The organism is Vibrio zhanjiangensis (assembly GCF_030161235.1).
GTDB lineage: Bacteria > Pseudomonadota > Gammaproteobacteria > Enterobacterales > Vibrionaceae > Vibrio > Vibrio zhanjiangensis.
On the sequence record NZ_BSPW01000004.1, the window covers coordinates 1 to 56,956 of the forward strand.

General features: G+C 44.3%; 60 protein-coding genes. 33 read left to right on the top strand and 27 right to left on the bottom strand.

Features of this window, described 5'->3' with window-relative positions:
- Positions 1 to 77: 77 nt before the first annotated feature.
- The 5 genes from QQK21_RS00715 to QQK21_RS00735 all read left to right on the top strand — a co-directional run bounded on the left by QQK21_RS00715 (position 78) and on the right by QQK21_RS00735 (position 5,754).
- Positions 78 to 500 (top strand): SDR family NAD(P)-dependent oxidoreductase, encoded by a 423-nt coding sequence (locus tag QQK21_RS00715; RefSeq protein WP_284190285.1) that lies wholly within the window; start codon positions 78 to 80, stop codon positions 498 to 500.
- Between the two features lie 174 nt (positions 501 to 674).
- Positions 675 to 1,301: a LysE family translocator gene (locus QQK21_RS00720; protein WP_284190286.1), complete on the top strand. Its 627-nt coding sequence runs from the start codon at positions 675 to 677 to the stop codon at positions 1,299 to 1,301.
- 95 nt (positions 1,302 to 1,396) lie between these two features.
- Positions 1,397 to 2,878 carry a DUF3859 domain-containing protein gene (locus QQK21_RS00725; RefSeq protein ID WP_284190287.1) on the top strand — a complete coding sequence of 494 codons (1,482 nt, stop codon included), beginning with the start codon at positions 1,397 to 1,399 and terminating at the stop codon, positions 2,876 to 2,878.
- A 141-nt stretch (positions 2,879 to 3,019) separates the two neighbouring features.
- Complete coding sequence (locus QQK21_RS00730; RefSeq protein WP_431313090.1) at positions 3,020 to 4,435, top strand: SPFH domain-containing protein; 1,416 nt, start codon at positions 3,020 to 3,022, stop codon at positions 4,433 to 4,435.
- 266 nt (positions 4,436 to 4,701) lie between these two features.
- A complete protein-coding gene (locus QQK21_RS00735; protein ID WP_284190288.1) occupies positions 4,702 to 5,754 on the top strand; it encodes an SEL1-like repeat protein in 1,053 nt (350 codons plus the stop codon).
- 61 nt (positions 5,755 to 5,815) lie between these two features.
- Here QQK21_RS00735 and QQK21_RS00740 read toward each other — a convergent pair whose 3' ends face one another.
- The 9 genes from QQK21_RS00740 to QQK21_RS00780 form a co-directional block, all read right to left on the bottom strand.
- The gene (locus QQK21_RS00740) at positions 5,816 to 6,922 is read right to left on the bottom strand and encodes a sterol desaturase family protein (RefSeq protein ID WP_284190289.1); all 1,107 of its coding nucleotides are present in this window, start codon (positions 6,920 to 6,922) and stop codon (positions 5,816 to 5,818) included.
- 89 nt (positions 6,923 to 7,011) lie between these two features.
- Entirely contained in the window at positions 7,012 to 7,272 is a 261-nt protein-coding gene (locus QQK21_RS00745; protein WP_284190290.1) for a hypothetical protein, read from the bottom strand.
- Between the two features lie 50 nt (positions 7,273 to 7,322).
- Positions 7,323 to 7,490, bottom strand: a complete 168-nt coding sequence (locus tag QQK21_RS00750; protein ID WP_284190291.1) for a hypothetical protein — start codon at positions 7,488 to 7,490, stop codon at positions 7,323 to 7,325.
- A 132-nt stretch (positions 7,491 to 7,622) separates the two neighbouring features.
- Entirely contained in the window at positions 7,623 to 9,080 is a 1,458-nt protein-coding gene (locus QQK21_RS00755; protein WP_284190292.1) for a hypothetical protein, read from the bottom strand.
- A 478-nt stretch (positions 9,081 to 9,558) separates the two neighbouring features.
- Positions 9,559 to 10,503, bottom strand: a complete 945-nt coding sequence (locus tag QQK21_RS00760) for a hypothetical protein (RefSeq protein ID WP_284190293.1) — start codon at positions 10,501 to 10,503, stop codon at positions 9,559 to 9,561.
- 14 nt (positions 10,504 to 10,517) lie between these two features.
- A complete protein-coding gene (locus tag QQK21_RS00765; protein WP_284190294.1) occupies positions 10,518 to 11,462 on the bottom strand; it encodes a hypothetical protein in 945 nt (314 codons plus the stop codon).
- Positions 11,463 to 11,480: 18 nt separating this feature from the next.
- Positions 11,481 to 12,407, bottom strand: a complete 927-nt coding sequence (locus QQK21_RS00770) for a hypothetical protein (RefSeq protein ID WP_284190295.1) — start codon at positions 12,405 to 12,407, stop codon at positions 11,481 to 11,483.
- Positions 12,408 to 12,429: 22 nt separating this feature from the next.
- Positions 12,430 to 16,767 carry a PAAR-like domain-containing protein gene (locus QQK21_RS00775; protein ID WP_284190296.1) on the bottom strand — a complete coding sequence of 1,446 codons (4,338 nt, stop codon included), beginning with the start codon at positions 16,765 to 16,767 and terminating at the stop codon, positions 12,430 to 12,432.
- Between the two features lie 56 nt (positions 16,768 to 16,823).
- Positions 16,824 to 17,252: a hypothetical protein gene (locus QQK21_RS00780; protein WP_284190297.1), complete on the bottom strand. Its 429-nt coding sequence runs from the start codon at positions 17,250 to 17,252 to the stop codon at positions 16,824 to 16,826.
- Between the two features lie 692 nt (positions 17,253 to 17,944).
- Here QQK21_RS00780 and fliD point away from each other — a divergent pair.
- The 10 genes from fliD to QQK21_RS00830 all read left to right on the top strand — a co-directional run bounded on the left by fliD (position 17,945) and on the right by QQK21_RS00830 (position 25,539).
- The gene (gene fliD, locus QQK21_RS00785) at positions 17,945 to 19,288 is read left to right on the top strand and encodes a flagellar filament capping protein FliD (protein ID WP_284190298.1); all 1,344 of its coding nucleotides are present in this window, start codon (positions 17,945 to 17,947) and stop codon (positions 19,286 to 19,288) included.
- Positions 19,289 to 19,308: 20 nt separating this feature from the next.
- Positions 19,309 to 19,695 (top strand): flagellar export chaperone FliS, encoded by a 387-nt coding sequence (gene fliS / locus QQK21_RS00790; protein WP_284190299.1) that lies wholly within the window; start codon positions 19,309 to 19,311, stop codon positions 19,693 to 19,695.
- On the top strand, positions 19,679 to 19,993 hold the full coding sequence (locus QQK21_RS00795; protein ID WP_284190300.1) for a LafD: 315 nt from the start codon (positions 19,679 to 19,681) through the stop codon (positions 19,991 to 19,993). The genes fliS and QQK21_RS00795 overlap by 17 nt, the downstream gene beginning before the upstream one ends.
- A 2-nt stretch (positions 19,994 to 19,995) precedes the next feature.
- On the top strand, positions 19,996 to 20,979 hold the full coding sequence (locus QQK21_RS00800; protein WP_284190301.1) for a flagellar hook-length control protein FliK: 984 nt from the start codon (positions 19,996 to 19,998) through the stop codon (positions 20,977 to 20,979).
- A 14-nt stretch (positions 20,980 to 20,993) separates the two neighbouring features.
- Complete coding sequence (locus tag QQK21_RS00805; RefSeq protein WP_284190302.1) at positions 20,994 to 21,491, top strand: flagellar basal body-associated FliL family protein; 498 nt, start codon at positions 20,994 to 20,996, stop codon at positions 21,489 to 21,491.
- A gap of 11 nt (positions 21,492 to 21,502) precedes the next feature.
- Entirely contained in the window at positions 21,503 to 22,231 is a 729-nt protein-coding gene (locus tag QQK21_RS00810; RefSeq protein ID WP_431313091.1) for a FliA/WhiG family RNA polymerase sigma factor, read from the top strand.
- A gap of 9 nt (positions 22,232 to 22,240) precedes the next feature.
- On the top strand, positions 22,241 to 23,095 hold the full coding sequence (motA, locus tag QQK21_RS00815; protein WP_284190303.1) for a flagellar motor stator protein MotA: 855 nt from the start codon (positions 22,241 to 22,243) through the stop codon (positions 23,093 to 23,095).
- Positions 23,096 to 23,097: 2 nt separating this feature from the next.
- A complete protein-coding gene (locus QQK21_RS00820; protein ID WP_284190304.1) occupies positions 23,098 to 24,090 on the top strand; it encodes a flagellar motor protein MotB in 993 nt (330 codons plus the stop codon).
- Positions 24,091 to 24,140: 50 nt separating this feature from the next.
- Positions 24,141 to 24,428, top strand: coding sequence for a hypothetical protein (locus QQK21_RS00825; RefSeq protein WP_284190305.1), 288 nt, complete (start codon positions 24,141 to 24,143; stop codon positions 24,426 to 24,428).
- A gap of 157 nt (positions 24,429 to 24,585) precedes the next feature.
- The gene (locus tag QQK21_RS00830; protein WP_284190306.1) at positions 24,586 to 25,539 is read left to right on the top strand and encodes a catalase; all 954 of its coding nucleotides are present in this window, start codon (positions 24,586 to 24,588) and stop codon (positions 25,537 to 25,539) included.
- A 66-nt stretch (positions 25,540 to 25,605) separates the two neighbouring features.
- Here the strand turns inward: QQK21_RS00830 and QQK21_RS00835 are convergent, their stop codons facing one another.
- The gene (locus QQK21_RS00835; protein WP_284190307.1) at positions 25,606 to 26,376 is read right to left on the bottom strand and encodes a substrate-binding periplasmic protein; all 771 of its coding nucleotides are present in this window, start codon (positions 26,374 to 26,376) and stop codon (positions 25,606 to 25,608) included.
- A gap of 89 nt (positions 26,377 to 26,465) precedes the next feature.
- Between QQK21_RS00835 and QQK21_RS00840 the strand changes: the two genes are divergently transcribed.
- Positions 26,466 to 27,467 (top strand): metal-dependent hydrolase, encoded by a 1,002-nt coding sequence (locus QQK21_RS00840; protein WP_284190308.1) that lies wholly within the window; start codon positions 26,466 to 26,468, stop codon positions 27,465 to 27,467.
- Here the strand turns inward: QQK21_RS00840 and QQK21_RS00845 are convergent.
- Genes QQK21_RS00845 through flgB form a run of 12 tightly spaced genes read right to left on the bottom strand, consistent with a single transcriptional unit; the run spans position 27,464 to position 37,470 of the window.
- Complete coding sequence (locus QQK21_RS00845) at positions 27,464 to 28,507, bottom strand: flagellin (RefSeq protein WP_284190309.1); 1,044 nt, start codon at positions 28,505 to 28,507, stop codon at positions 27,464 to 27,466. The genes QQK21_RS00840 and QQK21_RS00845 overlap by 4 nt on opposite strands.
- A 13-nt stretch (positions 28,508 to 28,520) precedes the next feature.
- Positions 28,521 to 29,417, bottom strand: a complete 897-nt coding sequence (gene flgL / locus QQK21_RS00850) for a flagellar hook-associated protein FlgL (RefSeq protein ID WP_284190310.1) — start codon at positions 29,415 to 29,417, stop codon at positions 28,521 to 28,523.
- A gap of 15 nt (positions 29,418 to 29,432) precedes the next feature.
- Positions 29,433 to 30,806 carry a flagellar hook-associated protein FlgK gene (flgK, locus tag QQK21_RS00855; RefSeq protein ID WP_284190311.1) on the bottom strand — a complete coding sequence of 458 codons (1,374 nt, stop codon included), beginning with the start codon at positions 30,804 to 30,806 and terminating at the stop codon, positions 29,433 to 29,435.
- Positions 30,807 to 31,352 carry a rod-binding protein gene (locus QQK21_RS00860; RefSeq protein WP_284190312.1) on the bottom strand — a complete coding sequence of 182 codons (546 nt, stop codon included), beginning with the start codon at positions 31,350 to 31,352 and terminating at the stop codon, positions 30,807 to 30,809. It abuts the gene before it with no gap.
- 9 nt (positions 31,353 to 31,361) lie between these two features.
- A complete protein-coding gene (locus QQK21_RS00865; protein WP_284190313.1) occupies positions 31,362 to 32,522 on the bottom strand; it encodes a flagellar basal body P-ring protein FlgI in 1,161 nt (386 codons plus the stop codon).
- A complete protein-coding gene (flgH, locus tag QQK21_RS00870) occupies positions 32,522 to 33,190 on the bottom strand; it encodes a flagellar basal body L-ring protein FlgH (RefSeq protein WP_284190314.1) in 669 nt (222 codons plus the stop codon). The genes QQK21_RS00865 and flgH overlap by 1 nt, the downstream gene beginning before the upstream one ends.
- A gap of 28 nt (positions 33,191 to 33,218) precedes the next feature.
- A complete protein-coding gene (gene flgG, locus QQK21_RS00875; protein ID WP_284190315.1) occupies positions 33,219 to 34,004 on the bottom strand; it encodes a flagellar basal-body rod protein FlgG in 786 nt (261 codons plus the stop codon).
- Positions 34,005 to 34,025: 21 nt separating this feature from the next.
- Positions 34,026 to 34,757: a flagellar basal-body rod protein FlgF gene (gene flgF / locus QQK21_RS00880; RefSeq protein WP_284190316.1), complete on the bottom strand. Its 732-nt coding sequence runs from the start codon at positions 34,755 to 34,757 to the stop codon at positions 34,026 to 34,028.
- A gap of 11 nt (positions 34,758 to 34,768) precedes the next feature.
- The gene (gene flgE / locus QQK21_RS00885) at positions 34,769 to 35,965 is read right to left on the bottom strand and encodes a flagellar hook protein FlgE (RefSeq protein WP_284190317.1); all 1,197 of its coding nucleotides are present in this window, start codon (positions 35,963 to 35,965) and stop codon (positions 34,769 to 34,771) included.
- A 25-nt stretch (positions 35,966 to 35,990) separates the two neighbouring features.
- Positions 35,991 to 36,671: a flagellar hook assembly protein FlgD gene (gene flgD / locus QQK21_RS00890; protein WP_284190318.1), complete on the bottom strand. Its 681-nt coding sequence runs from the start codon at positions 36,669 to 36,671 to the stop codon at positions 35,991 to 35,993.
- Entirely contained in the window at positions 36,671 to 37,105 is a 435-nt protein-coding gene (flgC, locus tag QQK21_RS00895) for a flagellar basal body rod protein FlgC (protein WP_284190319.1), read from the bottom strand. Before flgC ends, flgD begins: the two co-directional genes overlap by 1 nt.
- A 2-nt stretch (positions 37,106 to 37,107) precedes the next feature.
- Positions 37,108 to 37,470, bottom strand: coding sequence for a flagellar basal body rod protein FlgB (flgB, locus tag QQK21_RS00900; RefSeq protein ID WP_284190320.1), 363 nt, complete (start codon positions 37,468 to 37,470; stop codon positions 37,108 to 37,110).
- A gap of 145 nt (positions 37,471 to 37,615) precedes the next feature.
- On the opposite strand from flgB, the gene flgA reads away from it, so the two are divergent.
- The 11 genes from flgA (at position 37,616) to nth (ending at position 46,581) form a co-directional block, all read left to right on the top strand.
- On the top strand, positions 37,616 to 38,344 hold the full coding sequence (gene flgA / locus QQK21_RS00905) for a flagellar basal body P-ring formation chaperone FlgA (RefSeq protein WP_284190321.1): 729 nt from the start codon (positions 37,616 to 37,618) through the stop codon (positions 38,342 to 38,344).
- A gap of 147 nt (positions 38,345 to 38,491) precedes the next feature.
- A complete protein-coding gene (gene flgM / locus QQK21_RS00910) occupies positions 38,492 to 38,773 on the top strand; it encodes a flagellar biosynthesis anti-sigma factor FlgM (RefSeq protein ID WP_284190322.1) in 282 nt (93 codons plus the stop codon).
- A gap of 20 nt (positions 38,774 to 38,793) precedes the next feature.
- A complete protein-coding gene (gene flgN, locus QQK21_RS00915) occupies positions 38,794 to 39,234 on the top strand; it encodes a flagellar protein FlgN (RefSeq protein ID WP_284190323.1) in 441 nt (146 codons plus the stop codon).
- Positions 39,235 to 39,244: 10 nt separating this feature from the next.
- On the top strand, positions 39,245 to 39,925 hold the full coding sequence (locus QQK21_RS00920) for a lytic transglycosylase domain-containing protein (protein ID WP_284190324.1): 681 nt from the start codon (positions 39,245 to 39,247) through the stop codon (positions 39,923 to 39,925).
- Positions 39,926 to 40,179: 254 nt separating this feature from the next.
- Entirely contained in the window at positions 40,180 to 40,761 is a 582-nt protein-coding gene (rsxA, locus tag QQK21_RS00925; protein WP_284190344.1) for an electron transport complex subunit RsxA, read from the top strand.
- A complete protein-coding gene (gene rsxB, locus QQK21_RS00930; protein ID WP_284190325.1) occupies positions 40,761 to 41,345 on the top strand; it encodes an electron transport complex subunit RsxB in 585 nt (194 codons plus the stop codon). The genes rsxA and rsxB overlap by 1 nt, the downstream gene beginning before the upstream one ends.
- 8 nt (positions 41,346 to 41,353) lie before the next feature.
- The gene (rsxC, locus tag QQK21_RS00935; protein WP_284190326.1) at positions 41,354 to 43,537 is read left to right on the top strand and encodes an electron transport complex subunit RsxC; all 2,184 of its coding nucleotides are present in this window, start codon (positions 41,354 to 41,356) and stop codon (positions 43,535 to 43,537) included.
- The gene (gene rsxD, locus QQK21_RS00940) at positions 43,537 to 44,583 is read left to right on the top strand and encodes an electron transport complex subunit RsxD (RefSeq protein ID WP_284190327.1); all 1,047 of its coding nucleotides are present in this window, start codon (positions 43,537 to 43,539) and stop codon (positions 44,581 to 44,583) included. Before rsxC ends, rsxD begins: the two co-directional genes overlap by 1 nt.
- An 8-nt stretch (positions 44,584 to 44,591) precedes the next feature.
- On the top strand, positions 44,592 to 45,218 hold the full coding sequence (rsxG, locus tag QQK21_RS00945; protein WP_284190328.1) for an electron transport complex subunit RsxG: 627 nt from the start codon (positions 44,592 to 44,594) through the stop codon (positions 45,216 to 45,218).
- A gap of 1 nt (position 45,219) precedes the next feature.
- Complete coding sequence (locus tag QQK21_RS00950; protein WP_284190329.1) at positions 45,220 to 45,912, top strand: electron transport complex subunit E; 693 nt, start codon at positions 45,220 to 45,222, stop codon at positions 45,910 to 45,912.
- 33 nt (positions 45,913 to 45,945) lie between these two features.
- On the top strand, positions 45,946 to 46,581 hold the full coding sequence (gene nth / locus QQK21_RS00955; protein ID WP_284190330.1) for an endonuclease III: 636 nt from the start codon (positions 45,946 to 45,948) through the stop codon (positions 46,579 to 46,581).
- Between the two features lie 94 nt (positions 46,582 to 46,675).
- Here the strand turns inward: nth and QQK21_RS00960 are convergent, their stop codons facing one another.
- On the bottom strand, positions 46,676 to 46,837 hold the full coding sequence (locus QQK21_RS00960; RefSeq protein WP_284190331.1) for a hypothetical protein: 162 nt from the start codon (positions 46,835 to 46,837) through the stop codon (positions 46,676 to 46,678).
- 187 nt (positions 46,838 to 47,024) lie between these two features.
- On the opposite strand from QQK21_RS00960, the gene QQK21_RS00965 reads away from it, so the two are divergent.
- Together QQK21_RS00965 and gloA are read left to right on the top strand one after the other, a co-directional pair.
- Positions 47,025 to 48,506: an aerolysin family beta-barrel pore-forming toxin gene (locus QQK21_RS00965; protein WP_284190332.1), complete on the top strand. Its 1,482-nt coding sequence runs from the start codon at positions 47,025 to 47,027 to the stop codon at positions 48,504 to 48,506.
- 392 nt (positions 48,507 to 48,898) lie between these two features.
- Positions 48,899 to 49,315 (top strand): lactoylglutathione lyase, encoded by a 417-nt coding sequence (gene gloA, locus QQK21_RS00970; RefSeq protein ID WP_284190333.1) that lies wholly within the window; start codon positions 48,899 to 48,901, stop codon positions 49,313 to 49,315.
- 57 nt (positions 49,316 to 49,372) lie between these two features.
- On the opposite strand, the gene motY is transcribed toward gloA, so the two are convergent.
- Positions 49,373 to 50,218 (bottom strand): flagellar protein MotY, encoded by an 846-nt coding sequence (gene motY / locus QQK21_RS00975; protein WP_431313092.1) that lies wholly within the window; start codon positions 50,216 to 50,218, stop codon positions 49,373 to 49,375.
- Positions 50,219 to 50,452: 234 nt separating this feature from the next.
- On the opposite strand from motY, the gene rnt reads away from it, so the two are divergent.
- A complete protein-coding gene (gene rnt, locus QQK21_RS00980) occupies positions 50,453 to 51,112 on the top strand; it encodes a ribonuclease T (RefSeq protein WP_284190335.1) in 660 nt (219 codons plus the stop codon).
- 26 nt (positions 51,113 to 51,138) lie between these two features.
- Positions 51,139 to 52,464, top strand: coding sequence for a Na+/H+ antiporter family protein (locus tag QQK21_RS00985; RefSeq protein ID WP_284190336.1), 1,326 nt, complete (start codon positions 51,139 to 51,141; stop codon positions 52,462 to 52,464).
- A 60-nt stretch (positions 52,465 to 52,524) separates the two neighbouring features.
- Here the strand turns inward: QQK21_RS00985 and bamC are convergent, their stop codons facing one another.
- Positions 52,525 to 53,550 (bottom strand): outer membrane protein assembly factor BamC, encoded by a 1,026-nt coding sequence (gene bamC, locus QQK21_RS00990; protein WP_284190337.1) that lies wholly within the window; start codon positions 53,548 to 53,550, stop codon positions 52,525 to 52,527.
- Positions 53,551 to 53,602: 52 nt separating this feature from the next.
- On the bottom strand, positions 53,603 to 54,481 hold the full coding sequence (gene dapA / locus QQK21_RS00995) for a 4-hydroxy-tetrahydrodipicolinate synthase (protein ID WP_284190338.1): 879 nt from the start codon (positions 54,479 to 54,481) through the stop codon (positions 53,603 to 53,605).
- 234 nt (positions 54,482 to 54,715) lie between these two features.
- Between dapA and QQK21_RS01000 the strand changes: the two genes are divergently transcribed.
- Together QQK21_RS01000 and bcp are read left to right on the top strand one after the other, a co-directional pair.
- On the top strand, positions 54,716 to 55,258 hold the full coding sequence (locus QQK21_RS01000; protein ID WP_284190339.1) for a glycine cleavage system transcriptional repressor: 543 nt from the start codon (positions 54,716 to 54,718) through the stop codon (positions 55,256 to 55,258).
- A gap of 11 nt (positions 55,259 to 55,269) precedes the next feature.
- Positions 55,270 to 55,737 (top strand): thioredoxin-dependent thiol peroxidase, encoded by a 468-nt coding sequence (gene bcp, locus QQK21_RS01005; protein WP_284190340.1) that lies wholly within the window; start codon positions 55,270 to 55,272, stop codon positions 55,735 to 55,737.
- Positions 55,738 to 55,813: 76 nt separating this feature from the next.
- On the opposite strand, the gene QQK21_RS01010 is transcribed toward bcp, so the two are convergent.
- The gene (locus tag QQK21_RS01010) at positions 55,814 to 56,821 is read right to left on the bottom strand and encodes a TIGR03842 family LLM class F420-dependent oxidoreductase (RefSeq protein WP_284190341.1); all 1,008 of its coding nucleotides are present in this window, start codon (positions 56,819 to 56,821) and stop codon (positions 55,814 to 55,816) included.
- Between the last annotated feature and the right edge of the window lie 135 nt (positions 56,822 to 56,956).

Genomic DNA, 56,956 nt, shown 5'->3' on the forward strand with positions numbered 1-56,956 from the left:
CATAAGCTGGATCAACCACTTAAGGAATTAGTTTATGTGTCCAACCATTGGGGTCCACTTCTAACTACAGTAAGATCATGGATATAAATATAAGAGGCCCACTTTTACAGCTGGCATCACTAAGTGAATACTTGAAGGACAATGCATCTGTCATTGTCACTAGCTCTAGCTCTGTTTACGAGGGTGCAAAGCTGACCTCGTTATATACCGCGTCTAAGGGTGCTCTTTCTGCTGTCATTAGAGTGTGGAGTAATGAACTCGCCCATAGAGGAATAAGGGTCAATAGTTTAGCCCTAGGTCCTGTTATCACTAATTTAAGGCGCTTCTTGTCTATCGAGGAACAAGTTGAATTTGAAAAAAGCATTGTCGAACAACTGCCACTGGGCAGAGCAGCTTCCGCTAACGAAATTGCGAACGTGGCGATGTTTCTTTTTTCTTCCGCATCATCGTATATAACAGGCAGCGAGATCCCTGTCGATGGCGGCCTAATTAAGAGATAGCTAGGAATGCCAACAAATACCGCAATTCCTAAGTTCGAGACTGCTTATATCTTTGCTTTATCATATAGTTTTATATGGTAAGTTATGGACTTACCATGATATTTATTGATGACTAGCTGGTAGTCATATAAATCTATCGACTCAAAAAATATAATCATACTCAAGGAGGGGGCCATGTTCCCGATAGAAGTTTGGATAACGTATACGTTGGCATGTTTAGTTTTAGTTATATCACCGGGCCCAGATAATATTTTGGCCATTGGTAGAGGCTTGAGCCAAGGTAAACTTGCTGCAAGCTTGTCTGGATTAGCATCTGGGGCCGGTATTTTATTCCATGTTTTAACCGCGACATTTGGATTAACACTATTAATACAAACTTCAGAGCTAGCATTTTTCATTGTAAAAACCGTAGGCGCTGGATATCTTATTTGGCTGGGTATTAAAGTACTAAGGTCTCGAAGCCTTATTAACTTATCCCCCAGTGAAAAAAAGCCACTCTCCAGTATTGTCACGACTGGTTTCTTATCCGCATCGCTAAATCCTAAGCCAGGAATGTTCGTACTCGCTTTCATACCGCAATTTGTAAACCCGCAACTTGGTTCAGTAACAACCCAGATGGTCGTCTACGGCGCGTGGTTTGCTTTGCTAACAGCGATAGGTTTTTCGCTGATGGGAATATTTGCATCTAAATTGGCGGGTTGGCTTAATAAAAAGCCGCGGGTGGTGAATGGACTCAATATAGGAGCAGGTTTAACTTTCATCACTTCGGGCTTTGCTGTCGCCGCATTAAAGCAAGAATAGTGACATCACGAAAAGAATCATTTAGTGTGCTGGTAGTTTTCTTTCCTTATGAAAACTCTCAATATTCTCTTGTTAATTCATTGATTAGGATCGCTATGAAGCCTCTCATTTCGCTACTTATCCTGTTATTCAGCATATCAGCACATAGCTTAAGCCCTAATCCGGTACTGATTAATGAAATCAAGTTTAACGATGATGCTTTTGAGCGCTGTATCAAAAAACTCGATGTTGAAGAAATAAGTCAGGTCACCCATATTATCTGCAATTACAGTAATATTCGAGACGTCAGTGAACTTGTTTTTTTTACTCAAGCTCAAGACGTTCAGTTTGTTGAAAATGACATTGAGAGTATTGATCTCTCCTCCCTAAGCCAACTTAAACGCTTGACTGTGTCAAGGAACCGCTTGACAACCATCGATGTTAGTTCAAACCCTCAACTTGAGTTTATTAATATCTCTGGAAACGCGATTACCAAGCTAGACCTCTACAACAACCATAAACTAGCAAGCTTATATGCCAATCGTACTCAGCTTGAAGAGCTGGATGTCGGACATCTTACTGACCTTAAGCGTCTTGTTATTAGCCAAAGTATGCTAACCGAGCTTAATATACGTCAAAACCACAAGCTTCAAGAGCTAGTGGTGTCTGGGGCTAAGTTAAATGAGTTGAACTTATCTCACTTGACTCGCCTAAAACATTTGGAATTACCGAACAACCAGCTCAAGCGAATAGTGTTAGAGGAGCATCCACAGTTGGTCATGCTCAATGTACGTAATAACCAGTTGCACGATATTAACCTTTCAGGTGTTGGCAGGGTAAATAGGCTGATTGCCAGCTTCAACCAATTCTCGGCTATCAATTTAGCAGATCTTCCTCTACTTCATGATGTTGAATTGAACAACAATAAGATTAGACAATTAAATGTGCGGCACAACAAACAGCTGACGCGCTTACTGGCCTTCCATAACCCTTTGATAAAACTTCAACTAGATGCTCAACAAGAGATTAAATATCTGTCGATTGAAGGCACCCCTGTGGCTAAAACTCGATTTAGTAGTGATGTGTTAGGAACAGTAGTTCCGACGGTCACTGTACTTAAAGGCGGTAAGAAGCCAGCAATTAAGGATAACTTTAGACTACCAGATAGCGAAATCATAACCCCTGAACTTAATGATTTTATCGGATTTCAATACAAAGTAACCACTAATAGCAAGAGTGGTAGATTAGAGACCTTTCCTATCACAGTCCGAGTCACTCATCCGCCAATTACGTCAACAGACTATCGGAAAACGTTCACGGTGAGTAGTTGGCCTGATACCATGCTTGAGCACGATCGTAATCAGGCGTTGTGGCACTTTTCCAGTTCAGAAGAATTGGTAGCAGGCAATTGGACCTTTGAGATCATTTATCAAAATAGGGTGTTAGCACAACATAACTTTGTTATACAAACCAATGAGGAACCGATGTTCGTCAACTCAGATCAGCCTGATGAACACGCTACCAATTTCGATAGGGTCATCGAACGAACCAATATCTCATCTCATGATCAACCTTTACTATCAACGTCTAGATATTGAATCGATGAAGGTCTGTTAAAAAGATAAAGGACGAATCACAAACCGGATTGTGTTGTAAAAATAAGAAACCAGTCTATTCCTGCAAAATACCTATAAAATCAGTCGTTTTGCTTAATGTGAGAATAACAACTGATAGATATAATGGCTTTTTATATTTGCAACAAATATTTGGGACGAGAAGTGAGAGTCGAAGAAAGACGTCAGTTATTACATAAAGGATTGAAAGCCGCTGTATTTGGTATCCCGCTGCTTGCAATAGGTTTAACCATTAATAGTTCAGTTCTGATGACCGATGCTGGTTATAGCTATGTGCATCAGAACAATCTCACTGGGGAGCTGGACGTATTCACTGAACCTGGTATCCATTTTCGCATGCCATTTCTGTCCAAAATCACCAAGTATGACCAGCTGATCACTGTGTCATTCGGAAATAACAAAGGTGAAGATTTTTATCAGCGTCTCGATGCGGTGCAGGTTCGTTTTGCCGATACCTACATTGGTCAAATACCCGTCACCTTCCGTTTCAAGCTCAGCAATGATCCTGCAGCAATCAAGAAGATGCACCGTGAGTTTCGCAATAATACCAATTTGATTGATGCATTACTGGTAAAAAACGCGCGTAACGTAACCGTGATTACTGCAACTCAATATACGGGTGAAGAGTTTTTCCAAGGTGGTTTAAACCAGTTCAAATCCAAATTGGGTGATCAGCTACGTGAAGGGATATACCTAACCGAACGTCGTCAGGTCGAAGTGGAAGAATTAGATCTTGCTCCTGTGGGCGTGAATCAATCAAACGCAAATCAACTGCAACGTACTAATCAACTGGTATGGAAGACGGTGCCGGTAGAAGATGATACGGGGCGACCAATCCGTCAGGACAATCCATTACAACAATACGGTATTCAAGTGACGCAGGTAACCATAGGTGACCCGCAGCCTGAGAATCAGCTTGATCAGCTACTGGCAGACAAAAAACGTTTGGTTGCGGATCGCATCCGTGCCATTCAGGAGCAAGAGACCTCAAAGGCACAAGCAGAGACAGAGCAGCTGCGCAAAGAGATCCAGCGTACTCGTGAAGTACAAGATGCCCAGCGCAGAAAAGAGCTGGCGATCATCGCACAACAAAAAGAGGTCGAAGTTGCGCGCCAAATAGCAGAACGTGAAATCGTCGAAGTAGAGAAAACCAAACGACTAGCTGAGGTGGAAAAAGAAAAGGAATTGGCGATAGCAGAAGCTAACCTAGCGATTCAAAAAGCCAATGCATTATCTGCAGAATTTGAAGCGAAAGCGATTCGGGAAAAAGGCCGCGCAGAAGCCGAGGTCTTAAAAGCAAAATACGCAGCACTGGGGGCAAACCGAGAAGTATACTTGGCAGAGTTGAACCGAGATGTGGCGAATTCACTGTACAACAACTTGCAAAACTTCCAAGTTCAGATGCCACAAAACTACATCGGTGGTGGTGAAGCCGCTGGCCTGAAAACCAACCTTGATGTCATTACTGGATTTGGCGCATTGGGCTTGATGGACCAAACCAAAAAAGTCGTACAGAAATAAGACCATACGCACCAAAAGCTTGGGCTTCGGTTCCTACGCAATGGCAAGGCTGATACTCGTTATCAGCCTCAGTTTTTTGCTATCGTGACATAGATAAGTAAAAGCCAGATAAACCGGCTAAGATTGAGTTTTCAATCCAAGATAACACGATGCCAAAGCCCCCTCTTCTCGCTCGGCTATATTCGATGATTGTTTTCTACCGAAGACCATTACAGCGATTCTGCCGCTTCGAGCTATCGGTTTTTTGAAAACCACAACATTAATTAATGACTCCTGATACAACCGAGGTAGAAATGCGAGTATTCATTTTATTATTAGCCTCTTTGGGCTTATTTGGATGCGAAGGTCAACATGACTCGGGGAAAGAACCCCAAATAAATGTCTATTTGGACCAAGCCAGACAAGGCGACCCGACAGGCCAATTGAAGCTAGGCATTTTGTATGAACAAGGAAATGGCATCGTTCAAGATTATAAGCAAGCGATGTATTGGTATCACAAGGCTGCTGAACAGGGAAATGCAGATGCTCAGTTTCACTTGGGGGCGATGATCGATGAAGGGAAAGGCGTTTTTAAAAATAGAATAGAAGCGATGAAGTGGTACAGAAAAGCGGCCGAACAGGGACATGCGAAAAGTCAAAACAACTTAGGTGCCATTTACGAAGAGGGCAAAGGGGTACCTCAAGACTACACACAATCAGTTTACTGGTACAGAAAAGCGGCCGAGCAGGGGTATGCAAAAAGCCAAGATAACCTCGCATTAATGTATCTTGGAGGTAAAGGTGTTCCTCAGTTTGATACACAAGCCTTTTATTGGTTCAGAAAAGCCGCTGACCAAGGATATGCAATAAGCCAAAACAACTTAGGGTTTATGTATGCCAAGGGTAAGGGGGTCTCTAAAAACGATACAGAAGCAGCGTATTGGTATAGAAAATCTGCTGAGCGAGGGAATGATGTAGGTCAAAGTAATATAGGTTATATGTACTATTCGGGACTAGGAGTTCCTCAAAACGACACAAAAGCGGCATATTGGTATAGAAAATCTGCTGAGCAAGGGAATGCAATAGCTCAGAGCAACCTAGGCGTTATGTACTACCAAGGTAGAGGTGTTCCTCAGAATTACGCACAAGCCTTTTATTGGTATCGTATGGCTGCTGAGCAGGGGTATGCATCAGCTCAAAAGAATCTTGGCGTTTTGTTCGAAGAAGGGAAAGGTGTCCCCCAAGATAACAGGCAAGCAGCGTACTGGTATCGCAAAGCTGCTGATCAGGGGGATGAGGCTGCTCAACGTAAGCTTGATAAGATGGGAGCAGCTCCCTAGTTGTACTAGTTTAAACCTCAACTGACAACGTCAAGGGTAAAATAACGTCTTCCAACCAACTCTATTTCTTAAATGGAAACATCTGCTGCTTTAGCATACCTAGTGGGATATAATCGCCAACTACACCATATTTTTCAGGCCATTCCTTTTGACCTTTTACTGCGGTACCTAATAGGTAATCGAGAAATGAAAAATGCGCAGCGTAGTTTCTATCAATAGCTGCTTTATCTGAGGAATGATGCCAATGATGAAACTGTGGTGTCACTATGATGTATTTCAGCCAACCAAAATTAACCTGAACGTTAGCGTGATTAAAGACAGCCTGAACGCCAACAATGATCACGTATAGTTCAATTATTTCTTCTGGAAACCCCAAAATAAAAATTGGAGTAAGCACCACACAGCGCGTAACAATCAATTCCAAGATATGTTGTCTCGATCCTGCCAACCAATCCATATGCTTAGCGCTGTGATGAACTGCATGAAACCGCCATAGAAACGGGATTTCGTGATAGCATCTGTGCGCGGTATACTGCATAAGATCTGCAACTAGAATAATCAAGAATAGTTGTAATGCAAATGGGAGACCTTTGATAGCACTTTGGATTTCTCCCGACACAGCCCAACCAAAAGCCCCATGCACAAACTTATTCGTTAGCAAAAGTACAAAACCAACAATAAGGTGATTGAGTAGAAAGTGATTCAGATCCCCCTGCCATTCTGGCCTTAAAACTGGCTGATTTTTACGGTGGGGAATGAGCTTCTCGATCAACACAAAAATCAGTGTTGAACCCAGTAGGTCCAGAATAAACCAATCAAGGCCAAGGTAGTACGAGCCTTGTTGCCAATCAACCACTTCGACTCTATTACCTCCAAGAGCAATTGATATAGCAATAAACACCCAAGCAATTATACCCAAACGCTTACGGCGATTTCTAATAAAGTTAAGTAGCCCAAGACTTCCTGAAATAACTAAGCTGATGAACATGATATGTCGTAATAGGTCTACGTCATAAGCCTGACGCAGATCTGGAGTTGTCAGATATTCAGGAAAATGAAAAGCTAAAACGCCCAGAAAACTGAGTATGGCTAAGAAACAAGCGATATAACCACTAATATTACCCTCACCTAAATTCAAACTCCCTTCTGGCAGAATAGTTTTACTCATCGATGTCCTCACCTATGTGAATCAAAGTCTTTAGTTATTGATCATTCCCGTTATGTATATTCTGCTGAATATAAAACGATTCATAACCACTATGTAAATCTCAAGAAATTAATAAACATAAGTGAAAAACACGCAACTAAAATCATTACTTTCTGAGAAGGTTGCATCTCATAAACATTTCCTTGACGTTTTAGATAAATATCACCAGTAAAAATTAATATTACTGTTAGCGGCATAAACAATAGCATCGTCACAGCAAGAAACCAACGACGACGATACCAAGGTATTTGATCATAAGTAATATCTAATGGTTGTTCAGATGAAGTTTTTTTGCTTGTGCTGTTTGTCATATTTCTTCCTTATATTTAATGTTTTTGACTTCATTCTGAATTGAATAACCCTAAAACAAATACTTAGCGTAGAACTCTGTTAGCTCAACATCTGTTTTTAGACTTTCTTCTACTCGATGGTCAAATTTGTCTGGTTTTTTGTTAGTAAATAAGTACGACTTAGGGAAAACACGCTCTAATCGCTTCCCTGTAATAACCGCCCTTTTTCGCTTATCCATAAAAGAAAAAACTTGTACGATAAACTCGGTGTTTTCACTCTTTGTGTTTAAATGCGGCCTGCCAGTTGGTTGAATAGTAAAATTCGCTGGTCAGTATGTGCCCATCAATTTTCCTACTATGTTTCATACAAGCTAGTCTTTTTTTAGGTTTACACCTATTTTTTCGCCGCATGTCAAAATAAAATTTGCAATGAACAATGTCAGTGAAAATGATAAAACCACAACTAAAAATATTAAAACGAGTTCATACACATTAGCCCCGATAAATAGATCAGCTAAGCTTAGTTTCTCCCAAATCATCAGATAACCAAAAAAGGCGATAAATTGAATCATCATCCAATTAAATAATGAGGTCCAACGAACTCCTGATTCAAGTAAGGCATCATATCGATAGCCAATTAACACACCTGCACTTAATGTAGGGATTATATTAGTTAAAATGGCTTCTCCAGGTATCTGAACCGACCAAAAGTAATCCAAAATCGATATAATTATCAACCACACAATAGATGCAGAACATAGTGCTGTGGTCACAAAGCGTTCAGATTGATTATGAGTAACTATTTCTGGTGCCCGTGATTGACTACTGGTTTCTCTATCCATTTCTACTGATTCACTACAATCTTTTACCATGTCAGAAAACTTTTGCTTAAAATCTTCTGGCCTTTTATCAACGCGCAAGTAAGGCACAAGCATAGGACGAAAGAAGCTGTTATCTTGGATAACGGCACTGATTCCCTTACTCATAAACGCACAGATTTGCGTCAACAGAAAGGTGTTATCATTTTCAGTGTTCATAAATACTCTGCCTGTTCCCTGCACATAAAAGTAACGAGTTGTCGTATTGCCTCTGTCACTCCAATCTTTATGATGTAAGAAAAGTTTTAACCCATATGTATCTTCCCGAAACGTTAGGTTATTAAAGCTCGAGTAGAATAACTTTCCTAAGTACCACGTATAAACTATATTATATTCCCGATCAAAAAAAATATCCGCACGTCGATAGAATCGCAAAAAAGCCGTCGTAATTATTAGTGATAATATAAATAGCAGACTAATGATCGCTACTTTTTCATATATTGATTTTCGATAATTTTCATCACCATATTTATGGACAGCAATAAATAAGTCGATACGTGATCCCTTACCGCTATCTCCGACTAGAGCTCGGTAATAGTTATCATCATTCTTATCATAATTGTATCCCAATGATTTCAGCTCTAAGTTACGTTGAATGTTATCGTGAGCGTATGAAATCATTCCTCTATTGGGGCCAAATTCATACGCTTGATATAAAAAGACACACCATAAAGCAGCTACCCATGGTAATAAAATATACATTCTATAATTATGACTTGCATTTCTTACAGATAGAGTTGACTCATCAATAGCCATTATTGGCTCTTGAGGGTCTTTTAATGGCTCTATACTATAACATTCAGCGAAGTGATTTGTGTAATCTGCCAGTCTTCGTGTATTAGTAAGTGAATTTCGTTTGTGGTTATCTTTTCTAACAGTGCCCACTAGAGTAAAGTTGATCCACCTTCTATATATTCTTTCCAATAAAGATATTTTATTTTCTTTATTCATATGCCTTTCACAATATTTTTGATTGTTTTTTTGAATATTTATTTAGTAGAAACATTCCTATAGTTATCATCACAGACACAGATAAAAATGAACATGCCAAAACAAACCTAGCAAAAGCTCTTTCCATATCGCCAGTATCTAGATACTGGAAACACTCAATCATATTCGAACAAAAAAAATAGATAATCCCCAAGCTGAGAGAAAAATTCAACAATGATCCTATAGACTCGGCTCTATCTCTTACTTTAAATGCGTCTTTCTTAGGTATACTATGACTTTTTTCCGTTTCCACAAATATTGAACTCAGATATCTAATATGCAGTAGAATATCATTATACAACTTTTAACCTGTTTATTTCTGCACATATCACTAAGCAAAAACACTTTTTTCATAGTCATTAAGTCTATTTAAGTAATATATGATTAAACAGGAAGCATTTAGATATAAGTTGACTTGTTTCAAACAGGCTACCAGCGACTATATCGCGTGCCCTTTTACCCAGCGAGTTTGGTATTGATGAACAAAATCCCCTTCGGCTTCTAGGGCGGCGTTAACGCGTTGCTCAAAGTTGTCTGGTTTAGGATCGATACGCCAGAAAAACTTGGCGGGTTTGCGCTTAAAAGAAGAGCCAGTGATCACTGCGCTTTTGCCATGGTCCATAAAGGCGAGGATTTGCGCGAGTGGATACGTGGTATCGGCTTCGGTGTGAAAGGTCAGCTTGCCGGTATCAATGCCAACAATCGCCATCGGGCGATAGCCCTTTTGTTTTTTGTTTTCAAACTGCAACACAAGGTTAATGCCAAGGTGGTTTTCAATTAAACCCATTTTATCAAAGTAGGCCGCACCCACCCTGCCATGGCGCCAGCTATAAACAATTTTGCGCTGGCGATCAAAATAGACTTCGGCATCTCTAGGTTTAAGAAGGAAAAGCAGCCACATAACAATACCCACTAACAAAAAAGAACTTATCATTAGTACGCCTGTGAGGAAATGTTCAAGCGTGCCTTCCACTTCCTTAGCCCTTATATAAGTAGCCCAAGTTACCTCACCATCTTCATTTAGCAATGCTCTGGCATATTTTTCAACTTCGTCAGCACCATACGTAGTGTGTCTTAAAGCCTTTTGTTGCTCAAAATACTCCAGCATATCATGCGCGTATTCCTGCCGACTTTCAAAGTTAGGCATCCAATCATAAAACATATAAAGTGGCATAAAGGTAAACACCATCATCAGCGGAACGATAACGGCATTGCGCCGATTGTGATAACCAGTTCTTACGGTAAGCACCCTATCATCTACTGATACTATGGGGTCAAGAGGGTCTTCCATGGGAATCACGGCCACCTCTGCGCGAAACTCCTGCCACCATTTGGAAAAAGGCTGAGCTTTGGTGGTGAATATGCCCCAAAATCTGCGTTTCATTTATTTCCTTGCTTTTATATCGCGTGCCCTTTTACCCAGCGAGTTTGGTATTGATGAACAAAATCCCCTTCGGCTTCCAGGGCGGCGTTAACGCGTTGCTCAAAGTTATCGGGTTTAGGATCCACGCGCCAGAAAAACTTGGCGGGTTTACGCTTAAAAGAAGGGCCAGTGATCACTGCACTTTTGCCGTGGTCCATAAAGGCGAGGATTTGCGCGAGTGGATACGTGGTATCGGCTTCGGTGTGAAAGGTCAGCTTGCCCGTATCAATACCAACAATCGCCATCGGGTGGTAGCCCTTTTGTTTTTTGTTTTCAAACTGCAACACAAGGTTGATACCGACTTGGTTTTCAATTAAACCCATTTTATCAAAGTAGGCCGCACCCACCCTGCCATGGCGCCAGCTATAAACAATTTTGCGCTGGCGATCAAAATACACTTCGGCATCTCTTGGTTTTAGAAAGAAAATGACCCACATAGAAATGTTCGGTAATAAAAAAAAGCATAAAAAAAGAAAATCATCCATAAGACTCTCAAGTTGACCTTCTAACTCTTTAGCCCTTAAATAAGTAGACCATGTCACCTCACCATTTTCATCGAGCAGCGCTTTGTAACGCCTTTCAATATCGTCAGTTCTGTAAGATGGGTTTGCCAATGCCCTTTGTTGCTCAACATACTCTAGCATTTCATGAGCAAATTCTTGCTTACTTTCAAAATCAGGCAGCAAATCATTAAGCGCTAAAATTGAAAAAAAGCTATACACCATCATCAGCGGCACGAGAATGGCATTGCGCCGATTGTGATAACCAGTTCTTACGGTAAGCACCCTATCATCGACAAAGACGATAGGGTCAAGAGGGTCTTCCATGGGAATCACGGCCACCTCTGCGCGAAACTCCTGCCACCATTTGGAAAAAGGCTGAGCTTTGGTGGTCAATATGCCCCAAAATCTGCGTTTCATTTGTTTATCGCTGCTAAATTAAATAAACCTTTTTTGGTATAGTTGGGGTAATTCATGCTCGCGCTTTAAGATTTCTTCAAGCCTAGCATCAAAGTCTTCTGGCTGTTTGTCTTTAGCTTGCCATGTTCTCGGCATTTCTCTTTCAAATTGAGCACCTTTGATCACGGCTTGTTTCCCTGTTCCCATAAAAGCAAACAACTGGGCCAGAAGAAGGTTGTTGTCTTGCTTACTGTTAAAAAACATGGACTCTGAAGGCTGAATAAGAAACTCCACTTCTTTATACGTATAGCCATCCTCCGTCTTTTTCTTTTCACCATATAGGAACAGCCGTAAACCAAGCGTTTCTTCGCGAAAGCCTATATTCTCAAAACGACAGGCAGCCACACGCCCTTTACGCCATGTGTAAACAATCTGGTTTTTTCTATCGAAAAAGAGATACGCCATAATACGAAAGCGCAAGTACCAATAAGTTAGCGCTACTGATATGGTAAATAGTACCAAAATAATAAAAAAGTGTTCGTTTTGATAACGTTTTTGTGTTTCTCCACCATATAAATGAACAGCCTTAACATAGTCAAGTATGCCACTATTTTGATCGTCTCCTAGCATTGTTTTGTAGTAGTTGTAATCACTGTCACTCAGTGAATATCTATCTGTTTTATATTCTATCAAATTACTGCGCGCAAACTTAACTTCGGCTGAATTTGGGCCAAGATCAGAAACTACAAAAAATAGAAAACACCAGAACCCAATAGCCATGGGGAGAATGTAGTGTGAACGATAATTATGCACACCATTTCGAATCGCCAGAATACGATCATTAACCGACATAATTGGCTCTCGCGGATCATCTAGCGCAACTAATTCAATTTCATCTAAGCACTCGTCTTTGATATCAACGAGTTTGTTGATACCACTTTTATTTCTACGAAATGAATTTTCCATTTTTTATCCAAATTTCTCGTCACTAGTCAATGTAATCGTTATTTCTCATACCAAGGTAAGTTCTTGATATTTCGCCATCTAAAACCAAACTTCTCATGGGTACTGCCAGATCTGGTGATGGCAGATAGTACCATTGAAGTACACAATCTTCTTCCATTTCAACTTCAAATGTCACTGTCAACGTACCATTATTAAATGTGTGGTTTGCAGGCTCATTCATTGCCAAAGCAATAGCCTTGGAAAAGGCTTGGGTTGCTTTCTCATTGTATTCATAGTTATATGCCAATGGCTTTTGCTGATATGGATTAATAACTTTTTTATGGATAGAAGCCACAATATCAGACACATTTAGCACAAAGTTAGGCAGGGTAAATGTGTATTGATATTTGGAAATACTGTTAAAGAGAGCATTATCTTCATGCACTTCAACTGACGGCTTGATTAATAAATTCATAAACTCTTGAACTTCAATAGCGTATGCTGTTTTAACAGTATCTTTTTTATATAAAGTTTGAAGTTTATTCAATCTTTCCGTGATATTTAGCTTTGCGCCTTTTTCGAAATGCCAGAATCTATAAACGTCATTTCGACCCCAAAAACAATTGTGCAAGAGCTTTTCAAATTGGCTTTTACTGTATAACCAAACTAACACCCCGCCTATGACAATTATTGCAAACGCAAAGAAGCCAAAGGCCATAGCCCACCCCAAAGAACTGAATGTGTAGAATGCACCACCAGCAAGCAATGCCGAACCAGTCGCCATGGTAAGATGGCCTAGCATTTCACCTGTATTTCCATCTTGATAACTTTCATACGCATCGCTTAACGATACAAAAACCATAGCAACATTAGCTCCTGCAGTAAGCCTTGCAAATACCTTACGCTCGGCCCATAAACCAAGTGTTTCCAATATTGACGTTGTTTTGGGTAACACCCTTTGTGCAAGGTTTGTTGTACCAGCTTGAAGCAAATATTGATTGCTATAAATGAGTCCAGTTCGCGCAACTGCAGCAGTATCGACAAGCATGGCCGATATAGCCCCCATGGCTTTCATATCCTCATACATATAAAATGTATTGCTCAGAGGATCAGCTGAATCGAATTCACCTTGCGCGTATACATCATATAGAGTCTGCAAATTAAAATACCAAGAAGCTCCTGCCATTGCACCATCACCCAGCATACCGACAAAGTCCATAGGAGTATTCGCTTTAGTCGTCGAGATGCGACCTTTAAATTCTACACGCTCAAAAACAACTTTGATCTCAGCTTGTTGGATATACTGATTCAAGCGGGTGTTTCTTTGATTCTCCGACCAGTTAAACATAGACTCAGCTCTGGATAACTGACGAGTTGCGCTGCGGATTTTGCTGCTGTTTTTTCCGCCAGAGTCGATAAGTTGGGCCAATGCTTCAGCCAAATGCTGCTTTGATACTCTTACCTTGTTCTCTGTTTCGATTATTCCAAATACTTTTTCAAAAAAAGTAGGGATAAATGAATTAACCAATTTAGAAAGAGCTTTAGCAGAGAGGTGATTTTGACCTTTACCTAGTATCTTTGCGCCGTATATAGACGCAGATTTTGCTTCTGCCCAAAGTTTGCCGAATACTATAGGAAGATTCTTTACAATAATGTGCCAATCGACTTGATCTTGGCATTGTAAAAAGAATTTCTTCAAAGATTCGAGCACAATGTAAGTCATGTTATTAGAGTTGGCGATACCCTGATCATTTTCATAAGCTGAATTGATCATCTCCACAAGAACTTTTTGCCCTTCTTCGTTTGAACTTAAACTTTCAAACAAGCCTTGAGTAATTACTGCAAGCTTTTCGACCTCACTGACCGCACCTGCGGGCTTTGCATTTTCAGCGTCAAAAAACATTTTAAGATAATTATCAAGAGAGCCTACCGTTCCATCAGCCAAGTCTTGATAGGCAAACTGAGCATATAGGTCTAACAGAGGTTCGCGAGCCTGTGTATACTTGGCTTTTTTCTTGTCGATTTCCTTGGTGAAGCTATCCAACGCACCTGTATCAACATTTTCTTCAACAATCTCAATAACTTCCTGCGATCCTTTCTCCCTCATTTTATTGATAATAGTACCGATAGAGGTTGGGTAATGCGTTTTTTCTTCCGAAGATTTCTGCTGTACGGTGATCATACTCATTGCAAACGATAAGTCTGTCTGCCTACCTACAGGATCAAACAAAGCGACTAAGGCACCGTCTTTATGTTCACTATGACTTTTTTTGATCGTTTCGACTAATCCTTCTGCAGAGAGGAAATAGTTATTATGAATTCTCAGCACATCGGGCGTATAACTATTATCTTTATCTAAGCCTTCAGCTAGCAACCATTTGTCATCTTTCGAACGATACTCTTCCACCAAACGACTTAAGGTATCTTGAGTGGCAGTGTCACTAAAGTCATCGCTAGCGCTCATGTCAACTTGCTGCATGGCTTTTGTGCGCCATTCTTGGTCGCTGTTCATCTTGTCTATGATGTCTGCGGCCCATTCGTGCTCTGAGTAAGCAATCGAGATTTTTTGTGTGCCATTGGTGACAAAGGCAAACGGGTAGAAAGTCGCACCGGATGAGATATCGAGCGTTAAGCCACCTTGAGCGTTTTCTTCGTTGGTGAAATAGTATTTCTCAAACTTTTCAATTACGCCGGTGGCGGTTTCGGTCTGCGCGTAGCGGAAGATATGGATCTGCTGATTATCGGCTTTGCCCTCTTCCTCTTTGATGTAAATCCAGCCTTCACGCAGCAGGCGCAAAATATAGCCGCCGGTTTCATTAAGGCCAGAGGCGCTGGCCATTTCTGGCAGAGTGGGCGGCGCTTGGGCGGGCATAATGGTGTCAAAGAAGTTGGCATAGCCATAACGCACTGGGTAAATCGGCAGCACATCGGCAATTTTACCCGCCACTTCGTTCATAAAGGGTTCAACCAAATCGAGTGTTTGGGTGGTGTTAACCACGGTTTCAATCACCCCAGCTTCAGCCGAGTAGACGTTGTCCGGCGCTTTAATCACCTTAACGTTGGCAGTATTGCTCATCAGCGTGGACACCTTAAGCTGTATTTTGGCAAACACGCCCGCGATAAGCTCAGTTAGCCCCTTGGCGTAGGCTTTAATGGTGTTGATGTGCTTGTTAAATAGCTCATCGGATAAATAGGCGTATTTGAGTTTGCTGGCTTGGTCGCGCAAAAACTCCAGCCGTGATTGAAGCTTTTTCAGCAAACTGTCGAAGCTTTCATTCACGGCTTTTTTCGCCGCTGCCCAGTCATAATGATTGAGGTAGGTTTGCGGATTGCCCTCGCCCAGCGAGCGAATGTAAGCCAGCATACGGTCCGTGGTTTCATACGGCGCAAGACGAAGCAATACCGACAGCATTTCACCTTCTTCCAGTATCAGCGGCATGCAATAGGCAAGCAGGGCTTCTGTGGTATGTGGCAGGGGCATATTGATATTGCCAACTAAGGTATCGCACGCCTTTTCAAGCGTGTAGTCCGTCGCTGGATGCAAGTGGGTAAAATGCAGGCGCGTTTCCAGCCCAACAATATCTTGAAAATAGCGGTCGTTGGTAAGCTCATGGCCAATCGCGCCCCATGGTGCTAGGCCCGTTTCTACCCTTGTGGGTTGCCAAAAGCCTGGTTTGCCTTTACACGCCTTATCAAAAAAGTCATCGTCACTGATTTCTTCGATACAATGCGGGTTGGTGCGCCGAACGGGAGAGAGACAAAAAGCATCTTGGCTTTCTTGCATCACCAATTTGACTTTACTTGGCATTAAACCCGAAACAAAAGACTCACCTGAGCCATCTAACACCCCTGCGCCAAGTGGCGTAATCCCTTCATCGGTTAATACATAGGGTGCATTTCTCAGACGCTTACCATTAGGGTAGCGAGCACATATCTCGCACGTTGAGGGAATATCAAGCTCAGGGGCTACCGTCACACTTGGGTTTTGCACACCGTCACAAATGGTGTTGCCCTTATTCATGGTCATTTGATCGCTTAGGCGCGCCACACCTTTACCTTCCAGAAGCACATTGGCTGAAGCAGAAATAAATTCCGCTTCATCTTCAATCGTTCCCGACGAAATGCCTTTTTGGTCACCATCGGCATCACCTGTACTGACCGCAAATTTACTGCCTTTGATAGCAATGCTCTTCCCACCATCGGCGCTCACCGTTGTTGTCCCATCAACAAGATCGGCCGATTTGGCGTTGTTACCATAAGGAATCGGCACAACTGCGGGACCAATTGTCGTTAAACATACATCAGGAGAGGTCGCATTGGCTTCGCCGCCTGACCCTTTGTGAACGATACTTAATCTATTGGCATTGATAGTGACTGGCATACTCTATTCTCGTCGTGGGAGCGATTGATTGGTTCGTGTTTTAATGACGCAAAGGGTTAGTTAAGATCGATTTTTCTGGCTTTGATTTTTTGCGTCTTTTCCGCTTGTGAGGTTATGTACTCAGCTTTGGTCGTGATTCGGCCGCTGCGACCATCATAATGAGTCGAGGTATTATTGCTTTTTACCGTGACAGACTGAGTGCCTTCCAACACTAACTTTTCTGCTTTAATGATCAGCGACTTGTGTTCAAGTAAAGAGAAATAAATGTCGGTTAAGATCGGCAAAGATGGATCTGTGTTCATAAACTCAATTTTGCAAGCAAGTTCATTATCAATAGCCAGGTTAATTTGCGCGCGGCTAAATGCGCGACCAATCGATGCCCAAACGGGTTCACCAGCGGGGTTGCCCTCAAAATCAACACTTATTTGTCCATTGTCTGGATGTATCTGTTTAATTTGTCCCAAACGTGCATAACGAAATTCCACGTTAGGACCTAGTCTTGAAGCACTCACTTGCAATTACACTCATATGATAATTAAAGGTGACCGCGAATCTACCACCGCTCGTAGCGAATGAAAAGTGCCCAAATGACTGTTTAATTAGTTGTTCTCACTAGTGATACAAACGATTTGTAAGCACTATTAACATGACATACGCCAGATAGATCTCACATCAGCCAGCCAAAACGCATTTTTCAGGTCTTAAATTAATTCAAAATTCAGTAATTAGTGGGTCAATTTGTGACTTTTATTCAAAAATTAACCCATTGGTTCATACTCTTACCACATTCCAAGATCGCATTTCAGCTGTAAAAAACATCCTTCTCTAGCCTGTCAGCCCCCACTTTTCATTTAATCAACACCGGCCTTAGGTCGCCTCTACGACATAGAACAGATGGCACACAAGGCGCGCAGCAAGCACCTAGCGTAATCCAATTAGGAAATAAGCCTTTGCGAGCAGGAAACAGCGGAATATCGAGATGGGAATCAGCACTTCCGCAACCCAAGACGAATTACCTTAAATTACTGAAAAACAAATAAATAACAGATGGCACCCGTCTTGCAGAAAACTTTGTTTCATTAATTTCGACTGACTTTAATTTCACTTTGTGTCGCCCAATTGATGAGATCTTATCTCTACTTTTAATGCGGCGCACAAACCACAAGGGAGTACTCATATGAGTTCAATCGATCCAGCCACCATGGCGCAGCAACTGGCGACCTTTGATGTGCAGTCGTTTAGGCAGCGTTACACCAATCAGGCCGCCCAGTATCAATCAAAGCTGGATGCGCTGGGTAAGGTCGAATCTGCGCTGCGTGAGTTTCGCACTGCCGTCAATGAGATGAACAACAGCAGCTCAGGGATCATAAAAAATAGCGCCAAGGTATCAAGCGAAGGCATATTCACCGCCAGTGCAGAGTCCAACGCTCTCACGGGCAGCTATCAGGTTTTTGTCGAGCAAGTTGCAACGTCCCATCAAGTGTCGGTTGGCATGCCTGATAGCTTAGAGCCGACGACAGAAGTGCCTGTGACAGGCTCTCTCACATTAGCGGTGGGTGGTAAAGAGCTGGAGCTGGATTTATCAACCCTAGACAGTGATGGTGATGGTGATGGCAAAGCAAGCATTGCCGACCTTGTCTCAGCCATCAACCACCATGCCGATAACCCCGGCGTAAACGCCACCTTAGTCCGTTCTGGTGGCAAAACCCACTTTATGCTTTCTAGCGAAGAAACGGGCCAAACGAATGCCGTGAATGTCTCGGCATCTGGGACGGGTCAAGCATGGTTTGATGACGCTTTTGCCAATCTAAATACACTCAGCCCAGCCAAAGATGCGGTGATCTGGATCGGAGAAAAAGACTCTGGACTCAAGCTAGAAAACAGCAGCAATACCTTTAGCAATGCTATCGATGGTGTAGAGCTCACTGTAACCAAAGCGCAACAAAACGGCGAGCTGCCGCTAACGCTAAGTGTGCAAGGGGACAAAGAAGGCACTAAGGAGCAAATCACTCAGTTCATTGATGCCTACAATGCTTTGATGTCAACGCTCGATAAATACAGCAAAGTCGATGCTGAGACCAATACTCGCGCAGCGCTGGCCAGCGACCCAACTCTGCGCTCAATAGAAAGCCAAGTGAAATCTACCGTGCGCGGTGAATTTGCGGGTATGAGGCTAAGCCAAATCGGCATAGAAATTGGTCGTGATGGCAAGATGAAGCTCGACTCCGAAGCCTTTGAAAAAGCCCAAACCAATAACAGCACGACATTGGAAACCATGTTTAATGGTGACAATAACCTACTCGACTCACTCGATACCCTCGTTGAGCCTTACTTGCAGTTTTCCTCTGGCCTGTTTAAGTCGCGCAAAGACGCACTGAAACAAAACATCGAGCGGATTGACGATAAAAAGGTCGCGCTAGAGCGTAAATACCAGATGTCTTACGACCGCTACCTCAAACAATTTACCCAAATGAACACCATCATGCGCCAAATGAACCAAACCCAATCTCTGTTTGGTTAACCACTTTTAGGAGACGTTTTATGTTAATGGATTCAGGCTATAGCTCTTATCAACAGGTTGACCTTGATGCACAGGCCGCCGCCGCGAACCCTCACCAATTGGTGGTGATGCTGATCGATGGATTGCTCAATGAAATTGAGCGCGTGCGTGGACACATCACCTCAGGTCGACTGGCTGAAAAAGGCGCTGGCATCAACAAATGCATGAATATTTTGGTCGGTCTTGATAGTGCCCTCGACAGTGATAACGGTGGCGAAATCGCACAAAGCCTCCACCAGCTTTATGACTTTTGCCAAATCGAGCTTTACCACGCCAGCGTCAACAACAATGTCGATAAGCTTTCTAGCGTTGAGCATGTGATGAACAATATACGTGAAGGATGGATGAGTTTTGGTCAGCAAGCATAAAGTCTCCCCTGAACGATTTCGCTATCTTGCTCAGTTGATTCATATTGCAACCAAAACCCAAGATTGGCATTCGTTAAAACGTTATGACTTGCAGCTAAGGGAGCTGCTAAAAGTGCATAAGCCCTATCTCAAAGAGCCACACTTTGTCGCTGTAATTGCCGATGTGAAAGCAGAGCACAAATCGGCTCTTGAGGCGCTAAATAAGGCGATTGGCGATATGGAAACGGACATGAATGTAGTCAATGCCCAGCACGAAAGGGCCAAAGCCTACCAGTTAGCCATGAATCTGGAGTACTAGCCATGCAAACACCTTCACTTTCCGCGCCTCAGGCGTCAGCAACATCCGGTGGGCAGACTCGGGAGCAAAAAGTCAACCCCAACCACGAAAGCGCTGCGGCCAATGGTTCTTTTTCGCTCAAAACAACCAAAATTGGCTCAGAGCAAGTGGCAGAAAAAGTTGCCTCAACCGAAGCAGCAAACACAGTGGCGGCTTTGCCAAGCACGCCTGAACCAGATCAAGCCTTATTGCAGACTGGGCAAGGCTTTGGCACTGACCACAAGCCAATGAACCCCAAAAACGCCTTTTATGGCGATCCAGACCTTGGAAAAGAGCCAAAACTTTTGCCTTTTGTGTCACCAAACCAGCCCACAAATACTGCCCAGATTCCATCAAACAGCGCATCACACGTACTCAGTGAACTCACCGCTTCGAGCAAAATGTCGCTAACTCATGCTGTGCCAATCGAGAGCGCTGCATCGGTCACCACGCTACTGCAAAGTGGCGCAGTGACGAATTCGCAGATTCAAGCTCAAACACTGCCCAATACTGGCGTTGAAAACACGGCACCGACCGCCCAGTGGGCAGCCATCAAGGTTGACACCAACGCGGCAAAATGGGGCGAGCAAATGATGCAAGTGCTGCATGACAGAGTCTCGGTTCAAGCGCAACAGAACCTGCAACAAGCACAAATACGCCTCGATCCACCTGAGCTTGGCAAAATGGATTTACTGGTGCGGGTCGAAGGTGACAGGCTGAGCGTGCAAATTCATGCCAACGCCACAGCAACACGCGAAGCGTTAATGCAAGTGTCCGACAGGCTCAGAGCTGAGCTGCAAAATCACAATTTTTTGCATGTCGATGTCAATGTTGGTTCTGGTGACACCCCGCGAGGCCAATCGAATCGCTCCGACGAGCCACCTGCAATGATTGTCGACAACGATCAACATCGAGATCACACCGTTAACCTTGACCCATCAGAGCATTGGCTCAGTACTCTCGCATAATTAGGAATAGTGCAATGACAAAACAACAATTGATCGCGGTATTTGCCGCCATGATCCTCACCAGTGCTCTGGTTTCTGCCGCTACCGTATGGGGTAGTCTCTGGCTTGTGAACAAATCTCATCAACAAACCAGTGCAGACTCTTGGGTCGAAAGCTCACCGCTCGCCTTTCTAGCACAAGACCCCAGCCAAGCCAACCAGCCCAGTTTTCATCCACTCGAAAAAGTTGTGCTCAGTGTTCAGGGCAAACGTCAAACCCATTTCGTGATGCTCGAAGTAGCAGTCGAAACTCGTCGTCCACAACGCATTGCCAACATCAATGACTATATGCCTGTGGTGCGCAATGCCTTGCTCAAACTGTTTAGCGATAAAACCTATGACGACTTGCGTCAAGATGGTGCGATTGAACTGCTGCAAAATGAAATTAAACAGACAGTGTTACTCGCTTTTCAAAAAACCGACATTGTACGTGATATCGACGATGTGCTGCTCACCAAGTACGTCGTTCAATAAGGAGCAAGGCCATGTTGGATATGAACATTGAACACGACTACGGTGTCCAAGGCCACCACTTTACAGAGCCTAGCCCGATAGATGAAACCGCACTGTTAAAAAAACACACTGTACTGGTTAACCGGATTGTGAATCAGTTACGAGTGCACGCTAGCCCACATTGCAGCGTTGAGGACATGCAGCAATTAGGCCTTATTGGTCTGCTTGAAGCTGGGCGGCGCTATGGCAATGTCGACGATGAGAATTTTCCGGCTTTTGCTGTTTGCCGCATTCGTGGTGCCATCTTAGATGAACTGCGTCGCCTTGACTGGCGCTCTCGTCAAACTCGCCAGCAAGCCCATGAGCTAAATGATATTACGCGGGATTTGATGCGCAGCCTCGGACGTCAGCCGACGGATGCAGAAATCATCAAAGCCTTAGGCACAGACAAGAAAGATTTATTAGCAAGGCAAAACGCTTCTTTAGCGGGCGAAATGCAAAGCTTGGATCAACTGATCGAAAATGGCGTCGACACCCAATCCAATGCTGTCTATGACGGCATGGCGCACGAGCACACCCGCCGTAGCCTTGAGACGGCACTGGCTAAGTTGTCGCAGCGAGATCAGCTGCTGCTGACTTTGTTTTATCAACACGAACTTAATCTCAATGAAATCGCTCTAGTGCTTGACCTGACACCACCAAGAATTTGTCAGCTGCATAAAAAAGCACTCAACCAACTCAATCACTACTTATCCTCCTAGGAGTCACACATGCAAAAGTTTTTTGGAGCCATTACCGTCTTACTCTGTGTCTTTGGCGGATATATGTGGGCTGGCGGCCAACTTGGTGCCATATGGCAGCCAGCGGAATTCTTAATCATTGTCGGCGCGGCTGCGGGCTCTCTTATCATAGGAAACCCGCCCCAAGTGCTTAAAGAAATGCGCCGCCAAGTAAGGGCCACCCTATCCGCACCAAAAGAAGAATATCAGTACTATATGGAGCTGATGGCGCTGCTTAACCATCTACTTGAAATAGGCCGCAGTCGAGGGTTTAAATTCCTAGATTCCCATATTGAAGCCCCCCATCACAGCTCCATTTTTCTCGCCTACCCCAAAGTAGGAGAAGATTATCGGCTGATTTCTTTTATCACCGACAATTTGCGTTTAATGGCCATGGGACAAATGTCGCCTCATGAATTAGAAGGCCTTCTAGAGCAAGAAATCGAAGCCATCCAAACTGAAATGCTATTGCCCTCACGCTCTATGCACAGAACCGCAGAGGCGTTACCGGGCTTTGGCATTCTTGCCGCTGTGGGCGGGATCATCATCACTATGCAAGCCATCGATGGTTCTATCGCCTTGGTGGGCTACCATGTTGCTGCTGCGTTGGTCGGTACCTTTATTGGTATCTTTGGCTGCTACTGCTGCCTTGATCCATTAAGCAATGCCATGGCCCAGCGCGTAAGACGTAACATGACCGCGTTTGAATGTGTTAGAGCAACACTGGTCGCCTATGCAGCGAAAAAGCCAACTTTGCTCGCCATTGATGCAGGACGCAAACATATTCAGCTAGACATCAAGCCGACCTTTAACCAAATGGAGAAATGGCTCGCTGAGCAGGAGTAAACATGCAAAGACAACAACAGGTTGTGTTCAAGCGAAGCAAAGTTATAGAGCACGATGATTATCGGGGCGGCGCATGGAAAGTGGCGTTTGCTGACTTTATGATCGCCCTAATGGCCTTATTTTTGGTCTTATGGGTGATGCAAATTGTCGATAAAGAAGATCGCAGAGCCATTATGGCTCATCTTCAAAGTGCCAGCGTGTTTGACAAAAGTAACGGCAACCCCTTTGATACTGACAAAAGTATCTCACCTATCGATTTGGCCACCGACTCTTCGGTACCTAGTCGTCATGACTCAACTCATGTGGTCAGTTCATTCTTTCAAGGTGATGGTGACGGGCCTGAGACGGATTCATTGATCCCCGGCAAATTTGACACTCAAGAACGTTTAGCTGCACTGGCAAAAGTGATTGAGGACTTAGTCAAACAGATTAACGCCCAGGGCAATGTTCATATTTCTGTGACTCCACAAGGCCTGCGCATTGTTTTGCAAGATGATGAACGTCAATACATGTTTAGTCGAGGCGCATCAAAACTGACGCCCTTTTTTGAAGACCTGTTGTTGGCACTCGCTCCGATTTTTGAACGCGTTGAAAACCCCATCATTATTAGTGGCCATACCGATTCAACCCCTTATATTAGTCACTTAAACCGACGCTCAAATTGGGATTTATCAACGTCACGGGCCAATGTTGCCAGACATACACTGGTTGCTGGTGGTATGCCTGATGAGCGGGTACTGCAAGTGACTGGTATGTCTGACCGAGCTTTACTCAACGATTCCGATCCTAAATCGAGCGAAAATCGCCGTATTGAACTCTTTGTTCTAACAACACCAGCAGCTCAAGTCTTGGAAGCACTTTTTGCCGATCGACCCAATAACTTTATTGAGCAGGCAAAACAACAAGCCAAGCATAACCAGCCTGTGGTTCGTCAGAAGTTGATTGACTCGCGCCAAACATCTTCTGTCGTCACACCACCTCTTCAACAACTTTAACCTCAACAGGCGCTTTATTAGCGCCTGATAACTCAAGCGTAATCATCCACATGTCTCAATTTGTTCATCAACCCACGAAAAAAGATCCTCTACGAAAAGCCTTCTTATGGCTTATCGTTATCGACTATGGATTATTGTCTCTGTTTCTTTCTCAACTCTACCAACTGACACTAAACGGGGGGACCGCCATTAGTACCTTACTGGTTGTTTATAATGTGTTGCTAAGCTTTCTGTGTTTTCAACGCACCAACCAACGTGACGCTTACATTATTTACCCTACTTTGTCTGCAACCTTGCTAGCCTTTGTTTGCTTCTTATATTTTTTCTTTCTTGTCTAGGTACTTAACATCAATCTGGGGGTATCCTTCACCTTAGGGTTTCCCATACCCATTACCAATTAATCATTAAATTATCATTATTTTGTATACACCAAGATTGTTTTCTGTTACAAAATACATTGTGCACAATCAAATTGCGTAAAATAGGAATAGAGATATGTTGAAGAAAATTGCCTTAGCCACCAGCCTAGCTTTTGTTGCCAATTCAAATGCCGCTCAAGAGCAAAGAAGCCCGGCTCAACACCTAGATACTTTTGAAAAACTATTCGGTGTCACGGAAGGAAAACGTAGAAATCATACCAAAGGCTTTTGCTTTGAAGGTGAATTCATGCCTCTTGATACCTCAGTAAGAGAACTGTCAAACAGTCCGATTTTCTCTGGCACCTCCAAGGTGTATGGCCGCGTCTCCCACAAAGGCGGTAAAGCGAATCCGCCAGACAATACGCCTGGACACTATGGCCTTGCCTTTCAGATCACCACCAGTGATAACAGCCTGCATATGATGAGCATGAATACGGAACATTTCTTTCCAACCTCAACGGTTGCCGATTTTATGGCCTTTCTTGAAGCTCAAGCCAATGGCCCAGAAGCGACCAAAGCTTTCGTTAAAGATCACCCAGAAATTCAAGAATATAAGCAATATCATGCCGCTTTGAGTAACCAGCTTCATCCTTATGAAGGTGCCACCTACAACAGTATTAACACCTTTTACTTAGTGAACGAGCAAGGCAAGAAAACCCCTGTGCGCTGGTCGTTTGTGCCTTCGGGAGAGCATGACATAGTCAAAACACCGCAAGCAGATTTCTTTTTAGACAACATGCAAGCCAATATCAAAAACGGTGGTGTCTCTTGGGATATGGTATTAACCCTTGCCAGCCAAGGTGATGATATCTTGAATCCACACGTCAAGTGGAGTGACGACAATAAAAGCATGACGGTCGCAAGATTGACGGTAAATAAGGTGATGACAGAAAGCGAGGGAACTTGCGCCAATATGAATTTTGATCCTCTGGCAATCAGCAAAGGCTTTGCTCCATCAGAAGACCCTATGCTGGCTGCACGCTCTGCAATCTATGCCGTCGGACTTGGAAGAAGACTTTCTGAGCAATAATAGATAGGGAGGGCTTGTCCTCCCTAAAGCATAATTCGTAAATAAGCGGAAAATAATCAGTGAGAATTATTCGTAACGAGTGATGATCTCATCTAGCTTGCCAGAATCTACCGACTGCTTAAGACCTTTATTGATAATGTCGGTATAATCCTTAGACGTGTCTCTGTTTGGAGATAGAGCAATAAACAGCCCTTCACCGGGTAGGCAACCTGCATTCTTAAACTCGGTCATCCACTGGCTGTCATGAGTTTTCTTGTAAGTAATCATATTATATGGGAACACGCGCCAGTCCTCCAAAATGGTATCAATGTCGTTATTTTTTATTTGTTCCACTCGCGTATTGGTAATTTCCATACCCGAAACTTGAACAATCGAATGATCTCCTTGGTTCAGATTTTTCGCTATATAGCTATCAAAATCCTCACCGTACGAGTAGGCATTAACAACAGAGATTTTCCGTTCTCTTAGGGTGTCTGGACCAAAGTATTTCCAAGGATCGCTTTTTTTAACAAAAAAGCACATTTTGGACATTTGAATGGGCTCATCATGAAAAACAAAGTCTGGCGCATCACTCACATAAGCACCAATTATGCCATCATACTTTCCTCCACGAGTGGTTTTAATCGCTCTGGCCCAATTCATCAACTGGTAATCAAGTGTATGACCAGCACTGTTCAAAATATCTTCCACAATATCAACCAAAATGCCTTTTTCTTCTGCTGAGGGGTCACATGTGTATGGACACCACAAATCTGCAGCTAAAATCACCTCATTAGCCTTCAATGGGGCTGCCGTTATCGATAAAAATAAAATTAAACTCAAGCATTTGGTCTTCATTGAGCTCTCATTGCTTTGACAAAATAACCGCCAATAAAGTCTAGTATATAAATATATTGCCTGTCTTATTTGCCACCAATGAGGAAGTGATGGATCCATTAACACAAGGTTTACTCGGGGCATCGTTGCCACAATCGTTAAGTAAAAAGCAGCACTTGGTTGTCGCCGGAATACTTGGCCTACTTTCCGGCATGGCTCCTGATCTCGATACGCTTATTCGCTCATCAAACGACCCTTTGTTGTATCTAGAGTTTCATCGCCAGTTTACGCATTCACTGCTTTTCATTCCGATCGGGAGTTTGATTTGCGCATGCGTTTTACATCCTCTTATCGGTAAGAAGTACCTTCTGTCGTTCAAACAAAGTTGGCTTTACTGCGCTTTGGGTTATGCAACACACTCCTTACTGGATTTTTGTACCTCTTACGGTACTCAGCTTTTTTGGCCCTTAACCACCGAACGCTATGCTTGGAATACGATTTCAGTTATCGATCCTATGTTCACCTTGCCTATCCTTATCCTGCTTGTATTCACCTTAATCAAGAAAAATCATTGGTTTGCCCGCATTGCTTTTTTTTGGGCTCTGCTTTATCCGCTGTTTGGTTTAATACAAAAAGAGCGGGCCGAGGAGATTGGGTGGCAAATAGCAAAACAGCGTGGGCATGAACCATTACGACTCGAAGCCAAACCAAGTTTCGCCAATATCTTAGTGTGGAAAATTGTTTATGAAACGAATGAGAAATACTTTGTCGATGCAGTCAGGGTTAGCACATCAATAAAGGTCTATTCAGGAGAGTCCACTGCGAGGCTCAATATTGAAAGAGATTTTCCTTGGCTAAATATGCACTCTCAGCAGGCTAAGGATATTGAGCGGTTTCGCTGGTTTTCACAGGGGTTTGTCGCGCAAGATCCCCACAACCCATTGCGTATAATCGATGTACGTTACTCCATAGTGCCAAATCAATTGAAGGCGTTATGGAGTATAAGATTATCACCATCGGCTCCCCTTCAAGCACATGTTGAGTTCGATACACACAGAGACAATAATTGGGAGTCAAGGGCAATCTTTATCAAGATGTTATTGGGCAGCTAGTTTCGCAGCAGCGCCACGACTGAGTGGCGTTTCACATTAGCTTGCGCGCTAAGTGCCATCAAAGCTGAAGAAAAACTGCCACTGTGTAAATTAAGAGTTTTGAATTTTTCTTCGACTTGATCTGGTGAAATTACCGAGGCCTGTTGGTGCAAAGTTTGTATTTGTCCATTGAGCTCAGCCTTAATCGAATTTGCCTGTTCAAGCCCTGTGCGCGTTTGCCACAAGAGCTTATTCACCTTTGCAATACTGCGTTTGAGGCCTTCACGAGATCCAAGGTCAAAACTCAGTTCTGCAATGCCTTCCGGCTCTGCTTGCAAAGTCATTATATTGGACTGCCCTGCGGGGAAACGGTGGCCTTGGCCAGTGACTCTCACTTGTTTATGCATCTGGCCATAAGCCTTTTCTGACGCTTCAAAGATTATGCTTCCTTGCTGTGAAAGCGAAGCGCGTAAGCCCAAGGGAATCAAGCTTCTATCTAACATTTTGACGACTTGGCTGCCGTCTGACTGGCCATCAAACTCAACCATAACAGAATGGCCTTGAGGAAAGTCCAAACGAATTTGTTCTGCTTTATCGCTGAGGCGATTTATATCCAAGCCCGGGATGGAAAATCGGCGTAAATCGGCCCGATTGATCTTGAGTTCCAACTGGTTGTCAATCACCTTTTTACCATCGAATCGAGCCGCCTCAAGCGTTTGCTCGATGGTTTTCTTCGCCGCTAATAAACCTTGCTGCAACGATGGTGATTGCGCACTACCAAGTTGCATAGCGCTTGTCAGTCCTTGCTTTATTTTGCTGAGTTCCCCCCCCACCAACTGGTAAGAGCGAACGGCGATTTGCACCGAAGTCGCATTTTGCTGCCCTTGAGTGAGCAGCATTCCCGACACCGAAAATGATGCTGGCGCATTATTGTGGGTCAATAGCTTTGGCCGATGACCCTCACTGTGAGACTGTGCAGAGCGTGAGGGAGAAATCGAGGTTTGGCTGTGTGTCGTCAAAGCCACATTGTGTGGACGAACCTCTATTGTACTCATTGCCATATTGGTGCTCTCGTTAGATACGATCAAAAAGGTTTAAGCCATCAATTTTAACATAGCTCGCTTGTGTCGCCTGCAATGCCGTCATATAGCGACTCAAACGCACCGATGCCTCACCATAGTCAAGCATGGAAAGATCGCCTTTCACCTTGTCGACAAACAGCTTGTTCTCACCATGCGCACTATTCATCAGATCAAGGTTATTGTGACGTCCTCCCATTTCAGTTATCGCGGACAGAACCTGACTTGATGTCGCTTCAATGGTACTCAAAGCACTTTCAACCGTACCTCGAAATGCAGCGCTAGGGGACTTAAACTCAGCGATCACTGCATCCAATTCATTCAAAACATGACTACCACCGAGATCGAGAATTTCTGCCGCTGTCATATTGGCTTCCATCGTTACTCCTTTGGCCACCGTCACGACTCGTTTATCACTGTTGCCTTCAATCACATAGCTTCCACTCGCATTTGACAACGCCGGGGTATCGGTTTTGGTTCCTGAAAAGAGATAACGCCCCTCTTCATCTTGGGCATTAAATGACGAAACAACCGACGCACGTAGACTTTCCAGCTCAGTGATCATCCCCGTACGCTCATTGTCTGTCAGTGTACCGTTAGCGCCCCAGAGAACTAATTCATTCATTCTCTTAAGGCTCTCATTTACCGATTCAAGATGAACTTCTTGACTGGTTAGTGCCGTTTTAACGTTAGCAATGTTACTTTTATATTGATTTATTGCCGAGCCTTCACGGTCAAGATTTAACAACTTAACCGATGCCATAGGGTCATCGGACAGCTTGGTTAGACGCTCGCTGGTCGACATTTGCTGCATCACTTTTCCCAGACCCGCATTATTGAGTTGCAGGCTTTGCAGCATCATTTGGCTAAACTGGCTATCACTGATTCGCATTTTCGTTTCCCGCAATTAAAACAAGTTGAGGATTGAATCAAACAACTGATTAGCTGTACTGATCACTTTCATATTGGCTTGGTGCGCATTGGCAAATGTCATCAGATTTGCCGCCTCTTCATCACTGTTCACCGCACTAACATTGTCCCGAGCAGCTATAGCTTGTTGATTCATTGCTAATTTGGCTTGATCGTCGGCGTTGGCCTGACGTGCTTGAATCGCAGTTTCACCCACCATGGCAGAAAAGGCATCATTGAGGCTGACCGATCCAAACCCACTCACTGGCACACTTTTATTACTGATTGCGATGAGCTTATCCAGCACATCAGCATTCCCCGGATTACCATCGGCGGAAAAAGCAAATTGCTCAGGTTTAACATCAATAATAGTAAGGCTTGCAGCAGGGTTAGCTGGGTCATAGCTAAACAGTGGCTGACCAGCATTTCCGCTAAGATCTTTGCCAGTCACAAGCAAGTTATTAAACTCATCGGCCAATGCCTTGGCCATATCGTCAATTGAACCTAGATAGGGTTTCAGTACACTTGTTTGATAATCAGAAAGAGCGCCAATCTGACCTCCCAAAGTACCAGTGGTCGCAAAGCTATGCTCACCAAATTCTACCTGTATTGTCGCTAAATAGGGATCGCTCGCATCAGGAGCCGCTTTAAGCTGCGCGGCATCTGCACCGAGCACCAAAGGCTGCCCTGAAGATAAGGTCACTTGTAAGCTACCATCGGCTTGATTGGTGGTTTTTATCTCCACCACTTTAGATAGCTCACCAATTAAATTATCACGCGTATCCAAAAGCTGAGCTGGGTTTCCGCCGGTTCCTTTCGTTTCCACTATCTGTTTGTTGATATCAGCAATATTGTTCATCAAGCTGTTGGCATGCGCGATGCCTGCGTTACGCTGATCATTCATATCTTTATGCTGATGAGACAGAGATTCAGTCAGTGTGTTGAAACGTCTTGCCAGCGCTTCAGACTCATTGATAATTTGTTGGCGATAAGGAACAGACTCAGGTTTGACCGTCGCATCATTGAGCGCTGAAAATAGCGTGTCTAAACCGGAAGATAAGCTAAACCCATCGGCACCCAGCGTATTCTCTAGCTGGCTCATATTGGAACTGTAACGAGAAGCATAGGCAGATTGACTTTGCGTTGCCCAAGTCTGCTTGATTAAAAACTCATCGGTTACGCGACGAATGCTTGAAACTTCTACTCCCAAACCTGCGCTGAAGTTGTCATGCTCACCGCCGCCGAGCGATGCCATCAGTGCCTGCTGTCGACTGTATCCCTGCGTATTGATATTGGCGACATTTTGCGCGGTAACATCTAATGCCACTCGATTCGCATTCAGCCCAGACATGGCAATATTAACCAAATTCATTTACAGTTCTCCTTTGCGTATCAATGGCTGAGCAAACGCCGTAGTCACACTGACTTCACTCAAAACTTGTCTTACTGAGGCGACCGAATCTCTAAACGAATGAAGTGATGGTGATATGTCAGATGCAGCTGAATGTTCAAGCTGTGATCTATCTTCCAACCCTGAATCATGGTCATTTGCCGGCAATTGGATTGCCGAGGGTTGAAACTCGACTTCTGCTATAGAGGGAGTTAGCTGTTTGATCAGCATATCGGCAATTCCAGCATGCTGTTTTTTGGCCATTTCGATTGCCAATTGACCATCATACATATCGCGAAACACTCCTTGCTGCTGACTTGAGAAAGGATTGTCTTTATCTGCCAACACGTCACTGCTTGTTCGCATCTGACGAAGCACCATCTGCAAAAACATGGCCTCAAATTGCCCAGCCACCTTTTCTAGAGCTTGAGGAGAGTTAGGATTATGCTTTATCTGTTCGAGTCCGCTGTTGTCATGGTAAAGCACTGAGCTGACCGATGTATCTTGATGTAATTGATCTAATTTCATAGTGCGTCCTTAAATCACCACAAGTTCAGCATTTAACGCACCTGCTTCATGAAGGGCTTGCAGAATCGACATAAGATCCGTCGGTGTAGCCCCTAAGCTATTGACTGCATTGACTATGGTATTGAGCTCAGTACCAGGAGGCCAAATCACCATTTGACCGCGTTCTTGGTTGATATCTAATCGAGAGTTATCGACCACTTGGGTTTCACCCTGTGCAAATGCATTAGGCTGACTGACCTGCTGTGACTCAGCCACAGTCACCGTTAAATTACCATGACTGACTGCCGCTTCACTCACTTTGACATTTTTACCAATCACCACCGTTCCTGTGCGCGAATTAAATACCACACGAGCCGGTTTGCGCCCTTGAGTAACATTGATCTCTTCTAACATAGACATCATGACCACTCGTTGTTGGCTGTCTTTGGGTGCTTTGACGGTCACACGAGCATTATTCTCAGCGATTGCGACCTCTGGGCCAAAGACATTATTGATTTCACGGCTAATGTTTTTGGCTGTGGTAAAGCTTGGCTTTCTTAAGTTGAGTACAACATTTTCACTATCAGCAAAATCAGTAGGCACTTCACGTTCCAAAATAGCGCCTCCTGGGATGCGACCCGATGTGGGGGTATTCACCACCACTTTAGATCCACTCTTTCCTTCAGCAGATACGCCACCAACAACAAGATTGCCCTGCGCCACAGCGTAAACCTCACCATCAATACCGCGCAGCGGAGTCAATAGTAACGTTCCACCACGTAAACTTTTAGCATCACCAATCGACGACACTACAACATTGAGCGATTGCCCGACACCCGCCATGGGCTCCACTGTCGCGGTGACACTCACGGATGCCACATTGCGTAATTTAGGATTGGTATTGTCATCTATTTGGACGCCAAATTGACGCAACATATTGGTAATAGATTGAGCGGTAAACTTGACCTGATTGCGATCTCCCTGTCCATCTAGACCAACCACTAATCCATAACCAACCAACTGATTTTGCCGGATACCTTGGATATCCACCAAGTCCATAACAGGAGTTTTAACTTGCGCATGTGCAGGAAATAGAGCTCCAAGGATGATGATCCCCAGAGCGCTCACTAGTGTCGTGTTTACACTATGAGCCCTGAGTCGCTTGATGTATTTTATCATTGTCTGTTTCATTAAAATGGCATCCATGGACTATTAAAGAATTGGCTAAGCCATCCTGGGGCATTGCTGTCTGATAACGCTCCTCGCCCCGAATACGTGATTCGTGCATCGCCAATTCGCGCAGACGAAACCTGATTATTGCGACTGATGTCATCAACGCGAACCATGCCTGTTAGGCGAATAAACTCATCACCTTGATTAAGACGAATCCATTTTTCGCCACTGATACGCAAGACACCATTAGGCAATACTTCATGGACAGTGACGGTTATCGCACCTTCGAGTTTGTTGCCCTGAGAGCTGGAGGCACTGCCGTCAAAACCGCGATCTGCATCTATGCTGGCGGCTAATTCATCGATAGTCTTTGTGCCAAAAGTTGGGGCTGCAAAGCCAACGCTGGAACGCTTACCGTACTTGGTATCGGCTTTTTTGCTCGATTCTGTTTCTTCAAAAAGAACAACAGTCAGCATATCGCCCACACGATATGCCCTTCTATCTTGAAACAAGGTCATGGTGTATTGATGACGATAGAGACTTCCCTTGCTTGCTGTCGGCAAGGAGTAGTCAAGCTCAGGTGGAGCGTATTTCTCTTCATCGGGTTTTGGAGGAGTAAATTCTTGACGGCCAGCACATCCAGCAAGCAGGATGATTAGCGGCAAGACTCTCAAAAATGCCTGCATTCCCTGTTCCTTTTTCTTCAATAAGCCATTACAACGACTGAGCAACAAACTTGAGCATATCGTCAGCAGCAGAAACCACCTTAGCGTTCATCTCATAAGCACGCTGAGTCGTGATCATATCGACCATTTCCTCGACCACCTGCACGTTAGCACCTTCCAATGCCCCTTGTTTGATGCGACCGACCCCATCTTCACCAGCAATCAGTTCATCGGCCTGACCACTCGCTTGTGTTTCACGAAACAGGTTGCCACCAATCGCTTCAAGACCTGCAGGGTTAATGAATTTCGCTAAGGTGATTTGACCAAGTTCTTCTGGCACATTACTCGCGGCGGTTGTTGCTGATACCGTTCCATCAACACCAACAGAAATGGACAAGGCGTTTTCTGGGATCTGAATCTGGGGTTCAAGGGGTAAACCTTGGCTATTAACCATCAAGCCTTCTGAATTGACGTGAAACTGACCATTACGTGTATACATAATCTGGCCGTCTGTATTTTCTATTTGAAAAAATCCTTGGCCCATCACAGCCAAGTCCAGTTCTTGGTTGGTATTTTGCGTATTTCCCTGAGTAAACACTTTTTGAGTGCCTACCACTCGAACACCGCTCCCTAATTGAACGCCTGTTGGCAATTGATTTACTTGATCAACAAGAGCACCTGGCTGGCGCTGAATACTGTAGAACAGATCTTCAAACACCACTCGATCGCGCTTAAAACCGACTGTATTGACGTTGGCTAAGTTATTTGAAATAGCAGTCATTTTCGTGTCTTGAGCTGCCATGCCCGTTTTACTAACCCAAAGTGCTGAGTGCATTTTCTACTCCTTTCCTCGCCACTAACGCGACGACATTAATTTATTTCCAGCCTGAGCGAGTGTCTCAGCCGTTTTCATCATACGGATCTGCATTTCAAAGTTACGTGTCAACGACATCACATTAAGAAGCTCATCAATGGCAGAAACGTTACTTCCTTCTATGTGCTCGGGGGCAATTTGAACTGTCTCATCTTGGGCAAATTGGTTTCCATCCACACTGTGCAGCAAGCTGTCACTGCGTTTTTCAAGCTGATTCGTATCGGGCCTAACCAGTTTCAATGTGCCCACTTCAAGCTCAGCGCCCCCCCCAGGAGGAACGATAGAAATACGTCCACGTTCACTGATTTCCACTTTTTGATACTCAGGAAGCACTAGGGCTCCACCATCACCCATCACAGCAAAACCATTAATGGTTAATACGCCATCTTGGTCGACTTTGATGTTACCGGCTCTGGTGTAAGCTTCCTGACCTTGGGGAGTTTGTACCGTCAAATAGCCCTCCCCTAATACCGCCACATCCAATGCCCGTCCCGTTTTGATCACATCACCTGAGTCAAACCTCGTCGAAGCAGAATTGGTCACCGCTAATGTGCGACCATCAAAACCTGAACCTTGCAGTGAAAGACTTGATACACGCTCCATGTCTGCTCTAAAACCAGCGGTGTCCGCATTGGACAAGTTATTTGAGCGAACATGCTGAGCTTTAAGAACTCGACTCGCACCAGAGGTAGCAGTAAATAACAAACTGTCCATATTAGGCTCCGTTAAACCGCGTTAAATAGCGCTTGCGTCAACTTGTCGTTGGTCGAAATCGTTTTAGCATTAGCTTGATAGTTGCGCTGCGCTGTCATCAGATTGACGAGTTCACTGGTCAAATCAACATTCGAACCTTCCAGTGCATTGGGTGTGAGATCACCCAAAGTGCCAGTACCGGGCACACCGACAATAGGCGCTCCCGAGCTAAAACTTTGAGTCCAAGCGGTACCGCTGACTTTTGATAGACCTTGAGGGTTAGCAAAATCAGCCAACACTAATTGGCCTTGGAGCTGTGATTGACCATTAGTATAAGTGGCGTAAACCATACCATTGTCTTCAACACGAACACCGGCAAGCTCACCTGATGTATAACCATTAGGGTTATTGGTACTCACGCTAAATCCCGTACCAAATTGGGTACTACCCGATAAATCAATCTCTATATTGATAGGATTTGCCCCAGCTGCGGGGAAAGAAACGTTATAAGCGTTGACAGAAGAAGCTAACGAGCCATCAGGGTTGAATGTCAAGTTAATCGGTGATGCCGTGGCTTTGCCGCCATCCGCAAGCGTATTAACTTCCCATGAATTGTCGCCTGTTTTAGTGAAGTATTGGGTCACTGTGTGTGGTTTGCCCTGAGAGTCGAACACTTTAGTGGTATAAGAAGAGTGAAAAGATTTGGTGTTTTCAGGGTCGAACGCGATAGCCGCTGGGTCAATAGCCTCATTAGTTGCATCAAAATTGGCAATAAACTCCATTTTGTCTGTTGCTTGAGCAGATAACGAAGAGGTTGAAATCTTGATATCGCCCGTCACTCCAGTGAGAAGATTATGATTGCCATCAACGCTATATCCTTGCAATCTTGCACCCGTATTGCTCATTACATAGTTGTCTTTATCGGTATTAAAGACACCAGAGCGAGTGTAAAGAAGCTGACCCGCGCTGTCTTTAGTGACAAAAAATCCACCACCGTTAATGGCTAAGTCCATTGCTCGACCTGTGCTATTCACCGAACCATTTTTATCAAAATTCTGCGAGATAGATGCCACTTCAACGCCTCCTGGCTGCATACCATTGTAGACTGCAGCAAACTCGGTACGGGCTCCTTTAAATCCATAAGTCGATGCGTTGGCAATATTGTTGCTGATTGTGTTCAACTCTGTATTGGTTGCATCAAGGCCACTTAGGGCAATGTTAAAACTCATAATTAACCTCTATTTTCCTTATTGGTTAAGCACCAAATTGTGTGATCTGATAAAAAGGCACGCTGCCTACACCTTGAACATTGACCTGTGCAGAACCACCAGAGCTTGGTATACGTACTTGCTGCACCTCACCTGCAAGCAATAGATTGGGCTTAGACTGGCCATCTTGAACTTGGACTGAGACTGTGTATTTCCCCGGTTGAAGACCAAGCTTGTCAGGGTCAATGGCGAAATCCACATCACCGGCAGGGTGTGCTCCCAAAGGAAGGGGCGTGACTTGACCAAACTCATCAGTGATCATCAGATTGACTTGACTTGACGGGTGCTGCAGCTCTATTTTTCCTTTCTGCTGTCCATCAGATAGGTCAAATTCACTCGACGAGACATAAACCGTTTGACCAACAAGTCCCGCGGTGGAAAGAACCTGCATATTATCAAGCAGCACCATATTATTTTTCATCATCGACGCCATATTCTCCGTGCTTTGGACTTGAGAGAACTGTGCTAACTGACTGACATATTCGGTACCATCAAGTGGATCTAGCGGGTCTTGGTTTTGTATTTGCGCCACCATCAAACTAATGAATTCGTTTTCAAGTGAGGTCGCGCTGTTGGCATCTTGCAGATTAGTTGCCACACCGTTTGAATTGGATACTGATCCTATTGGCGTATCAAAGTTTAGAGCGGTATTGGATGCAATCGTCATTAGCGGCCCTGCCCCAGCTTCAGCAACCCTTGTTGCATGCTTTTGACGTTCGCTAACACTTCAACATTGGTTTCAAAACTGCGTGTCGCCGACATCATGTCAGCCATCTCTGCCACAACATCAATATCGGGGTAATAGACATAGCCTTGTTCATTAGCCAGTGGATTGGTTGGTTCAAAACGTTGCTGCGCTTCACCTGAGCTCTGCACAACATCAACAATTCGCACTTCTGCGTTGGGGTAGCTGTCTTTGCTCATTGTTAGCTGTGTTTTGTTATAAACCGTTGCAAAAACGGGTTTTAGGGCTTTATAGGTATCTGAGGAATTTGCTGAAGCCGCATCAGCGTTGGCAAGATTACTCGCCACCGTATTCAGCCTGACCGTTTGAGCATTCATCGCCGACCCTGCGATCGAATAAATATCGGTAAATGACATAGTTAACGTCCCTCAATCGCTTTAGCTAGCCCTGAAAACTTCATGTTCAGAAAAGTCAGGCTAGTTTGAAAATCCATGTTGTTTTGAGCAAACTTTCCTTGCTCAACGCCAAGTTCCACCGTGTTACCATCTTTGCTGTTCTGATATGGTATTGAATACATGGAAGAGACCAGCAACTTGGGGCTACTCTTGCTGACTCCTTGTGATGACATACGATCCATCACTGTGGTAAAGCTAAGATCACGAGACAAGTATCCCGGTGTATCAACATTTGCTAGGTTGCTGGCCAGTACTTTGGTACGCTGAACTCGAAAATTCAGAGCGTCGGGATGAACTCCTAACGCATTGTCAAATGAGATAGCCATTTCTGTTTCCTTATGCTGTCGGCTCAGATAACCTTAACTAAAACAAAATACGTGCCATAAAAATAAACACATAAAAACAATGACTTATAAAGAAAAAAGGAAGTGCCACTTCCGGATCACGGAAAGCTATAGACGCAGGGGAAAAGTGAACATTTCCCCTTTGTTACATGCAGTGATGTTGATTTTTACTCCGTCACTCAATGCCTCCTCAACAAATGAAAATGCACCAACTTCGGCGATTTATCAGGCCGTTGAGCAAGACTTTCAAACTCAGGTCGAGAACCAAGCCATCGCGCGCAAATGGGGAAAATACACACTTGATTTTCAGATTCGAGTACCCAGCTCCGCTGAGCATTTACCACCTTGCCCTAACACCCTGACCATTTCTGGAGCAGACAGTAAAACGCTGCCTGTAGGAACGCTCAAACGTTCAGTAAGCTGCTTGTCTACCTCGGTCGACTGGCGAATCAATGTCACTATCAAAGCCGAATTAAGCCTTAAATTAGTCGTAACCAATACGGGAATTCGCCGCCAACAAACCATTACAGCGAATGATCTAAGACTCGAATGGCGAACACTGAATAAAGATCAAGAATTTTTCACCCAACTCTCCCAAGCAACAGGGAAACAAACGTTACGACGCATTCGTTCTAGCCAAATACTCGATCCTCGTCAGCTCGAATCACCACCACTAGTAGAAAAAGGAAATCAAGTCGTTATCAAAGCCTCAAAGAACGGGTTTGCTGCTACCACTCAAGGGGTGGCACTAGAGGAAGGAGCTTTAGGACAACAAATCGAGATTAAAAATACCTCCTCGGGGAAAGAGATCAAAGCGGTAGTAACAGGACTGAACCAAGTAGAAACTCAATTTTGATTTTGGGCTGAGGGTATCATTTCTATTGTTTTCACCTCGCCAAAGCAAGCCTAAGTCAGTTAGAACTAAAAAGTGCTAATCACACTTAATCGGCGGCATACTATGGTCGCACTGTACCTGTAACCATGACAAATAAGGACTTAACTGATGAAAATCGATAAAGTTGCAGGTGGGCACGTCACCCAAAGTAGCTTAAACCATGCGCCGCAAAAAAAACCTGTATCGGTTAGTGTGAAATCAACGCCCTTAGCTCAGGTTGAGGTCAATATTACAGCGATTGAGCAAGCACAAGCGGATATGCAGCGACTATCTGACGTAGACTTAGCAAAAGTCGCCAAAGTGCGTGATGCTTTGGCAAAAGGTGAACTATCACTTGACACTCAAGCTCTATCTAAAGCAGTACTTCAGTTCCATACTGGGCACGATTAATACGACTGAGGAGAGGACAAATGTCATCCAAGACTTCACATTTAATTCAGAGTTTCGTCAATACATTAGTCCAAGACATACAGTCATATCAAAAACTAGAAACGCTACTAAAGCAGCAAAAACCACTGTATTTTACTTTTGAAGTCGACAAACTTGAGCATAATATTGCTCGGCAGCAACCTCTGCTTCACCAGTTGCAACAACACGCGCACCATCGCAGTCAAATAATGGCAAGATTAAAACTATCTGCAGATCACATTGGTATAGAGCGGCTCTTTTCAGCGCTTCCTCCACCAGCGGGTGAAAAAATTCGTCATCTTTGGTCTCAGTTAGAAAAGTTGGTCAAATGCTGCCAAGCTCTAAACCAAGAAAATGGTCAAACAACGGCTAATTTTCATGAGCTTGTCAGTTCATTAAACTGCTCTGAACAACATACATATACCGAAAAGCCTGCGGGATAATCCATCAAGCATGGCGCGAAAATGCATTCAATCACTGGCTAAGTTACTGATCATAGGTTGTTGTTACGCGAATCCTGTCCATGCCTCACCGCAAGCATCAGATGTTGCCATTCAATCGCAGATTTTATCGCCATACAAAAGTCAGATAGAATCACGTTTAAACAGCAACCAAAACCTGATATCTGATATCGCGAGCCAGCTTACCACACACTCGCTACCGATTGAGTTTGTTCTCATTCCCATGTTGGAGTCCTCTTACGACCCCTTAGCGATATCTCATGCCAATGCTGCGGGACTATGGCAGCTAATGCCCAGCACTGCCAAGCGTTTTGGGCTTGAAGTTTCTGACTCGCAAGACCAACGATTCCATGTTCAGGCAAGCACAAATGCTGCCATTCTCTATCTGCAGTTTTTGTACACTAAATTTGGTGAATTGTCGCTTACATTAGCCGCCTATAACTCGGGCGAAGGAAGAGTGTCTCGCGCGATCAACCAAGCGGGCAGCAGAGAATTTGACAAACTCCATTTACCTGCTGAAACGCGCCAATATGTGCATCGGTTTTATGCATTGAAAAAGCTGATAGCAATTGAACAATGGGTTAAAAAAACCAACCACTTTTATTTATTTGGCCAGCATAATACATTGCCTTTGATTAACCTTTCCCCTCTTCCTCCGCTTGTGACACTTTAACCTAGGCAATCGTTGGTCTTTGGTGGCTATTTTTATATTCCTTACTGCTATAAAAACAGCATTTTGAGATTAATTCGTTCTTTAATGTCGAGTATTTAGTGCTATTTGAACCAGTTCATCTGCAAATTACCGCCAAAAGTGACAAGATCCCGTATAATTTTTATTCAACAATACAAAACCCTAGCTTTCGTTGGTTGTTATTGACTCAGCAAAGCTGGATAATATCGGGATCGGAATCTCTTAAATACATAACTATGACCGAATATGTTTTGTTGTTGGTCGGCACAGTGCTGGTTAACAATTTTGTACTGGTAAAGTTTTTGGGATTGTGTCCTTTTATGGGCGTCTCAAAAAAACTGGAAACAGCAATAGGTATGGGACTGGCGACGACCTTTGTCCTAACCTTGGCCTCAGTGTGTTCGTATCTCGTTGAAAGCTATATCCTCGTTCCTCTGGATATAGAGTATCTTCGTACCATGAGTTTCATCTTGGTGATTGCCGTGGTGGTACAGTTCACTGAAATGGTGGTGCATAAAACCAGTCCCACACTCTACCGGCTCCTTGGCATATTCTTGCCTCTTATCACAACTAACTGCGCTGTACTTGGCGTTGCCCTACTTAACATCAATGAAAATCATAATTTCATTGAATCAATCATTTATGGCTTTGGGGCCGCTGTCGGGTTTTCTTTGGTTTTGATACTGTTTGCATCAATGCGCGAGCGCATTAACGCCGCGGATGTCCCCACCCCGTTTAAAGGTGCATCCATTGCCATGATCACCGCAGGCCTGATGTCATTGGCATTTATGGGCTTCACTGGGTTGGTAAAACTCTAATGAGCGCGATCATGATTGCTATTTTAGCGCTTGCGGCACTTGCCGCTGTATTTGGTGCCGTGCTCGGCTTTGCTTCAATCCGCTTTAAAGTCGAGGCCGACCCCATTGTCGATCAGATTGATAGCATTTTGCCTCAGACTCAATGTGGTCAATGTGGTTATCCTGGTTGTCGTCCATACGCAGAAGCCATCGCCGGTGGGGACGCGATTAACAAATGTCCACCGGGTGGGCAAGCGACCATTGAAAAATTGGCTGATTTAATGGGCGTTGAAGTCACAGATTCTGCTCATGATCTGGAAAACAATGTTAAGACTGTCGCTTTTATCCACGAAGATATGTGTATTGGCTGCACTAAGTGTATCCAAGCGTGTCCTGTCGATGCCATAGTCGGCGGCACAAAAGCGCTGCATACTGTCATCAAAGAGGAATGTACTGGATGCGATCTTTGCGTTGCTCCCTGTCCAACAGATTGTATTGAAATGATTCCTGTAGAGACCACTACAGCAAATTGGAAGTGGCAACTCAACGCCATTCCTGTTGTCGATATTACCCATTCTGCTAAAACGCAGAATAGCGTGAATTAAGGACTGGTATGCTGTCACTCATCGAACAAATTAAATCGGGTGCTCTATGGGATTTCCCTGGGGGAATACATCCACCGGAAAATAAAGCCCAATCAGTAACAGAATCCATTGTATCAGCAAGTATTCCAAGAGAAATCGTCTTACCTATCAAACAGCACATAGGTAAACCCGGTCAGATCATTGTCAGTCAAGGTGATAAGGTACTAAAAGGTCAGGCTCTAACCAGATATGATACGAGCTTTATGTTACCAGTTCATGCGCCAACTTCAGGGATCATCTGCGCAATCGAGCCTCGCACCACAGCGCATCCTTCAGGATTATCAGAGCTGTGTATCGTGATTGAACCTGACGGGCAAGATGTTTGGATCGAACGCGAAACAAGAAAAGAATTTACTGACTACACAGCCGATGAACTGATTGAGATCATACGTCAAGCAGGAATATCAGGGATGGGGGGGGCTGGTTTTCCTACCGCTAAGAAAGTTCAGGCTGGACTAGGACGTACTGAAATATTCATCGTCAACGCAGCCGAGTGCGAACCTTATATCACAGCTGATGACATGCTGATGCAAACCTTTGCAGACGAAGTGATCAAAGGTATCGAGATTGTTGAGCATATCCTAAAACCTAAACTCACCATCATAGGAATTGAAGACAATAAACCAGCCGCCATCAAAGCGCTAGAACAAGCTGGTGAGCATAAAGATATCGTCATTCGTGTCGTACCAACTAAATACCCTTCTGGTGGTGAAAGGCAGCTTATTAAGCTACTCACTAATAAAGAAGTTCCCGAAAATGGTATTCCAGCAGATATTGGCCTTTTAGTGCAAAATGTTGGCTCACTTCAAGCTATCAAACGTGCCATCTGCGACGGGGAACCTCTCATTGATCGTATTGTTACTCTGACTGGTAATACATTTCAGCAACCCAGAAATGTCAGAGCACTCATTGGCACACCAATACAAGCTCTATTAGACGAGTTTGGCTATACCGCTGACAAAAAACTCCCACGCCTTATCATGGGCGGTCCTATGATGGGCTTCACTCTGCCTCATTCGAATGTCCCTATTACCAAAACGACCAACTGTATTCTTGCACCGACAGTTAAAGAGATCTCAACAACACAGAATGAAATGTCCTGTATTCGATGTGGCCAATGTGCTGAGGTTTGTCCAGCTTCCTTGTTGCCTCAGCAACTTTATTGGCACTCTAAAGCAGAAGAATACGAAAAGTGTGAAGATCTCAACCTCAAGGATTGTATCGAATGTGGCGCTTGTGCCTTTGTCTGTCCAAGTGAGATTCCCTTGGTGCAATATTATCGACAATCCAAAGCCGAAATTCGCACTAGAAAAGAAGAAGCGCAAGCCGCCGAACGAGCAAAAATACGCTTTGAAGAGAGAAAGGGTCGCTTGGAACGCGATAAAATTGATAGAGAAAACCGCTTTAAGAAAGCCGCTCAAGAAAGACGCAAAGAAATTAAAGACTCTGATGGAAAAGACACAATCGCAGCCGCTATCGCCCGAGTGAAAGCACAAAAATCAGAGTCAGTATCAGACGAGCCAACTGTCAAGCCAGCCGTTGCTGCCGCGATTGCCAGAGCCAAAGCCAAACAAGCAGCTGCAAAAGAAGCAGGTCAATCTGAGCCCGACAATTCAGAAATGATTAAGCTGCGTGAAGACCGTAAACGCCTTGCTCGCGAGAAAAAAGCCCAAAGGTCCGATCTCGCTGAACAATTGGACGTAAAACCTGCACCCGCTGATGACGATCCGAAAAAAGCCGCCGTTGCTGCCGCGATTGCCAGAGCCAAAGCGCGTAAAGCGGAACAAGCCAAGACCACTGAGCAATCGGACATAGAACCTGTGCCTGCTGATGACGATCCGAAAAAAGCCGCCGTTGCTGCCGCGATTGCCAGAGCCAAAGCGCGTAAAGCGGAACAAGCCAAGACCACTGAGCAATCGGAGGTAAAACCTGCACCCGCTGATGACGATCCGAAAAAAGCCGCCGTTGCTGCCGCGATTGCCAGAGCCAAAGCGCGTAAAGCGGAACAGGCAAAAACCACTGAGCAATCGGACATAGAGCCTGTGCCCGTTGATGACGATCCGAAAAAAGCCGCCGTTGCTGCCGCGATTGCCAGAGCCAAAGCGCGTAAAGCTCAAAACCAACAGAACCATAAACTTGAGGAGGACGAGTAGTGGCCTTTTTTATTGCCAGCTCACCCCACGCCCATAGCCGAAGAAGCACCCCTGATCTTATGAAATGGGTGGCCTTGTGTGCCCTACCGGGCTTATGTGCTCAGACATATTTCTTTGGCTGGGGTACTCTAATTCAACTCATTTTTGCCATCCTAGTAGGCTTAGCTCTTGAGGCTGGTGCAATGATGGTCCGCAGACGTCCACCTATGTCAGCTCTGCGTGACAACAGTGCTATCGTCACGGCTTGGCTGCTGGCCATCGCTATTCCTCCCCTGTCTCCTTGGTGGCTAATCGCCATAGGGCTTGTCTTCGCGATCCTTGTAGCTAAGCACCTCTATGGGGGGATAGGCCAAAACTTATTTAATCCTGCCATGGTTGCCTATGTCGTGCTACTGATCTCCTTCCCAGTACAAATGACCAGTTGGATTGCACCTGCTGAGCTTCAACCTTCAAGTGTATCGCTAGGTGATGCACTTTGGCTTATTTTTACTGGATTCAACCTTGATGGGTTATCTCTTCAACAGGTAAGAACAGGAATAGATGGCTTAACGATGGCCACACCGCTCGATGCGTTTAAAACTGCCCTACATTCAGGAAATACGGCTTCTGAAGCTCTCTCTCAACCTCAATTTACCGGCTTAGCTGGTATAGGATGGGAGTGGGTCAACTTGGCCTACCTGATTGGCGGATTATTGTTAATCAAGTTGAGAGTTATCAACTGGCATATACCTGTCAGCCTATTGGTAAGCTTACTGGTTATCAGTACTTTATTTAGCTTATTTGCACCCGGTGAAACAGCCTCACCAAGCCTTCATCTCTTATCCGGTGCAACCATGCTGGGAGCATTTTTTATTGCAACCGACCCCGTTTCAGCTTCCACTACAGTCAAAGGACGGCTAATTTTCGGTGCTTTCATCGGAACAATGGTCTTTATCATTCGAACTTGGGGCGGTTTTCCTGATGGCGTAGCCTTTGCTGTATTACTCGGCAATATGTGTGTACCACTTATCGACTATTACACCAAACCACGAACTTACGGACACTGAGGAGCAAGATGTTAAACGCTATTCGAAAAAACGGAGCTATACTCGCCCTGTTTGCTTGTGCCTCAACAGGTGTGGTCGCGCTTACTCACTACTTAACCAAGCAGCAAATCGGCCAACAAGAACAAGCTCAGCTCTTGTCGGTCCTCAATCAAGTGATTCCTGAAAACATGCACGACAACAACCTTTATCAATCGTGCACTTTAGTCAATCACCCTGATTTAGGTACCGACTCTGATATGCCCGTTTATCTGGCAAGTAAAGATGGTCAGCCCACGGCCCTTGCTATCGAGGCGATTGCGCCAGATGGCTATAATGGAGCAATTAAGATCATCATTGGCATGAAACACGATGGTACAATTCTCGGCACGCGAGTGCTAAATCATCAAGAAACACCGGGATTGGGTGACAAAATTGATTTACGCATAACAGACTGGATCCTAAGCTTTAGCGGTAAAAAAGTCACACAAGATAGTGAGTCTCAGTGGAAAGTACGCAAAGATGGTGGGCAGTTTGATCAATTTACCGGAGCCACGATCACACCGAGAGCAGTAGTAAAAGCGATTAAAAAAGCGGCTCAGTTTGTCAATAGCCATAGCGATGAGATTCAGAACCAGCCACGAAATTGTGGAGAATAATATGAGCGAGCATAAAACACTAATCAAAAATGGTATGTGGGATAACAACCCAGCATTGGTTCAGCTACTTGGATTGTGTCCTTTACTCGCGGTGTCGTCTACCATCACTAATGCGCTGGGTCTAGGTATCGCAACCTTGCTAGTCTTGGTCGGCTCGAATGTTATCATCTCCCTAGTTCGAGAATACGTACCAAACGAAGTACGCATTCCTATCTTTGTTATGATCATTGCCGCACTCGTGACTTGCGTGCAGCTGTTGATGAACGCCTACGCCTACGGCCTTTTCCTTTCTCTTGGTATCTTCATTCCCCTTATCGTTACCAACTGCATTATCATTGGCCGAGCAGAAGCCTTCGCATCAAAAAATGACGTATTGCCTGCGGCCCAAGATGGCTTTTGGATGGGGCTAGGTATGACAAGTGTGCTTGTTGTTCTGGGTGCAATGCGTGAAATAATAGGTAAGGGTACCTTATTTGATGGTGCAGACTTACTACTAGGAAGCTGGGCAAGCGTATTGCGAATTGAAATTTTTCAATTCGAAACCAGTTTCTTGCTTGCCTTACTGCCTCCTGGTGCTTTTATCGGGGTTGGACTACTCATCGCGCTAAAAAACGTCATTGATACACGACAAAAGGCTCGTCAGCCCAAACCACAAAAACCAACCATTGAACGAGCTCGCGTTACCAACCAATAAATTCTGGTTGATCCACTGGAAGACATCATAGCAATGAATAAACAAAAACGACTACAAATACTGGAGCGCTTGCGGGAAAACAACCCTAATCCGCAAACTGAACTAAACTGGAGCACACCATTTGAGCTTCTTATTGCCGTACTCCTCTCAGCACAAGCAACCGATGTCAGCGTCAACAAAGCGACCGATAAACTTTACCCTGTCGCCAATACCCCACAAGGTTTATTTGATTTGGGCGTAGACGGCGTGAAGCACTACATAAAAACCATAGGTTTGTTTAATTCAAAGGCTGAAAACGTAATCAAAACATGTCGCATCCTGCTGGACAAACACAATGGTGAAGTGCCTGAAGACAGAGCGGCTCTTGAAGCTTTGCCCGGCGTCGGGCGAAAAACCGCCAATGTTGTTCTAAATACGGCGTTTGGCTGGCCGACTATTGCAGTCGATACCCATATTTTCCGCGTATCAAATCGGACCAAGTTTGCCATAGGGAAGAACGTTGACCAAGTGGAAGAAAAACTGCTTAAAGTGGTACCCAAAGAGTTTAAACTTGATGTGCATCATTGGTTAATCCTTCACGGCCGCTACACTTGCGTAGCGAGAAAACCCCGCTGTGGCAGCTGCATTATCGAGGACTTATGCGAATTTGATGGCAAACAAGACCTGTAAAGCCTGACTTTCATCATGGCGTTAATTAATGCCGTAAATTCGTTCGCCTTCTCAACAACGCAAATTGCTTACCTATTAAGGTGAAACAGGAACTTTACAATTCAGTCAAGGCATAGCGTAGCCAAGTTAATTGGCTGCGACGCTGCTCGTTGACACGCAAAATATCACCATCGCTCAACATATCAAATCGCAGCAACTTAACTTGCTGCACTTTCGCGATGACGCCGCCCCCCCTTCCTAGCTCTATATCTTTCAAATAGCAACGCACGTAAGCGCTGGAACAAAGTTTTTAAACGCTGCATTTACATTTTTTACATATCACACAATATTTAATCATTTTTAACATAAATGATACATTGCTCCATTATTGTTAATTTTGTTATTTACGGGAGGGCAGAGTTATGTGAACACTATTGACTCAATTAACAGTAGGAGTGTGATCTATGCGAAAATCTAATACTTATAAAGTTTTGATACCATCCACGCTTTCCGTGCTTGTTTCCATTCTGTCAGCAAGTGCACAAGCTAAGATTTATCCTGACCAGTTAGTGCTTGATCAACTGGGTGAAGATGTCTGTCGTTCCGGCTATCGACCGATAGACCGCTATGAAGCATCTGAACAAAAAGACTACATTGTTTCTCGCATGGGTCAGTGGCAAATCTCTGGGTTAAAAGATAATTGGGTGATCATGGGGCCTGGCTACCATGGCCAAATCAAGCAGGATAATCCCAATGACAGCACTTGGTGTTACCCCAACGATGCTTTGTCTGAAATTCCAACCTACTCCTCGAAATCCATTCCAGAAGGTGATGAAGTCGACATTCAGTATGCTCTGGTCACCAATCACTCTAACTTTGTTCGTCCCTTGAGCTACCTTGCGCACTACCTTGGTTATGCTTGGGTAGGCGGCAACAATAGCCCATATGTCGGCGAAGATATGGATGTTAGACGTCAAGGTGACAGCTGGGTGATTCAAGGTAATAATGGCGGATCATGCGACGGCTATAGATGCGATGAGAAAACCAAGATCACTGTCGATAATTTTGCCTATACCCTTAACGACAGCGATTTCTGGCACGGCAATGTCACCGAATCTGATCGTCAGTTAGTAAAAACCGTGACAGCGGTTGCTCGCAACAACAGTGACATCCCACAGCAGGTGGTAGTGGATCTGAAAGTGGACGAATCAACCAATTGGTCTAAAACCAATACCTATGGTTTTGCTCAGAAGGTATCGACAGAAAACACCTTTAAGTGGCCTTTAGTCGGTGACACCAAGCTGACGATTACGCTCGAAGCTAATCAGAGTTTCGCCAACACTAATGGGGGCTCTACTAGCGAGCAGGTGACGCTTCAGGCAAGACCTACGGTGCCCGCCAACTCTGAGCTTCCAATTCGTGTCGAGCTTTACCGTTCTAGCATTTCTTATCCATACCGATTTGGCGCAGATATTAGCTATGACGTCACCTATAATGGCTTCTTGCGCTGGAGTGGCAACGCTTGGAATTCTCACCCAGACAACCGTCCATACTTAGAACACACTTTTACGATGGGGCGTGCTAGTGAGAACAAAGCCGATATCCGTTATCAATGGGATCACCGCTATATTCCTGGTGAAGTGAAATGGTGGGATTGGAGCTGGGCCATTAATGAAAATGGTTTAGGCAACATGCAATACGCAACAGGAGCAAGCCTACGTCCGTTTTATTCTCATGTTTCCGGTGATTTCTACGCAGAATCGCAATTTGCTGGCACCATAGAGATTGGTCAAGCCACACCGATAAGTAGCCGCGTCAAGCGCTCTGCGGAAGCCTTGGTTACTGAGCAAATTGGTGACATAGAAGTCACCACCAACTTTGATGCGCAAGAACTTGAGGCTCTTGGTTTTGGTGATGCTCAGCTGACCATTACACCGGCTAAATAATTTGCCCGTACTCCGAAACACAAAACCTACCCTTCAGTATCACTGGAAGTTGTAACCTCTAACAGAGCAGCATTGCTGCTCTGTTCATTTGATTCTGTTGCAAATACAGTTAAACTCAATACACTTTGTCTTTTGACATCATTAAGCGCTAGCTATCGAGCATACTAACGCGTAAATCGATTCTGTCTTATCATCATTCCCAAGCAACTTTGTTACTGCGCTGACTACCGAGGCAAAATGGCGCGACACGGTACTTTGGCTCACCAATGAAAAGACTTCCTTAAAAGTAGTTGATAATAAGACATTATTTAGATTGAAATTTCGCCCATTTAATTTAGAAGCGGAATTTGAAGACAAGGTTTATCCATGAGTTAAGTTAGGAGAAGATAACAATGTCAAACGGACGTATTTTACACACCATGCTACGTGTTGGTGACCTAGAGAGATCAATTGAGTTTTACACCAAAGTGATGGGCATGACACTTCTGCGTACAAATGAAAACAAGCAATACGAATACACACTTGCATTTCTAGGTTTTGGTGATGAATCTGAGGGTGCCGTCATTGAGCTAACTTACAATTGGGGAACCACTGAATATGATCTAGGTTCTGCATTTGGTCATATTGCTATTGGCGTTGATGATATCTATACCACCTGTGACACTATCAAAGCGGCTGGTGGTAATGTTACCCGTGAACCTGGGCCTGTAAAAGGTGGCTCAACACATATTGCCTTTGTCAAAGATCCTGACGGCTACATGTTAGAGCTTATCCAAAACAAACAAGCCTCTGCTGGTTTGGCTGGATAACTAGCGCAATTAAAAAAGGCAGCCATCGCTGCCTTTTCCTCATCTGTAGAGTCGCTACTAGACCTGTGTTCTACCCAAAGATATTACTACTCTGCGGTTTTTATCTTTTCCAAGCGGTGAGTTGTTATCGGCTACAGGGCGACGTCGACCGTACCCTTGCACTTGAATCCTATCTTCAGGTAACCCTAAAGACTGGAAATACCTTTGCAGTACTTCTGCTCGTTGCTCAGACAAATTTTGACTGACACTTTTGCTGTCTTCATTTCCGGTATAGGTCGACACCAAAACCAAATCGATGTCCTGATTGTGCTTTATGTATTCAGCGATCTGAGCCAATCTCTTTTGTGATGCCTTGCTTAGCTCAACACTCGAACGATCATAGTGCAAGATGGTGAAGGCAATATCTTCAAAGCTATACGGCAACAAGTTGGCGATACATTCACTAAACGCATTGTAGGAGTTTTGAAACAAAACCGATGACAGAGCAACTTCAATTCGTTGATCGCGACTTTGCCATTCTTGATAGCTAAAAGTAGGGTAGCGCCCTTTTTCCAATTCAGTCAAAAGACTCCATGCTGTCTGACCATCAACAAAGCCATCAAACTGTTGGAAAAACTGAATGTTGGTAATGCGCTCTCCCCTATCACCGGGCCGCCAAGCTGGAGGCTGAGAGACCAAAGAAACATCACGAGTTTTACCCATAGGGCGCTTCATCTTTAACTCAAAATCAAGATTAATTTTCTTACTGGCATGAGAAGAAAAAACCGCATCTCCGTAGTTTGGAATTGGGTGTACCATACGGCATTCAAGTGGAGTGTTGGTAATCATTTGCCACTTCGACTGTTCAGGCCTAGCAACATAATGTACATCCATTGCCAACACCGATGTGGCAATAGAGGTCATCGCTAAAACTGCTAAGTTAGTGGCTAACCGTTTCTTCATCGCTCAGTAACTCTCTTACATAATACGGCCTGTTATTGCCGCCAATACAACTACAGCAGAAACAATGCAAAATTCTCGCCAAAATATATATGGCAACATTTAATCGAATCGACCAAGCTCATGAGTGATTATGAGGTTTTTCTTATCTCAAGAATCTGTAATAATGCCGACTTTGTCACATAATATTAGGCCAACATGAGTGCAGAAAACCAAGCATTGACGCTTAAAAAACGCTTTCGCGGGTACTTTCCCGTTGTGATAGACGTTGAAACCGCCGGATTTAACGCCCAAACAGATGCCATGTTGGAGATTTGCGCCGTCACTCTAGCCATGGATGAAAAGGGTGATCTCAAACCTGCATCGACCATACATTTCCATGTTGAACCCTTTGAAGGGGCAAATATAGAGAAAGAAGCGCTCGATTTTAACGGTATTCACGATCCATATAGTCCTTTAAGAGGCGCCGTACCTGAATCCGAAGCACTCAAAGAAATATACAAGCTTGTACGCAAAGAGCAGAAAGCAGCAGACTGTAACCGTGCGATCATGGTTGCCCATAATGCCACTTTTGACCACAATTTCGTTATGGCTGCCAGCGAGCGTAGCAAGCTTAAACGTGTCCCTTTTCATCCCTTTGCCACTTTTGATACCGCCACTCTAAGCGGACTTGCCTATGGCCAGACCGTTTTAGCCAGAGCGTGCAAAGTCGCAGGTATGGATTTTGACAATAGAGAAGCCCACTCTGCGCTATATGACACACAAAAAACAGCAGAGTTATTTTGCGGCATCGTCAATAAATGGAAAGCACTTGGCGGCTGGCCGATTGCAGACGACGTTGCTGAAAACGATAAATAAAAGTAAACACAACAAACGAGTAAACTATGAATCCTGTAGTAATTTCTGTATGTATCATGCTGCTTCTAGCACTGATGCGCGTAAATGTCGTGGTTGCCCTGACATTTAGTGCCATTGTTGGTGGGCTGGTCGCAGGCATGGGCTTAAATGACACCGTCGCTGCTTTTGAAAGCGGCCTAGGCGGTGGTGCAACCATAGCGCTTAGCTACGCGATGCTGGGCACCTTTGCCGTTGCCATCTCTAAATCGGGTATCACCGATTTATTGGCCAATAGTGTGATTAAACGCATACATGGTAGAGAAAACGGTGCCGCGTCGACTGGACTAAAATACGCCGTCCTAGTAGCACTAGTACTTGTTACTATGTCCTCACAAAACGTTATTCCTGTCCATATTGCATTTATTCCGATTCTAATTCCGCCATTACTTGGTGTCTTTGCCAAGCTCAAACTTGACCGTCGGATGATTGCCTGTATCTTAACCTTCGGTCTAGTCACTCCTTACATGGTACTTCCGGTTGGATTTGGCGGCATCTTCTTAAACAACATCTTGCTCAAAAACCTCCATGATAACGGCCTTGATTCAGTGACCGCAAGCCAAGTACCCGTCGCAATGTTACTTCCTGCAGCAGGCATGATCTTTGGTCTATTAGTCGCTATTTTCTTTAGTTACCGCCGCCCTCGCCACTACCAAGAGACGGAGTTAACTCATGTTGAAGAAAAGACAACGTCAATCAATAAGAAAAACATCCTGATTGCTGCTGCTGGCATTTTGGCGGCGCTTTCTGTTCAGTTGACCACGGGTTCCATGATTATCGGCGCATTAGCTGGCTTTATGGTCTTTACTTTTGGTGGTGTCATTGCATGGAAAGAGACCCATGACGTGTTCACTAAAGGTGTGCACATGATGGCAATGATTGGTTTTATTATGATTGCCGCTGCCGGGTTTGCCGCCGTAATGAAGCAAACTGGTGGTGTCGAATCTTTAGTTGAAGCCCTATCTACCAGCATTGGCAACAATAAACCTTTGGCTGCGTTACTCATGTTAGTTGTCGGTCTTCTTGTGACCATGGGGATTGGATCGTCTTTCTCAACCATTCCTATTATTGCAACTATCTATGTACCATTATCAATTGCTTTTGGCTTCTCACCAATGGCGACGATAGCATTGGTTGGAACAGCCGCAGCCTTGGGGGACGCAGGCTCGCCCGCTTCAGATTCAACCTTAGGCCCAACGTCAGGTCTAAATGCGGATGGTCAACATGAGCATATTTGGGAAACCGTAGTGCCTACCTTTATTCACTACAATATCCCTCTCATCGTATTTGGCTGGATTGCCGCAATGGTTCTCTAACCTAAACAATAAAAAAGCTGACCCTAAGTCAGCTTTTTTCATTCTCAGCACTCGGTATTGTTAGTCAGTGTGCTTATCCGCAACGGCTGACAAGACAGGAACCATATCTTTCAACAATTTCTCTTCTACTGGTTTACCCGCAGAATTCGTTACATTGATCGATGTACGGTTACCTAAATCCCCAAATAGGAAAGTATATTTGCCCGCCGGCAAGTTGATTGGCTTAACACCAATTTGAGTCCAGAACTCATCATTGGGCTCAGCATATTTTGCTTTTACTGTGCCTTGAGACTGATTTCTATCCTCGATAGTAAAACCCATTGCTGGCAATAGCTTAGGCAAACGAGACCAAAGTACATTGTATGGGGATCGCGCAATGATCACAGGGAACCCACTGCGATCCGTACCCATAGTAATTGGAATATTCTTAACCAATGCCTCTGCTCGACGCTCTGCTTCTTGACGAGCTTCAAGATCGTAACGAGCCGTCACCAAATTGGTCATTAAGACGTTGTAGCGCTCTTTGTTCGTCAAAGAGACCGGTTTGCTTTTTCCCGCTTCACGCCAATCAATCAGAGAAATCTTAAAACCATAGCGGTTATTGGCCGCCATCTTTGTGATTTCATAGCGTGAACCAATTTCTCCATCTTCATCTTCAGAAACCCATGTGACCCAATCAGTTTCGATACGATCATCACTTTGCTCACGGATAGCGACTTTACGTTCTTTCAGCATAGTTTGAACTGTTTGCCAGACCTTATCCTGCTCGTCTTTTTTGAGCAACCAGAGTATTACCTCACCTGCATGGCGTTCAGTGCGAGCTCCTGGGATCAGCTCAAGTACCTGCTGAGGAGGCCTGATATCAACATCTTTACCTATGCCACCGGAAAATTCTCCCGATGGTATTTGATAGTTAGGGTAAGTTCGGATTTCCGCACCGGTCACTTCTTTCCATTCAGTCAATGGCTGAGTATTTAGGTAGTCAAAGTCATCTTTAGCTTGACGGCGCTGAGTCGCACTGCCAGAGCAAGCACTCAAAACAAAAACAGCTAGCGAACTCACGACTAGCTGATGAGACAATTTCATTGAAACTCCTGATAAGTAAATGCCGAAGCAATCTTCGGCAATTCATATTAATTTAGTCGATACGCGCATCTGCCATGGCTTGCATCACTATTGGGCGAGCTGATTCCGATAATTCGGTTAACGGCAAGCGTAAATCACCACATTCTATCAAGCCCATTTTATGTGCCGCCCATTTCACTGGAATCGGACTAGACTCAACAAACAAGTTTTTATGCAAAGTCATCAAGCGTTGGTTAATCGCTTCAGCCTCCTCGAAGTTACCTTCAAGCGCAAGTTTCATCATTGTTGCCATATCCGCTGCAGCAATATTGTTCGTTACAGAGATCACACCCTGACCACCACGCTTAACAAACTCCAAGCCTGTCGAATCATCACCACTTAGTAAGATAAAATCTTTGCCACAAAGTTCACGATGAATGTCAATTCGGCTTAAATCACCTGTGGCATCTTTAAGTGCTACGATGTTTTCAATTTCAGCCAAACGAGCCACCGTTTCAGGCAGCAAGTCAACCGCCGTTCGACCAGGGACATTATACAGAATTTGAGGGACATCACTTTCTTCTGCAATGGCTTTATAGTGTTGATACAAGCCTTCCTGAGTTGGTTTGTTGTAATAGGGTGTGACACTTAAGCAACCTGAAATACCTGAATTGTTAAGTAGCCTACTGAACGTGACCGACTCATGTGTCGCATTCGCGCCTGTTCCGGCAATGACAGGTATGCGCCCATCGGCAAACTCTACTGTCTTACTCACAACCTTGACATGCTCTTCAACGGTTAAGGTTGCCGATTCTCCTGTTGTGCCAACAGCAACTATGCCTGTTGAGCCTGCTTGAACGTGAAAATCGACCAATTTCTTCAGGCTAACATAGTCAACTTCGCCATCATGGGTAAAGGGGGTAATTAGCGCTACAATACTTCCCGAAAACATGTCTTTCTCCCGAATATAGATACTGATTGCATGTTACTGTAAGGCGATTAAGAAACACAAGGGATTAAAGCCGCTTAAATCACCTATTTGAATGAATATTTACCAGATGTTAGAACTTTGCCAAATTAAGCTCGCAATCGGTGTCAGACCAAGGTCATAAATCACATTTTTCTCTAGTATAACTATGCTAAGCTATTTGATTAACAATCATAACAATAACTCATTAGTGATATTATGACTCAACATCTTGTGATAACAGCGGTAGGCACAGATCGACCAGGGGTATGTAACCACGTTGTACAACTGGTCACAACGTCTGGATGTAATATTGTTGGTAGTCGCATCGCTCTTTTTGGCAATGAATTCACCTTGATTATGCTTGTTTCTGGCAATAACGCCAACATTACTCGTGTAGAGACAAGGCTGCCATTACTGGGTCAAGAGCTTGATCTGATTACGATAATGAAACGTACTTCTGAGCATACTCAGATGGATAGCTCTTATCATGTAGAAGTCTTCGTAGAGTCAGATGATAAAGTCGGTATCACGGAGAAATTCACTCAGTTTTTTGCCGATAGGAGTATAGGACTTTCGTCATTGAGCGCGCAAACCATACCTAAAGATAAGACCCAATCTGAAAACAACCAATTTCATATTGCTATCACTGCAAAAGTCGATGCCCACTATAACTTAATGCAATTAAGCGAAGAGTTTGAAAAGTTATGCGCAAGCCTTGATGTGCTGGGCTCACTCAATTTCATCAAAAACAGTCAATAGAAGGAAAATCAATGAACACGCTAACTGCTGGCGCTAAGGCCCCTGCTTTTTCACTGCAAGATCAAGATGATAAAACAGTTTCACTCAGTGACTTTGCAGGTAAAAAGGTACTGTTTTATTTCTATCCAAAAGCAATGACTCCAGGGTGCACAGTTCAAGCACAAGGTTTACGTGACGTAAAAGCAGAATTAGATAAGCATAATGTCGTGGTACTCGGAGTCAGTATCGATCCCGTCAAACGTCTGGGTAAATTTATCGAACGGGACAACCTCAACTTCACTCTACTCTCGGATGAAGATCATGCAGTGGCTGAACAATTCGGTGTCTGGGGTGAGAAAAAATTTATGGGTAAAACATTTGATGGCCTGCATCGCATCAGCTTCCTGATTAACGAAGAAGGTATCATTGAGCATGTGTTTAATAAGTTCAAGACCAAAGACCACCATGAAGTGGTGTTGGACTACCTAAACAGCAAGTAATGCCCATTTTACTAAAACAGCCAGTCACTATCACTGGCTGTTTTGTATCATAAATAAAGGCCTAAAAGTCCAGTAATCACTGACTAAATTCTGGAATAATATGCTGGCCATATTGGGCAATGATGTTCTCTTCGTCACCGTTATCCAGATAGATATTAAACTGAGTGACGCCCACTTCTTCAAGCTGCTTAATTTTAGCGATATGGTCATCTGGGGTGCCCAGTACAGAGAAGCTTTCGATAATGTCATCGGAGATAAACTCCAGATAAGGATTGTCGCTTTGCCCGTGTTTAGAGTAATCGTAACCTTTACGCTTTTCTATGTAGTCAGTCAGACTCTTGGGAACTAACCCTGAATCAGTGCCATACTGCTCTACAATATCAGCAACGTGATTTCCTACCATAGCCGGGAACCAGCGCGTTTTATCCAAACACTCTTGTCTGTCGCCAAAGTAAGCGGGAGCCGCGGCCTGAACTTTAAAGTGACTCATGTCCTTGCCTGCTTTCTTTCCAGCTTCTAGCGTTTGGTCCGTAAACCATTTCACTAAACTTGGCTCCGCAAGCTGAAGGATTAAACCATCGCCATGCTCACCTGCTGTCGCCAGTGCCTTTGGCCCGTAGGCAGCAATCCATACCGGTAGATCGTAACCGACCGCCCAAGGGAATTTTACTTCCGAAGCGCATTCATCATAGCTTACTGACTTTTCCCCTTTGACCATGGCTTTTACTTTATGGGTAAATTCCACTAAGCGAGCTAACGGCGCTGGCTTTTTGCCCATAACGCGCATCGAGGAGTCACCACGTCCTAAGCCAAGATCAAAACGCCCTTCACTTTGCAGCGCTAAACTTCCGTACAAGCTCGCGGCTAAAGACCAATCTCGAATATTGGGGTTGGTCACGCATGGGCCAAAACGCATGGTTTTGGTGTGCTCCATACACATAGCCATCGCCACAAAAGACTCACGCCACAGTATGTGTGAATCATAAAACCAGCAGTAGCTAAAGCCTGCCTCCTCCGCTTGACGAACCAAATTTCGCGCACGATTTGGGCTGACAAAGCCTTTAAAGGTAATTCCAAATTCCATCTTCTGTTTCCATCTATGATCAAATTAATGAACAGGCGGCGCAATCATTACGCCAGCATGAGTAAAGGGCACTTTGTCATTACTGAGGGATCTTGACGGGATAAATACCATTCGACTCTGTCGTATCCTTACATT

Excerpts from the sequence above, each read along its gene's own strand:
- QQK21_RS00735 (WP_284190288.1), top strand. The coding sequence starts at position 4,702 with ATGACTCCTGATACAACCGAGGTAGAAATGCGAGTATTCATTTTATTA.
- QQK21_RS00865 (WP_284190313.1), bottom strand. The coding sequence starts at position 32,522 with ATGAAACAGACAATGATAAAATACATCAAGCGACTCAGGGCTCATAGT.
- bamC (WP_284190337.1), bottom strand. The coding sequence starts at position 53,550 with ATGAAATTGTCTCATCAGCTAGTCGTGAGTTCGCTAGCTGTTTTTGTT.
- bcp (WP_284190340.1), top strand. The coding sequence starts at position 55,270 with ATGAACACGCTAACTGCTGGCGCTAAGGCCCCTGCTTTTTCACTGCAA.
- flgN (WP_284190323.1), top strand. The coding sequence starts at position 38,794 with ATGTCATCCAAGACTTCACATTTAATTCAGAGTTTCGTCAATACATTA.
- QQK21_RS00985 (WP_284190336.1), top strand. The coding sequence starts at position 51,139 with ATGAATCCTGTAGTAATTTCTGTATGTATCATGCTGCTTCTAGCACTG.
- QQK21_RS00920 (WP_284190324.1), top strand. The coding sequence starts at position 39,245 with ATGGCGCGAAAATGCATTCAATCACTGGCTAAGTTACTGATCATAGGT.
- QQK21_RS00845 (WP_284190309.1), bottom strand. The coding sequence starts at position 28,507 with ATGGCAATGAGTACAATAGAGGTTCGTCCACACAATGTGGCTTTGACG.
- QQK21_RS01000 (WP_284190339.1), top strand. The coding sequence starts at position 54,716 with ATGACTCAACATCTTGTGATAACAGCGGTAGGCACAGATCGACCAGGG.
- gloA (WP_284190333.1), top strand. The coding sequence starts at position 48,899 with ATGTCAAACGGACGTATTTTACACACCATGCTACGTGTTGGTGACCTA.
- flgM (WP_284190322.1), top strand. The coding sequence starts at position 38,492 with ATGAAAATCGATAAAGTTGCAGGTGGGCACGTCACCCAAAGTAGCTTA.
- QQK21_RS00835 (WP_284190307.1), bottom strand. The coding sequence starts at position 26,376 with ATGAAGACCAAATGCTTGAGTTTAATTTTATTTTTATCGATAACGGCA.
- flgE (WP_284190317.1), bottom strand. The coding sequence starts at position 35,965 with ATGAGTTTTAACATTGCCCTAAGTGGCCTTGATGCAACCAATACAGAG.
- rsxA (WP_284190344.1), top strand. The coding sequence starts at position 40,180 with ATGACCGAATATGTTTTGTTGTTGGTCGGCACAGTGCTGGTTAACAAT.
- flgH (WP_284190314.1), bottom strand. The coding sequence starts at position 33,190 with ATGCAGGCATTTTTGAGAGTCTTGCCGCTAATCATCCTGCTTGCTGGA.
- QQK21_RS00750 (WP_284190291.1), bottom strand. The coding sequence starts at position 7,490 with ATGGATAAGCGAAAAAGGGCGGTTATTACAGGGAAGCGATTAGAGCGT.
- rsxC (WP_284190326.1), top strand. The coding sequence starts at position 41,354 with ATGCTGTCACTCATCGAACAAATTAAATCGGGTGCTCTATGGGATTTC.
- motA (WP_284190303.1), top strand. The coding sequence starts at position 22,241 with ATGCAAAAGTTTTTTGGAGCCATTACCGTCTTACTCTGTGTCTTTGGC.
- flgL (WP_284190310.1), bottom strand. The coding sequence starts at position 29,417 with ATGCGAATCAGTGATAGCCAGTTTAGCCAAATGATGCTGCAAAGCCTG.
- QQK21_RS00725 (WP_284190287.1), top strand. The coding sequence starts at position 1,397 with ATGAAGCCTCTCATTTCGCTACTTATCCTGTTATTCAGCATATCAGCA.
- flgK (WP_284190311.1), bottom strand. The coding sequence starts at position 30,806 with ATGAATTTGGTTAATATTGCCATGTCTGGGCTGAATGCGAATCGAGTG.
- QQK21_RS00770 (WP_284190295.1), bottom strand. The coding sequence starts at position 12,407 with ATGGAAAATTCATTTCGTAGAAATAAAAGTGGTATCAACAAACTCGTT.
- QQK21_RS00755 (WP_284190292.1), bottom strand. The coding sequence starts at position 9,080 with ATGAATAAAGAAAATAAAATATCTTTATTGGAAAGAATATATAGAAGG.
- QQK21_RS01010 (WP_284190341.1), bottom strand. The coding sequence starts at position 56,821 with ATGGAATTTGGAATTACCTTTAAAGGCTTTGTCAGCCCAAATCGTGCG.
- QQK21_RS00840 (WP_284190308.1), top strand. The coding sequence starts at position 26,466 with ATGGATCCATTAACACAAGGTTTACTCGGGGCATCGTTGCCACAATCG.
- QQK21_RS00760 (WP_284190293.1), bottom strand. The coding sequence starts at position 10,503 with ATGAAACGCAGATTTTGGGGCATATTCACCACCAAAGCTCAGCCTTTT.
- QQK21_RS00825 (WP_284190305.1), top strand. The coding sequence starts at position 24,141 with ATGTCTCAATTTGTTCATCAACCCACGAAAAAAGATCCTCTACGAAAA.
- QQK21_RS00950 (WP_284190329.1), top strand. The coding sequence starts at position 45,220 with ATGAGCGAGCATAAAACACTAATCAAAAATGGTATGTGGGATAACAAC.
- rsxB (WP_284190325.1), top strand. The coding sequence starts at position 40,761 with ATGAGCGCGATCATGATTGCTATTTTAGCGCTTGCGGCACTTGCCGCT.
- QQK21_RS00830 (WP_284190306.1), top strand. The coding sequence starts at position 24,586 with ATGTTGAAGAAAATTGCCTTAGCCACCAGCCTAGCTTTTGTTGCCAAT.
- QQK21_RS00765 (WP_284190294.1), bottom strand. The coding sequence starts at position 11,462 with ATGAAACGCAGATTTTGGGGCATATTGACCACCAAAGCTCAGCCTTTT.
- flgC (WP_284190319.1), bottom strand. The coding sequence starts at position 37,105 with ATGTCATTTACCGATATTTATTCGATCGCAGGGTCGGCGATGAATGCT.
- QQK21_RS00730 (WP_431313090.1), top strand. The coding sequence starts at position 3,020 with ATGGCTTTTTATATTTGCAACAAATATTTGGGACGAGAAGTGAGAGTC.
- dapA (WP_284190338.1), bottom strand. The coding sequence starts at position 54,481 with ATGTTTTCGGGAAGTATTGTAGCGCTAATTACCCCCTTTACCCATGAT.
- QQK21_RS00745 (WP_284190290.1), bottom strand. The coding sequence starts at position 7,272 with ATGACAAACAGCACAAGCAAAAAAACTTCATCTGAACAACCATTAGAT.
- flgD (WP_284190318.1), bottom strand. The coding sequence starts at position 36,671 with ATGACGATTGCATCCAATACCGCTCTAAACTTTGATACGCCAATAGGA.
- flgB (WP_284190320.1), bottom strand. The coding sequence starts at position 37,470 with ATGGCTATCTCATTTGACAATGCGTTAGGAGTTCATCCCGACGCTCTG.
- QQK21_RS00820 (WP_284190304.1), top strand. The coding sequence starts at position 23,098 with ATGCAAAGACAACAACAGGTTGTGTTCAAGCGAAGCAAAGTTATAGAG.
- fliD (WP_284190298.1), top strand. The coding sequence starts at position 17,945 with ATGAGTTCAATCGATCCAGCCACCATGGCGCAGCAACTGGCGACCTTT.
- QQK21_RS00805 (WP_284190302.1), top strand. The coding sequence starts at position 20,994 with ATGACAAAACAACAATTGATCGCGGTATTTGCCGCCATGATCCTCACC.
- nth (WP_284190330.1), top strand. The coding sequence starts at position 45,946 with ATGAATAAACAAAAACGACTACAAATACTGGAGCGCTTGCGGGAAAAC.
- QQK21_RS00775 (WP_284190296.1), bottom strand. The coding sequence starts at position 16,767 with ATGCCAGTCACTATCAATGCCAATAGATTAAGTATCGTTCACAAAGGG.
- flgF (WP_284190316.1), bottom strand. The coding sequence starts at position 34,757 with ATGGACAGTTTGTTATTTACTGCTACCTCTGGTGCGAGTCGAGTTCTT.
- QQK21_RS00965 (WP_284190332.1), top strand. The coding sequence starts at position 47,025 with ATGCGAAAATCTAATACTTATAAAGTTTTGATACCATCCACGCTTTCC.
- motY (WP_431313092.1), bottom strand. The coding sequence starts at position 50,218 with ATGACCTCTATTGCCACATCGGTGTTGGCAATGGATGTACATTATGTT.
- rsxG (WP_284190328.1), top strand. The coding sequence starts at position 44,592 with ATGTTAAACGCTATTCGAAAAAACGGAGCTATACTCGCCCTGTTTGCT.
- flgG (WP_284190315.1), bottom strand. The coding sequence starts at position 34,004 with ATGCACTCAGCACTTTGGGTTAGTAAAACGGGCATGGCAGCTCAAGAC.
- QQK21_RS00800 (WP_284190301.1), top strand. The coding sequence starts at position 19,996 with ATGCAAACACCTTCACTTTCCGCGCCTCAGGCGTCAGCAACATCCGGT.
- rnt (WP_284190335.1), top strand. The coding sequence starts at position 50,453 with ATGAGTGCAGAAAACCAAGCATTGACGCTTAAAAAACGCTTTCGCGGG.
- QQK21_RS00740 (WP_284190289.1), bottom strand. The coding sequence starts at position 6,922 with ATGAGTAAAACTATTCTGCCAGAAGGGAGTTTGAATTTAGGTGAGGGT.
- QQK21_RS00810 (WP_431313091.1), top strand. The coding sequence starts at position 21,503 with ATGTTGGATATGAACATTGAACACGACTACGGTGTCCAAGGCCACCAC.
- QQK21_RS00715 (WP_284190285.1), top strand. The coding sequence starts at position 78 with ATGGATATAAATATAAGAGGCCCACTTTTACAGCTGGCATCACTAAGT.
- QQK21_RS00720 (WP_284190286.1), top strand. The coding sequence starts at position 675 with ATGTTCCCGATAGAAGTTTGGATAACGTATACGTTGGCATGTTTAGTT.
- fliS (WP_284190299.1), top strand. The coding sequence starts at position 19,309 with ATGTTAATGGATTCAGGCTATAGCTCTTATCAACAGGTTGACCTTGAT.
- QQK21_RS00860 (WP_284190312.1), bottom strand. The coding sequence starts at position 31,352 with ATGAAATTAGATCAATTACATCAAGATACATCGGTCAGCTCAGTGCTT.